A 55,511-nucleotide genomic window follows, 5' to 3' on the forward strand; every position below is an offset into this window, starting at 1 on the left:
GGCGGCTGCGCACCCGAGTTCGAGCAGCCGCAGGGCCTGGTCGGTCTGGTCCTCGAGAGAGCCCGCCCGTGAGCAGCCGAGCAGGGCTGCCGCCTCGTCGGTGTTGGGCGTGACGACATCTGCGTGCGGGATCAGGTCGTCGCGCATCACGGCGAGGACGTCGTCCGTGGCGAGGGCGTGGCCGCTCGTCGAGACGAGAACGGGGTCGACGACCAGGCGGGGCAGGCGCCCGTCGGCGGCGAAGGCGGCAACAGCTCGGGCCGTCTCGGCGTCACCGAACATCCCGCTCTTCGTCGCGTGGGGCGCCAGGTCGCGCAGGAGCACCCGGACCTGGTCGACGACGACGGCGGTCGGAACCCGGTGGACGGCATGGACGCCGGTCGTGTCCTGCACGGTGACGGCGGTGACCGCACTGGTGCCGTGGACGCGGAGGGAAGCGAACGTCGCCAGGTCGGCCTGGATGCCGGCGCCACCCCCGCAGTCGGAGCCGGCGATGGTGAGCACGACGGGGGGCGTGCTCATCTGCGATGCCGTCGATCGACACCCGCGCCGAGGTGGGCGAGGGGGGCGGGTTCGGGACGGGTCCTGCGCCCGTGCAGCGCGGCCGAGACGGCGCGGACGACGGCCCTCGTCGTGCCGAGCGGGTCGTCGGAGCGCATGACTGAGCCCATGACCGCGACGCCGTCGGCTCCGGCGGTGACCCAGCGCCCGGCGTCGTGTGGGCCGATGCCGCCGAGTGCCAGCAGTCGCGGCAGCGACGCGCGGCTGCGGTGAGCGGTCGTGATGGAGGCCCTCAGTCCGGCGATCCCGAGCGCAGGGCCGTAGCCGGGCTTCGACGCCGTCGCCGACACCGGCGAGAGCGTCACGTAGTCGAGCCCGTCGTCTGCCGCCCGCAGCAGGTCGGCGGCGCCATGGCACGAACGGCCGACGATCGGCGCCGGCGCCCGTCCCAGGTCGGTGCCGCGCTGGTGCAGCCCGACGGCTGAGGTGAGGCCCGGGGGCGCCGGTGCAGCGACGACGAGGAGCGCAGCGGCGTCCGCGCAGAGGGAAGCCACGTCGCGGACGAACTCCGCGCGTACGTCGTCGGCGAGATCTCGCTCGCGCACGAGCACGGTGTCCGCGCCGCCCTCGAGCGCTGCCTCGACGACGTCGAGCAGACGTCTGCCCGTGCGCACCTGGGCCCGGTCCGTCAGCACGAGCACCCGCGGGGCACCGAGAGCCCGGCGCGTCATGGCTCGACCAGGCCTTCGCTCGGGGAGGAGGCGAGAGCGAGCCGGCGCATGGGCACCCGCCCGGCGAGGCGGGCGAGTCGACCGGCCACCACGGCGTGACGCATGGCGGCCGCCATCGCGGCCGGGTCCTCAGCGCGCGTTACCGCGGTGGCGAGGAGCACGGCGTCGCAGCCGAGCTCCATCGCGAGCGCTGCATCCGATGCCGTGCCGATCCCTGCGTCGAGCACCACGGGCACGTCCACGGCGTCGCGGACGAGCTCGATGGCGTGCGGGTTGCGGACGCCCAGGCCAGTGCCGATCGGCGAACCGAGCGGCATGACCGCCGCGCACCCGGCGTCGACGAGCCGCCGGGCCACGACCGGGTCGTCCGTCGTGTAGGGCAGCACGACGAAGCCGTCGCGCACGAGCTGGTCGGCGGCCTCGACGAGCTCGACGACGTCCGGCAGCAGGGTGCGGTCGTCGGCGACGATCTCGAGCTTGACCCAGTCGGTGCCGAGGGCCTCGCGTGCCAGGCGGGCGGTGAGCAGCGCCTCGCGGGCTGTGCGGCAGCCTGCCGTGTTGGGCAGCAGCGAGACGTCGCAGCGCGCGAGCACGTCGAGCAGCCCGCCGGCGCCACCCCGGGGGACACGACGCATCGCGACGGTGACGAGCTCGGTGCCGGACGCCCGCACCGCAGCCTCGAGGGAGGTGTGGCTCGTCGCGCCACCGGTGCCGAGGATGAGCCGCGACCCGAACGAGCGGCACGCCACCACAAGGGGATCCGGTGATACGGAGGACGCGGGACTCAGCTCCGCCATCGTCAGCCGCCCTGCATCGCGGTCACGACATCGACGCGCGCGCCGACGGTCACGACGGTCGCGGCCCAGGCCGAGCGAGGGACGATGACGTGGTCGAGCGCCACGGCGATGCCTCGCGGGGTGAGCCCCAGGTCGGCGAGAAGGTCGCTCACGGTCGTCCCGGGTCGCACGATGCGTTCGGCGCCGTTGAGGTGGATGGTCATGCATGCTCCTTATGGCAGAGGCGTCGGGCGGCAAGGGGTTCCATGGCCCGGGGAGGCGGCCGCCCCTCGACGTGGGCGACGACGGCGTCGGCGGTGATGGGTGCGAGCAGCACGCCGTCACGCCCGTGGCCGCTCGCGAGGACGAGTCCTTCGACGCACGTGGGACCGACGAGCGGCAGGTTGTCGGCGGTCGCCGGCCGGAGCCGGGCGGTGGTTTCGAGAAGTCCAGCCTCCGCGAGCTCGGGCACGACCTCGATCGCGTCGTGCAGCAGGTCGTGGACGGCGCCGGCGGTCACGGTCGGGTCTTCGCCGACGTCCTCACTCGTCGCGCCGACGACGACCTCGCCGCCGGGCCTGGGCACGATGTAGACCTCCCGACCGCGAACGGTGGCGCGAACGGTGTGGGTGAGCGCACCGGGCGTGGCGCCGAGCCGCAGGACCTGTCCCTTCAGGGGACGGATCGGCACGGGGTGAGCGAGCGCTGAGGCCAACGGCCCTGACGCCCAGCCCGCGGCCACGACGACGACGTCCGAATTGTAGGTGCGCCCCTCGTCGGCGAGCCCGGCTGCACCCGTGGGCTGCCCATCGCGTACGCCACCGGTCCCTCGAGCACGTACGCCGGTGGCCCGCCCCGCGCGTACGTCGGGTTCGACCTCCAGGGGGACGAGGGCGCCGCCGTTCGCGACGAGCGCGGTCGCCAGGGCTCGTGCGACGACCCTCGGGTCGACGGCGGTCTCGGCGAGCCGCACCGCAGCCCGGACCCTGGGCGACAGCGCCGGCTCTAGCCGCCGGGCCGAGCGGGCGGCGAGCCTCTCGACGGGGCAGTGCCGGCGCTCGACGTGTCGGGCGTGCCGCGCGAGGGCGGCCTCGTCGTCCGCGTCGAGGGCGACGAGCAGGGTCGCGTGGGGGCGCAGCTCGATGTCCTCACTGCCCACGCGCGTCAGGTCGGCAGCGAAGCCTGACCACTCGCGTGCACCAGCCAACCCCGCCGCGAGCAGGGCGTCCTGGCCGAAGACGGCTTCGCTCGCCGGAGCCAGCATCCCGGCAGCCGCGTGCGTCGCTCCGCCCGCGACATTCGGGTCGAAGACGGTGACCGCGTGCCCGCGCTCGGCAAGGCGCCAGGCACAGGCGAGCCCGATGATCCCGCCGCCGATGACGGCGACGCGCTGCCAGCCGGACGGTCGCGCTCCCCGCGGAGCGGAGGCCCGGCTCAACGGCGGATGGTGGTCGCCCCGGACTCGGACCGCGGCGCCCAGGGCGCCGCCGGTGGTGTCGGTGGGGTTCCGAGCGCAGCGGCCAGGGCGGCGGCAGCGGCAGCCGGGTGGGCGGCCTCGCTCACGGCGGTGACGACCGCGACGCCGTGCACGCCGGCAGCACGCAGGGCCGGCACGTGGGCCACTCTCACACCACCGACGGCGATGACCGGCAGGTCCGTGGCCGCGGCGACGGCAGCGACTCCATCGGGCCCGATCGGGTCGGGAAGCCCCGGCTTCGTCGTCGTCGCGTACGCCGGGCCGACGCCGAGATAGCTGGCGCCTGCGGCCTCGGCCGCACGGGCCGCTGCGGCGTCCCGGGCGGTGGCGCCGATGACGAAGCCCGGCGGGGTGATGGTGCGCACGAGGTCGACCGGGAGGTCGGAGGCGCCGAGGTGCACGCCGTCGGCGTCCGCGGCGATCGCCACGTCGACCCGGTCGTCCACGAGGACGAGGCAGCCGGCCGGGCGGGCCACCGCGACGACGGCGGCGGTGAGGGCGAGGTGGTCGCGGTCGGAGAGGTCCTTGGCCCTGACCTGGATCGCGCACGGACCGCTGGACACGACGGCTCGCACGTCGGGCAACGGGTCACGACCCCCGCGGGTGTCGGTGAGCACGTGCAGGGCGGGGACGAGGCCCCCGGTGGTTCGTGGCATGGACGCGACTCCTTGGTCCCTGCGCCGGCATGATCCGGATCAGGTGTGGACGGTCGGGGCCGCGTCAGCCCCCTCTCAGCCCGGTGCGCCGGACTCCCGTGAAGGACGCCGCAACCATAACCACACCGCGATGCCCACCGCATCCGGGGACCACGGTCAGCCCTCTCGCCGGCCGGACCGTCACGAGCGGCACGAGCGCCACGAGCGTCACGAGCGTCACGAGCGGCACGAGCGCAGCGCCGCAAGCACGGGCGACGTTGTTGGTGGCGGTCCGTCGGTCCACGGCGCGGAAGCCCGGGCCAGTGCCTCGCAGCACGAATTACGCTGGTCGCATGTCCCAGACGATCGACCCCACCGTCGTCGAGCAGGTCAACGCCCTGGCCGACGGTGCGCGGGTGGCCTCGCGCCGCCTCGCCCTCATGTCACGCGCCGAGAAGGACGCCGCGCTGCTGCGCCTGGCCGACGCCGTCGAGGCCGCCACCCCGTCGATCGTCGAGGCCAACGCCGAGGACATCGAGCGCGGCCGTGCCGGCGGCATGAGCGAGAGCCTGCAGGACCGGCTCCGCCTCGACGAGACCCGCGTCGCGGCGGTGGCCCAGGCCCTGCGCGACGTCGCGGCCCTGCCCGACCCCGTCGGTGAGATCGTCCGGGGCTCGACGCTCGCGAACGGCCTGCAGATCCGTCAGGTGCGCGTACCGATGGGTGTCATCGGGATGATCTACGAGGCCCGCCCGAACGTCACGGTCGACGCCGCCGGCCTCTGCCTCAAGTCGGGCAACGCCGTGCTGCTGCGCGGCGGTTCGGCCGCGGCCAGCAGCAACCACGCCCTCGTCCAGGCGATGCGCGACTCCCTTGCGGCACAAGGGCTTCCGGTCGAGGCCATCACTCTGCTCGAGGAGGGCGGGCGCTACGCCGCGCGAGCCCTGATGACCGCACGCGGCCACGTCGACCTCGTCATCCCGCGCGGGGGCGCCGACCTCATCCAGACCGTCGTGCGCGAGTCCACCGTGCCCGTCATCGAGACGGGCGTCGGCGTCTGCCACGTCTACGTCGACCGCGCCGCCGACCTCGACAAGGCGCAGGCGATCACCCTCAACGCCAAGACCCACCGGCCCAGCGTCTGCAACGCGGCCGAGTCGCTGCTCGTGCACCGCGACGTCGCTGCCGACTTCCTGCCCAAGGCCCTCACCGACCTCGCCGGGGCAGGCGTGCGACTGCACGTGGCACCCGAGGTCACGCAGTACGCCGAGGCCGCCGGTGCGGCATACGACCTCGCGAGCGAGACCGACTTCGGCACCGAGTGGCACGGCCTCGAGATGAGCGTGGCCGTCGTCGACGACGTCGACGAGGCCATGGACCGCATCCGCCGCTACGGCACGGGGCACACCGAGGCGATCGTCACGGAGGACCGCGCCGCAGCCCGCCGCTTCACGGCCGAGGTCGACGCCGCTGCCGTCATGGTCAACGCAAGTACTCGCTTCACCGACGGCGGAGAGTTCGGTTTCGGCGCCGAGATCGGCATCTCGACGCAGAAGCTCCACGCCCGCGGACCGATGGCGCTGCCCGAGCTGACCACGACGAAATGGGTCGTGGAGGGCGACGGCCACACGCGCTGACGGGCGGCGGAACGCCCGCCCCGGCTGGGTGGCATGATGTCCGTCCATGGAAGGCACCGAGGTCCGCAAGCTCGCCGAGCTGGAGGACGACCACTGGTGGTACCGCGAGCGGCGCCACCTCCTGGCCAAGGCCATCTCGGGGCTGACCCCCGGACGCGCCCTCGACATCGGCGCGGCGGGCGGGGGCAACACCCGCGTCCTGCGTGAGCACGGCTGGGACGCCGTCGCCCTCGAGTACGGCGCCGACGGGGCCGAGGTCGCCAAGGGCCGCGGCCTCCCGACCCTGCGCAGCGACGCCACGAAGCTGCCGCTGGCCGACGACTCCCTCGAGCTCGTCATGGCGTTCGACCTGCTCGAGCACCTCCACGACGACGACGCAGCAGTCGCCGAGGTGCACCGTGTGCTCAAGCCCGGTGGCACCTACCTCGTGGCGGTGCCGGCCGACCCCAAGCTGTGGTCGAGCCACGACGAGGCCGTCGACCACGTGCGTCGCTACACCCGCGACGGACTGCTCTCGCTGCTCGAGCGCGGTGGATTCGAGATCAAGGACGTGCGCTCGTGGAACGTGCTGCTGCGCCCGGTCGTCGCCATGCGCCGCAAGGTCAGCTCGGGCTCCGACCTCGACGACCTGCACCCGATCGTGAACTTCGGGCTGCGCACGATCATCACCGCGGAGCGCTACCTCCCGGTGAAGCAGCTGCCGGGCGTCAGCCTGCTCGTGCGGGCTCAGCCGCGCAGCTGAGTCCGCTCGGGCTCGGCCACCGTCGCCGACCCGTTGGTCGGGGCACCCGTTGGCCCCGCGACACCCGCCGCACCCGTGGTGCCAGCGGCGCCCGTGGTGCTAGCTGCGGCGGCGCTGCCGGGCGTGTGGCCGGCGACCGGAGCGACCGCGGGCGCTGACGTGGTCGTCCCGTGGATGTGGGCCTCGCTCGGCTGGGCAGGCAGGGGCGTGTCGGTCGGACCGTGCGCACCGGTGTCGGCGGTCAGGGAGTCGTAGGCGATGAAGTACGTGGGCCGACCCTGCATGTGGGAGTACATCCGTCCGATGTACTCGCCGAGGATGCCCACGCAGACCAGCTGCACGGCACCGACGCCGGAGACGATGGCGACGGTCGAGGTCCAGCCCGCGACGGTGTGGCCCTGGGCCCGCGCAACGAGCGTGTAGAGGAAGAGCAGCACCGCGAGGACGGCTCCGGCGAAGCCCGCGAACGTCGCCACCCGCAGCGGCGCCGTCGAGAAGCCGGTGAGCGAGTCGAGCGAGAGCTTGACCATCTTGAGGAGCGGGTACTTCGAGTCGCCGGCCGCGCGCTCCTCGCGCTTGTACTCGACCGTGTCGGAGGGGAAGTTCAGGGCCGGCACGATGAAGCGCAGCACCCGGTTGTGCTCAGGGAGGCTGTTGATGGCGTCCACGGTGGCACGCGACATGAGGCGGTAGTCGCCGGCGTCGGCGTGCGCCGAGGTCTGCGACATGAGGCCGATCAGCCGGTAGAAGGCCTGGGCCGAGACGCGCTTGAACCACGTGTCGGTCGAGCGGTCGTTGCGCACGCCGTAGACGACGTCGACGCCGTCGTCCTTCGCGGCGGAGAGCATCTGCGGGATGATCTCGGGCGGGTCCTGCAGGTCGGCGTCGAGCGTGACGACGTAGTCGCCGAGGGCGCTGACCAGCCCCGCCGAGATGGCGGCCTGGTGCCCGGCGTTGGCGCGCAGTCGCACGACCCGCAGCTGCGGCCACTCCCGGTGGTAGCGCTGGAGCAACGCGGCGGTGAGGTCCTTGCTGCCGTCGTCGACCGCGACGACCTCGTAGGTCGTGCCCATGCCGTCGAGGAGCGGGCGGAGCCGCTCGACGAGGAGGGGGAGCACCTCCTCCTCGTTGTACATCGGGATGACCACGGACAACTCAGGAACCATGCGAACAAGGGTACGGCCGCTGGTGGGGCGCCGCTGTCACCGTGCTGTGGCCGGGCTGTGTCGGGCGGGTCGACGCCGCTGCGGGTAGCGTGCCGCGCGTGACCGAGACCGACGACGCCCCTCTCGTGCCACGTGCCACCGACAGCCGAGGTATGCCGCCGGGTGGGCTCGCACCCGGGACCCCGGTCGCGGGGCGGTGCACGAAGTGGGGCGGCGGCCGCCACTGGGAGTGGACGGGCAGCTACCTGGGCGCCGACGAGCACGGCCACTGGTGGTTCTCCCCGGCGGGCACGTGGTGCTCGCGGCCGGGCGCCGCGTTCGTCGAGGAGCACGACTGGGTGTCGTTCGTCCCGCACGAGGGGGCGTATGCCGCCGGGTTCTATCCCGAGTCGAAGCACGTCAGCGTCTACGTCGACATGACCGACGAGCCGGTGTGGCAGCCCCGCGACGACACGGACGGCGGCCCCGCGTGGGAGGTCACGATGGTCGACCTGGACCTCGACGTGGTGCTGACGCGCGAGGGCCACCACCTCTACGTCGACGACGAGGACGAGTTCGCGCAGCACCAGGTCGAGCTCGGCTACCCCGAGGAGGTGGTGGCCCTGGCCGAGCGGTGGCGCGACCTCGTCTTCGCGGCGGTCGCCGCCGGGGACGAGCCGTTCGCGTCCGTGGGCCACGCCTGGCTGCGGCGGGCCTCGGCAGCCAGGGGGACGGCTGGTGAGTCGGGGCGCTTGTCCGGGCGCTAGGCTGGCCGCATGTCTGATCGTGTCCTCGCACTCGTCACCGAGGGGGAGGAAGCCGCCCGCGAGCTTCCCATGCCGGTGATCGCCTACTTCTTCATCACCTTCGCGCTCTTCCTCGTGGCCCTGGCCGTGACGTGGAGCTTCCGCAACACCGCCTACAAGGTGCAGGCGCCGCGACGCGGCGAGGGCACGCACGGCACGGCGAGCGGACCTGACGGAGCCCACCACTGACCATGCGCCTCGGCGTCATGGGTGGGACGTTCGACCCGATCCATCACGGCCACCTCGTGGCCGCCAGCGAGGTCCAGTCGCTCTTCGACCTCGACGAGGTCGTCTTCGTGCCCACGGGCCAGCCGTGGCAGAAGGCCGACCGGCACGTCTCTCCCGCCGAGCACCGCTATCTCATGACCGTCATCGCGACGGCCTCCAACCCGCGCTTCACGGTCAGCCGGGTCGACATCGACCGGCCCGGCCCGACCTACACGATCGACACGTTGCGCGACATCAAGGCCGAGCGTCCCGACGACGAGCTGTTCTTCATCACCGGCGCCGACGCCCTGGCCGAGATCCTGTCGTGGAAGGACGCCGAGCAGCTCTTCGAGCTGGCTCACTTCGTCGGGGTGACCCGGCCGGGCCACGAGCTGTCCGACAAGGGTCTCCCGGAGCACCGGGTCACCCTCCAGGTCGTGCCCGCCATGGCAATCAGCTCGACAGACTGCCGCCAGCGCGTGGCCGACGCCGAGCCCGTCTGGTACCTCGTGCCCGACGGGGTCGTCCAGTACATCAACAAGTACCGCCTGTATGCCGCCGACCTGGCGAGCGCAGGCACTGTGCCGGCTCCGTCGTCGGCAGCGCCCCTAGGAGATCCGTGACCGCAGCAGACCGTTCGCTCCAGCTCGCCAAGGCCGCAGGCCTCGCCGCCGAGGAGAAGCTCGCCGAGAAGGTGCTCGCGATCGACGTCAGTGAGCAGATGCCGCTGACCGACGTCTTCGTCATCGCGTCGGCCCCGTCGGAGCGGCAGGTCGGCGCCATCGTCGACGAGGTCGAGGACCGGCTGCGCGACCTCGGCAGCAAGCCCGTGCGACGCGAGGGCGAGCGCGAGGGCCGCTGGGTGCTCATCGACTTCGGCGACATCATCGTGCACGTGCAGCACGAGGAGGAGCGCGAGTACTACGCCCTCGAGCGGCTCTGGAAGGACTGCCCGGAGATCGACCTGTCGACCGTCGACGCGCCTGCCGGCGCGGGTGTCGGGACCGACGACGAGGTCGAGCAGGCGTGACCACCGGCTCGCCGGGCCCACGGCGGATCGTCGTCGTGCGGCATGCCGAGACCGTCGACAACGCGGCGCGCATCTGGCAGGGCCACAAGGACACCGCCCTGTCGGACCTCGGCCGTCAGCAGGTCGCTGCCGCGGCCCCGCACCTGGCGGCGTACGCGCCGGCACTCATCGTGTCGAGCGACCTCCAGCGGGCCGCGTCGACGGCCGATGCCATCGCCGGGCTGACCGATGTCGAGGTGCGCCTCGACGCTCGCCTGCGCGAGGTCCACGTGGGGGAGTGGCAGGGCATGCACGCGGACGACGTGCGCGAGCAGTACCCCGACCTCGTCGCCGCCCTCGACCGTGGCGAGGACCCGCCGCGTGGGGTCACGGGTGAGACCCGGGCCGAGGTCGCCGTGCGAGCCGGGGCCGTCCTGCGCGAGGTCGCACGCGAGCTGCTGCCCGGTGAGACGGCCGTCGTCGTCGCGCACGGGGTCTCCGCGCGCGTGGCCGCGAGCGACCTCGTGGGGCTCGACCAGGAGCTCTCCGACGCCGTCTTCCGTGGCCTCGACAACTGTCACTGGATCGAGCTCGTCGAGGTCGGCAAGAGCTTCTCCGCGCTCACCCGCTGGCGCATCAGCGGGTGGAACCTCGGGCCCTGGAACGTCTGAGACCCAGGGCCGCCCCCGATTTTGGCGAAGGGCTGACCATTCGCTATGGTTACGCAGTCGCTTCACGGAGCGGCCACCCGCAAGGGGCTGTGGCGCAGCTGGTAGCGCACCTGCATGGCATGCAGGGGGTCAGGGGTTCGAGTCCCCTCAGCTCCACACATGCGAAGAAGGACCGGACGATCTCGTCCGGTCCTTCTTCGTTCTCGGCGCCCTTCTGCAGGCACCTTGTCAGCGCGGTCGTTTGGTGACGACGAAGACCGAGTCGGTGCGCCAGTCGGCGACGGCGGCGGCGCGTGCACTGGGGCCGAGGCGCCGGGTCCGCGTCCCCTGGAGCGCTCGCTCGAGGTTGGAGGCCGCCTCCGGGAGGTCGGCACCGCGGTTCGGGCCCGGCCGCGAAGTGGGCGCGGCGCTGACGTCGAGCTCGTCCTGCTCGAGGCTGCGGGGGTCGAACTCGATGGTGCTCGTGACGACCATGAGCTGGTCGCGGAGCGAGACCGTTCCCGCTCGCCAGAGCTCGTCGGCAACCTGTCCGACGAGGTCCACGGCGGTCGACTCGCCCGGGCGCAGGGCGATCGACCCGGCGGGGAAGGCGTCGGTGAAGATGCCGTAGGTCTCCGTCAGGTCGATGAGCGCGGCCCACAGGGGGTGTCGGGTGGTGTTGGCGAGACGGACGGTGAAACGGGGAGGCTCGCTGCCGGCATACGCGATGGTGGCGGTGCCGCCCGCCCGGACCGGGCCGGTGCCGGCGTCGACCTCGACCTGCACGGCGTCGTCGGGGAGGCGGGTGGCCGGGTTGCGCAGGGCGCTGAGGCGCAGCCAGCGGGCCACGCGCTCGAGCGCACCGACGGTGCGTTCCTCGCGGGCCTCGCCCTCGACGACGGGCACGAGCGGTCGCGTCACGCCGGGGCGGGTGATGACGAAGCCACCTGGGTTGGCCTGGACGACGAGGTCGGCGTCGACCACCTCGTTGCCCTCCACGAGGTCGACGAGCGTCTGATCGGCATGGTCGGCGGCCCGCCTGAGGGCGGCCGCCCCCGCGCTGTCGCCGACGACCGACACCCGGACCGGCTCGAGCGGGATCGAGGTCACGACGGCGCGGTAGACGAAGGCCGGGTCGAGGTCGGGGGTGAGGGTGACGATGCTGCGATCGGTCAGCACGCGGGTCACCGCCGCCGTGGCGAGCGGCGAACCCGACGTCTCGCCGCCGAGCGGGTAGACGGCGAGCTCGGTCGTGTCGTCGCCGATCGGGGATGGCACGCCGTGGACGGCGCCCGCGTCGATGGACCAGCCGTCGGGCAGGTGGCTGAGGGTGAGCGGGCGGGGCGTGGACGGCAGCGCGCCGCCCAGGAAGGGGCGGTCGAGCTCGGTCGCGTCGGCGGTCTCGACCTGCGGGTGCTGGTCGCGGACGCGGCTCGCGATGTCGGCGGTCACCATGCGCAGGACGTCGCGGTAGGACGGGCGCCCGTCGGTGTCGAGGACCGCGGCCTCGAGCGCCGCCGACAGAGCTCCCCGCTGGCGCCCTTGGACGGTGACCTCCTTGGCGGTCTCGGAGGAGCGGCAGGCAGCCAGCAGCACGTGGCGTCCGACCGGCGTCCACCGTCCGGAGCGGGTGGCGAGGCCGAGGAAGCTCGCTGCGGGACGTGGCCGCGGGTCGGGTGGGGCCAGGCGCACGACGTCGTCGGCGTCGCGCGTTCCGTCCCCGGCGTGACAGCAGTCGAGGACGACCAGCGTGTGGCAGCCCGTCGCGGCGATGCCCTCCAGCAGCCCGGCGAGCTCCTTGTCGGCGATGTCCCAGCTGCCCTCGGTGCGGCTGTCGACACAGACGAGGGTCTCGTTGCGGTGGTCCGGCTCACGGTCCCACAGCTCCTCCGGCGCCGCCTGCTGGGACCCGTGGCCGCTGTAGTAGAAGAGCGCCACGTCCTCGGGTCCGGCCCGGCCGAGGTGCCGGGCGCAGCCGTCGGACACGGCAGCCCTCGTTGCCTCGGCGTCGGTGAGGACGACGAGGTCGAGCGCCGTGTCCCCGACCCGCTCGCGCAGCAGCGCCGCGATGCCCGCGACGTCGTTGACGCAGCCCGAGAGCGGCGGGATCGGGGCGGGATAGGCGTCGATCCCGACGAGCAGGGCGTAGAGCCGGCCGGACATCGGTCAGCCCGAGTCCCCGAGCGCGACGCTCTGCCAGCGAGCGGGCAGGTTCTGGTTCGGTCCCGTGCGCTGGGGGTTGCTGCTGAGCATCGTCCGGAGCATCCAGTCGGCGCCCGACCCCTTGGCGTCGCTGATGTTGACGTTCATCGCCAGCACGTCGCCGCGCTGGGGGGCGACCGTGCGGCCGACCGCCGACCACGGGACGCGTGCCTCGAGCTCGTAGCCGCCGTCGCGCAGGCGCGCGACGACCGAGATGGCCGGCTGCGCGGCGCCGTTCGCGAAGACGGGCCTGCCCTTCGAGCTGGGTCCGACCGTGTTGACGTCGGCTGCGGCCCGGCGGTCGGTGCCGTCGCGCAGGGCGAGGATGACGTGGAAGTCCTGCCCCTTGCGCACCGGCACGGTGCGGCCGAGCTTGCGCGCGTCGGGCCCGATCTCGAAGGAGACGGCGTCGCCGTTCCACCACTGCGGGGCGGCCCCCTCCGCGGTGGTGACGACCGGGTCGGCCACGATGGCGTGGAGGTAGAGGGCTTCGCCGTCCCACAGCGCCTGCCACGTGCCCGTGAGTCCCGCGCGACGGTTCGCGCCACCGAAGACGGCTGCGTCGACGTCGTGCTCGGGCACCGAGCGCCAGTCGTCGAACGAACCGTCGGCCGTCGGCGCGATGGGGGCACACCCGATGACGAGGTCGGTCGTGCCGGGGGCCGCGGCGCTCGACCCGCACGCCGCCGACACCAGCGGGTCGGCCTTCTGCAGCAGCGTCGGGAGGACCCGCCACGCGAACCAGCCGCCGACGAGCACGGCGACGAGGACGACGGCCCGGACCCAGGTGCCGACCGGTCGCTCGCGGTGCCGCCGGTCCGGCCCCTCGGGCGTGGGGGAGGGGCGTGGGCTGGTCTCAGGTCTGGGGCCGGTCTCGAGGGGTCGGGGGCCGGTCCGGTGGGGGCGGGGGCCCGTCTCGACGGGTGGGGTCACGGTCTCGGGGTGAACGGGTTCCTGCTGGACGGTCGGTCGCACGCGCTCGAGCAGCTGGGTGACGTCCTGGTAGTCGGGGCGCACACGGGCGATCTGCTCGAGCAGCGGCAGCGCCATCCTCGGGGCGTTGGCCTTGATGGCTCCCTGCGCGGCGTCGTAGAGGGACTCGAGCCGGCTCTCCGGCCGGTCGGCCGCGTCGGTGGCGCTCGCAGTGAAGCTGAAGGGCTGGTCGACGCCCGACCGCAGCAGCACCGCAGTGCCCCACTCCGACGCCTCGTCCGAGACCGCCATCGCCTTGCGCACCTCGCAGATCGCGGCGTCGATGCCGAGCCCGCGGGTGAGGAACCAGTAGAACTCGTGGCTGAAGACGAGTGCGGCGCGGTCGGAGATCTCGGTCTGCATCGCGACGACCGCGGGCAGCCCCTGTCGGGCGAGCGCCTGCCCGACCCCCGAGAAGGCGTCGCGGCCCGAGGTGCGGGCCCCCTCGCACGCGTTGAGCACTGCCAGCTGCATCGTCCGCGCGTCGTGCAGCAGCGTGCCGAGGCGGGCGCCCGAGACCCGGTGCGCGGTGCCGTCCTCGCGCTCGAGCACGAGCACGCCCTCCTGCGCCTCGTGGTCGAAGCCGCCGTGCCCGATGAAGTGGAGCACGTGGTAGTCGTCGAGCAGGGCACGCTGCAAACCGGTCAGGGTCGCGTCGTCGAGCACCGTGACGGTGAGCCGGCCGCTTGCGACGAGGTCGCCGGTGGTGGCCCTCAGCAGCTGCTCCTCGCGGTCGACGGCGAGCGGAGGCATGTCGCTCGGGCTCGACACCATGACGAGGACGCGCAACGGCGCGTCGACGGTCACGACCGGGGGCCGCTCCAGCGAGTCGATGAGCCGGACCACGGGGGTCTCCTGCGACAGGGTGAGGAAGCGACCGAGCGCGGAGTCGTAGAGGTACTCCCACGGCACCGGGTCGAGGTCGGGCACGGCGTCGAGCCGGAGCCTCAGGCGGAGGTCCCGGCCCTGGGCGCCGGCAGCGGACAGGCTGTCGCGGAACGCCCGCCCGACGTCACCACCGAGCAGGGCGTCACCGAGCCGGCGGCCGTACTCCTTGACGTCGACGACGCGGGCCTCGGCCGGCGCCAGCCGGCGCGAGGAGACCCGGGGTGGCCCGACCGCGAGCATGAACTGGGCGAGGTCGGTCGCCGAGAACGGGAGCGTGAACGGCGCCGACGCCTCGCCGACGGGCGACGCGAGGACGCGAGCGGCATACCCCTGGCCCTCACGGGTGACGGCGACGTCGAAGTCGAGGTATTCACGACCCATGGCGGTCCTCTGTCCGCAGGTACGCGCTTGCGAAAGACAGTACGCCGGGCGGGCCGGTCTGATACGTCGTTTCGACCCGAAGGCGACGTCTCGGTAGAATCGTCCGCGAGCGCGCCAGCCGCGCTCGCGGACGAGGGAGCCGTACCCGCCCAGCGACAAGACGGCCAGATCGGAACGCCATGCACTGGCTCGTCCTCATCCTCTCCGGCGCGCTCGAGGCGGTCTGGGCCACGGCGCTCGCCGCCTCCGACGGCTTCCGCCGCCGCCGCCCGACGCTGCTGTTCGCCGTCTCCCTCGTGCTGAGCATGGTCGGGCTCGCGTGGGCCATGACGGGCCTGCCCACCGGCACCGCGTATGCCGTGTGGGTCGGGATCGGTGCCGTCGGCACCGTGCTGCTCGCCGTCGCCCGGCGCGAGGAACGTCTCGGCGCGGCCCGCGCGGTGCTGCTCGTCGTGCTCGTCGGCTGCGTCGCCGGCCTCAAGGCGGTGGCGTGATGCCGTGGCTCGTCCTGCTCGCCAGCGCGGTGCTCGAGGCGGTCTGGGCCTCGGCCCTGGGGGCCTCCGACGGCCTCAGCCGTCCGGTCCCCTCCGTCGTCTTCCTCGTCGCGGGCGCGCTCAGCATGGTCGGGCTCGCGCGCGCCGTGCGCACCATCCCCATCGGCACCGCGTATGCCGTCTGGACCGGTGTGGGTGCCGCCCTCACCGTCACGTGGGCCATGGCCACCGGCGGCGAGGAGCCGTCGTTCGTGAGGGTGCTGCTGCTCACCGGCATCGTGGGGGCGGTCATCGGACTCAAGCTCGTCGGTCATGAGCATGGCGCGGGGTCGCAGGCGCCGCCCGGCTGACGAGTCCGCTCGGGTCGTGGTCCGAAGTGCGTTGTTTGGGCCGTTCCGTGGTGCGTGTCGCCGCTGCCGGTGATGATGGTCGCGTCGCCCACGGCAGTCGGCCGGGGCACGACACGAAGGGACTCTCACGTGCGCAGGACCACGACCTGGTCGATCGCTCTCGTCACGTCGCTGGCCATCTCGGGGGCCACCGGAGCAACGGTCGCCTCGGCGGCCACCACCATCGCGCCCACTGCTGCAGCGGCACCGTCGGCGACCGGCGCCACCACCCACGACCCGACGACCGCACGGCTGCTGGCGACCATCGAGGCCAACCGGCCGGCCGACTGGGAGGCGCGCCAGGCTGCCGCCCTCGACCGGTTCGGCATCGAGCGGTCCGCAGCGCAGGAGGTCGTCGAGCGCGTCATCGACCCGGCGCAGCACCAGTGCGCGCCCACCCGGCTCAACGCGTACGTGGGCGGCGTCCTGGCGAAGGTCGACCCGGAGGTCTTCGCGGCGCTCGCCGGCGTGGGTGCGCTCGACTACGCCACCTACGACGCGATCCTGTTCGGGGCGCAGGGTGCCCCCGGCTACGCGCTGCCCAAGGCCTACGCCAACGAGCTGTCCCAGTCGTTCCGGGCCGCCCAGAGGTTCTGGGACACCGATGGGTCCGACATCCAGCTCATGGCGATGCACGGCGACGTCATGACCGACCCTGCCCGCGTCAGCCAGGTCCTCCAGGTCGCCTTCGGCGTGCCCCGCTCCCCGGCGGACGCGATCGCCGGGGCCGTGGTCGAGCTGGTCGCCACCGACCCGGGTCTCGAGGGCGGCCAGAGCCCGATCTTCACGCTCAACGCCTTCGCCTTCACCGCGGCGGGCGAGACCGACCCGGTCCTGCGCCGCCTCCCCGACAAGCTCGTCTTCGGCGACGGCATGCTCGCCGCGCTGCAGGCCATCGGGGTCGGCGACGTCGGCCCGCGAGCAGTGCTCGGCCACGAGTACGCCCACCACGTGCAGTACGACGCCGGCCTCACGGCCTCGCCCCTCACCGGCGCCGAGGCGACCCGCCGCACCGAGCTGATGGCCGACGCGTTCGGCACGTACTTCGTGACGCACAAGCGCGGTCTCGCCCTCAACGCGGCCCGCGTGCTCGAGGCGGAGCAGTCGTTCTTCCAGGTCGGCGACTGCAACTTCGACAAGCCCGGGCACCACGGCACGCCGAACCAGCGCCTCGCGGCGTCCACGTGGGGCTGGTCGGTCGCCAAGGCCGCTCAGAAGCAGGGCCACGTCCTGCCGTCGCTGACCCTCGACGCGCAGTTCGAGGCGATGCTGCCCGAGCTCGTCGCGCCCGACGCCTGAGCCGGCTCCACGCCTTCGTGCCGGCGAGTGCCCCGCCGACCTCCGGGTCCGGGGCACTCGCCGCCGTTCTCGCGTCGCACTAGTGTCGCGGCATGGGTTCGTGGTGGCTCGAGGTCATCGGCTGGATCGGGTCTGCGGTGCTCGTCTGGTCGCTGCTGCAGACGCAGCTGCACCGGCTGCGCGTCATCAACCTCGTCGGCTGCATCGTCCTCATCGGCTACAACACGGTCAACCACGTCTGGCCGATGGTGGGGCTCAACGTCGTCCTCGCCGCCATCAACGTCTTCTACCTCGCCCGGATGTCGCGCGAGAAGCACGACGCCGGCGCCTTCGAGGTGCTCCAGGTCGCAGGCGACGACACCTACCTGCGCCACGTCCTGCGGGTCCACGAGGCTGACATCCGCCGCTTCAACCCCGAGTTTGTCTACGACCCCTTCTCCGGCGACGTCAGCTACCTCGTGCTCAAGGGCGACGAGACCGTCGGTGTCGTCATCGGCCGCGACGCGGGCAACGGCACCGCGCAGCTGCTCCTCGACTGGGTGACCCCGCGCTACCGCGACCTGTCGCCGGGTGAGTTCATCCTCGGCAAGGAGGGACTGCTGCGGCAGCGCGGCTACCGGCGATTCCTGCCGCCCCCGGGGATGGTCGAGCCCTACTACTCCGGCCTCGGCCTGCGACGCGACGGCGACGCGTACGTGCTCTGACGGCCCGCGCCCGGCAGCGGGGTGATCCGCCGCACGACCGGCAGCCGGGCGGGTTCGCTGTGCCTACGCTGGAGGGAGGGAGCCGCGTGGAACGCGCGCGGCGGCCCGAGAAGGACTGGTGACGACCATGACCGCGAACCAGCTTCCGGTCGAACCCACCTCCGGCACGCCCGACCCCACGGTCGACAGCTCCGCCGAGACCCCCGTCGCCGAGGGGGACCTGCGTGGCAGAGCGCTCGACCGGCTCAAGAAGAAGGCCGACTTCCGGGCGCACCTGCTGATCTACTGCCTCGTCAACGCGGTGGTGGTCGTCGTGTGGGCCATGACGACCCACGGCTTCTTCTGGCCGGTCTTCGTGCTCGCCGGATGGGGGATCGGCCTCGTCGCCAACTTCTACGAGGTCTACGTGCGCGAGGAGCCGACCGAGGCGCAGGTGGCGGCGGAGATCGAGCGGCTGCGTCGCCGCTGAGGCCGGCGCGTCAGAGGACGCGCTGGCACTTGCTCATGAAGCGGTCAGGATCGACGACCGCGCGGTGGATCTCGCCCTTGGCGAGCTCCTCGCCCTCCGGGTCGGTGACGGTGACGTGACAGACGAGGCGCCGGCCGTCGTTGATGGGCTCGGCGCAGTGCACCGTCACCTCGGAGCCGACCGGGCTGCCCTTGACGTGCTCGATCTTGACCATCGTGCCGACGGTGGTGTGGTCGGCGTCGATGTTCTGCTTGCAGACCTGGAAGGCCGCGTTCTCGCACCACGTGATGAGGCGAGGGGTGGCGAGGACGTCGAGGTCACCGCTGCCGACCTGGGCAGCAGTGTCGTCGGCCGAGACGGTGTGCTGGAACTTGCGCATGGGCATTGGTCGAGTCTGGCAGAGAACGACTCGTCTGCCGATTCGTCTCGACAGGTGGTGAACCCGCGCCGCGTGTCCGTGAGGCGGGAGCGGCCGAAGGCTGGGAGCGTTGCCCCGTGACGACACACCTCTGGGTCCTCGGCGTGGCGCTCGCCGTGACCGCAGTGACGAACTGGCGCTCGGTGCTGCGCGGCGAGCAGGTCGTCGAGCGGGTGACGAAGCCGCTCGTCGTCGTGCTGCTCATGGCCGTCGCCTGGTCGCTCCACTGGGAGGGACGGGTGCCGGGCTCGCCCGAGCTGCTCCCGGTCGTGGTGGCGCTCGCCCTCTGCCTCGTCGGCGACGTGGCGCTCCTCGACTCGACCGAGACCCGGTTCCTCGTGGGGCTCGGGGCGTTCCTGCTCGCCCACGTCGCCTACATCTGGGCGATCGTCGGGATGGCTCCCGCCGGCGGCTTCCCGTGGCTGCTCGTCGTCGCAGCCCCCGCGGTGGTGCTGCTGCACGCGAAGGTGGGGCGCGACATCGTGCGCCACTCCGGCGAGCAGAAGGTGCCGGTGCTCGTCTACCAGCTCGTCCTCAGTGCTCTGCTCCTCGTCGCCGCGTGGAGCGGGGACTGGCTGCTGCTCCTCGGGTGCGCCGTCTTCGTCACCTCCGACGCCGTCCTGGGACACGACCGGTTCGTGCAGGCGCGCCGCTGGGCGCCGGTGACGGTCATCGTCACCTACCACCTGGCCCAGGCCCTCATCGTCGTCGCGCTCTTCCGCTAGACGCACCGACCGGAGCCCATGGAGGTTTGCCGTTGCCCCGGCGACCACAAACCTCCACGCGGGCGCGTCTACGGCTGCGCTAACCTTGGGCGCATGGCTGGCCTGCTGCTCCTTCCGCAGCCGCGTTGACGAAGGTCGGGACTCCCGACATCAACGCGGCTTCCCCTCCTGTGCGAGGGGTTTTCTTTTGCCCGACGAGCAGCGACGAGAGAGACGACATGAGCGAGCAGACGAACGAGACTCCCTACCGCTACACGGCCGCGATGGCTCAGCGGATCGAGACGGCCTGGCAGGACCGCTGGGAGGAGGAGGGCACGTTCAACGCCCCCAACCCGGCCGGTCCGTGGGCCGAGCCCGAAAAGGTCGCCGCGCGCGGCGAGAAGCTCATCGTGCTCGACATGTTCCCCTACCCGAGCGGCGTCGGCCTGCACGTCGGCCACCCGCTCGGCTACATCGCGACCGACGTCTACAGCCGGTTCCACCGGATGCTCGGCAAGAACGTCCTGCACGCCCTCGGCTACGACGCCTTCGGCCTGCCGGCCGAGCAGTACGCCGTCCAGACCGGGCAGCACCCTCGGAAGACCACCGAGGAGAACATGACCAACATGAAGCGCCAGCTGCGCCGCCTCGGGCTGGGCTTCGACAACCGGCGCACCTTCGCGACGATCGACGACGAGTACTACAAGTGGACCCAGTGGATCTTCCTGCAGATCTGGGACGCGTGGTACGACGCCGACGCGGTGCGCGAGGACGGCGGCAAGGGCAGGGCCCGCCCCATCAGCGAGCTGGTCGAGGACTTCGCATCGGGCCGTCGCGCCGTCGATGACGCCGAGGGCCGTGGGTGGGCCGACCTGTCCGCCACCGAGCAGGCGAAGGTGCTCGAGGGGTACCGCCTGGCCTACACGTCCGAGGCGCCGGTCAACTGGTGCCCCGGGCTCGGCACGGTGCTCTCCAACGAGGAGGTCACGAACGAGGGGCGTTCCGAGCGCGGCAACTACCCCGTCTTCCGCCGCAACCTCAGCCAGTGGAAGATGCGGATCACCGCGTACGCCGACCGCCTGGCCGACGACCTCGACGGCGTCGACTGGCCCGAGAAGGTCAAGCTCATGCAGCGCAACTGGATCGGCCGGTCCAAGGGCGCGCGCGTCACCTTCCCCGCCGTGACCACATCGGGCGAGGAGGCGGGCATCGACGTCTTCACGACCCGCCCCGACACGATCTTCGGCGCGACGTTCATGGTCATCGCCCCCGAGCACCCGCTGGTCGACGTCCTGGTGCCACAGGGCTCCTGGCCCGAGGGGACCAAGGAGGCCTGGAAGGGGACGGACGAGGGCGCGAGCGCGACCCCGAAGGAGGCCGTGGCGGCATACCAGCTCGCCGCGTCGCGCAAGGGTGACGTCGAGCGCCAGACCGAGGGCAAGGACAAGACCGGCGTCTTCACCGGCTCGTGGGCCACGAATCCCGTTACCGGAGAGCGCATCCCGGTGTTCGTCGCCGACTACGTGCTGATGGGCTACGGCACCGGCGCGATCATGGCCGTGCCGGGCCAGGACACGCGCGACTGGGAGTACGCCGAGAAGTTCGACCTGCCGATCGTCCGCACCGTGCAGCCGGCCGAGGGTCACCCCGAGGACGAGCCGTTCCTCGGCGACGGCGTCGCGATCAACTCGAGCAACGACCTCGTCTCGCTCGACGGCCTGCACGTCGCCGACGCAAAGGCGCGCATCATCGAGGTGCTCGAGGCCAGGGGCATCGGCGAGGGCACCATCAGCTACCGCATCCGCGACTGGCTCTTCAGCCGCCAGCGCTACTGGGGCGAGCCGTTCCCGATCATGTTCGACGAGGACGGCGTCGCGTATGCCGTGCCCGACGACGAGCTGCCGCTGACGCTTCCCGACGTGCCCGACTACAGCCCGAAGACGTTCGAGCCCGACGACGCCCAGAGCAGCCCCGAGCCGCCCCTGTCGCGCGTGCCCGAGTGGGTCGAGGTCGAGAAGGACCTCGGCGACGGACGCGGCCTGCGGAAGTTCCGCCGCGAGACGAACACGATGCCCAACTGGGCCGGCTCGTGCTGGTACTACCTGCGCTACCTCGACCCCGCGAACCACGACGAGTTCGTCGACCCGGCCAACGAGGCCTACTGGTTGGGCCGCCACGACGAGCCGGTCGACGGCGCGCCCACGGGTACGCGTGACCCGGGCGGCGTCGACCTCTACGTCGGCGGTGTCGAGCACGCCGTGCTGCACCTGCTCTACGCCCGCTTCTGGCACAAGGTGCTCTACGACCTCGGCCACGTGCGCAGCGAGGAGCCGTTCCGGAAGTACTTCTCGCAGGGCTACATCCAGGCGTACGCCTACACCGACAGCCGCGGACAGTACGTCCCGGCCGCCGAGGTCGAGGAGACGCCCGGCGCGCACGGTGCGGAGCCGACCTTCACGTGGGAGGGCCAGCAGGTCAACCGCGAGTACGGCAAGATCGGCAAGTCGCTCAAGAACTCCGTGAGCCCCGACGAGATGTACGACGCCTACGGCGCCGACACCTTCCGCGTCTACGAGATGTCGATGGGCCCGCTCGAGCTGAGCAAGCCCTGGGAGATCAGGGCGGTCGTCGGGTCGCAGCGGTTCCTGCAGCGCCTGTGGCGCAACGTCGTCGACGAGGCCACCGGTGACGTGCGCGTCGCCGACGTCGAGGTCGACCAGGCACTGACGACCCAGCTGCACCAGACGATCGCCGGCGTGCGCGAGGACTTCGAGGGGCTGCGGTTCAACACTGCCATCGCCAAGCTCATCGAGCTCAACAACGCAGTGACGAAGCTCGACGTGCCGCCCCGCGAGGTCGTCGAGGCGATGGTGCTCATGCTCGCCCCCGTCGCCCCGCACATCGCGGAGGAGATGTGGCAGCGCCTCGGCCACGAGGGTGGGGTGGCGTATGCCGCCTTCCCCGTGAGCGACCCCGCCAAGATCGTGGAGGAGCAGGTCACCTGCGTCATCCAGATCAAGGGCAAGGTGCGCGACCGGGTCGAGGTCAGCCCCGACATCTCCGAGGACGACCTGCGCGAGCTGGCGCTCGGCCGCGACAAGGTCAAGGCGGCGACCGGGGCCGGCGTGCGCACGGTCATCGTCCGCGCCCCCAAGCTCGTCAACGTCGTCCCCCTCTGACGTCGTCCCCTTCCCCGATCGAGAGAACGCTCCGTGACGAACGGAGCGTTCTCTCGATCGACGGCTCTCTCGATCGAGGCCCGACGAGGCGCGGGCTGCCGCGTGCGCGGGAGCGGCGCCGCTAGGTTGGGACCAGCCAACGGGCCGACCCGCGGAAGGAGCGCGCCGTGACCACGCGCATCGTCACCGACTCGACGGCATACCTGCCCCCTGACGCCATCGAGCAGCACGACATCGAGGTCGTGCCGCTGCACGTCGTCGTGGGCGGCCGCGACCACGTCGAGGGGCGTGACATCACGGCCCAGCAGGTCGCGGCAGCGCTGCGCGACTACACGATCGTCACGACCTCGCGGCCGACCCCGCAGGTCTTCGCCGAGACCTACCAGCGGCTTGCCGACGACGGCGCGACCGCCATCGTCTCGGTCCACCTGTCGTCGCAGATGTCGGGCACCGTCGAGGCCGCCCGGCTCGCTGCGGCCGAGGCACCCGTCCCCGTCGAGGTCGTCGACAGCGAGACGATCGGCATGGCGATGGGTTACGCAGTCATCGCGGCGGCAGAGGCTGCAGCCGAAGGAGCCGACGTGCCAACGGTTCTCGAGGTGATCAACACGCGGCTGAAGCCGTCCGGCGTGCTCTTCTACGTCGACACGCTAGAGCACCTGCGACGGGGCGGGCGCATCGGTGCCGCCTCGGCGCTGCTCGGGTCGGCCCTCTCGATCAAGCCGATCCTCGCCGTGCGCGGTGGCCGCATCGTCCCTGTGGAGAAGGTGCGCACCTCGTCGCGGGCCGTCGCCCGCATCGAGGCCATGGTCGTCGAGCACGTCGAGAAGGGCGGCACCGTCGCCGACATCGCGGTGCACCACCTCGACGCCGCAGCGCGAGCCGACCAGATCGCCGCGGAGCTGCGCGAGCTGGTGCCGGGCTCACCGAAGGTCGTCGTCGTCGAGCTCGGTGCGGTCGTGGGGGCGCACGTGGGGCCCGGTACGGTGGCCATCGCCGTGTCGCCGCGGCCGGGCGAGGCCCTGCCCGAGCAGAGCGTCACTGCTGACGGGCACGCCGGGTCGTGAGCGCCGGCACCGTGCTCGCTTGGGCCGGGGTGGTCGTCGTGGCCTTCCTCGTCGGCTCGTTCAACCCGGCGACGATGATCGCGCGGCTCCTCGGCAAGGACCTCGCCTCGTCCGGCTCCGGCAACCCGGGGGCCACGAACGCCGGCCGCGTGCTGGGGCGCAAGTGGGGTGTCGTCGTCGGCGTGCTCGACGTGCTCAAGGGCCTCGTGCCGGCGTTCGTCGCCGGTCACTGGTTCGGTGGGGCGCAGGCCGCGTACGCCGCCGGCATCGCCGCCGTGCTCGGCCACATCTGGTCGCCCTACCTCAAGGGACGGGGTGGCAAGGGCGTCGCCACGACGCTCGGCGCCCTGCTGGGCGTGCACCCGTGGGTCGCGCTCGTCGTGGTCGTGGTCTTCGGCGTCGGTGTCGCCCTGACGCGCTGGGTGGCGGCGGGGTCGATCTTCGGGTCGCTCGCGATGCTCGCGGTCGCCGTCGTCATCTGGACCGGGCACGCGCCCGGTGACATCTGGACCGGGCTGTGGCTCACGGCGATCGGGCTGGTCGTGCTCGCCCGCCACAAGAACAACGTCGTCGGCTGGTGGCGTCAGCGGCACCTCACCGACGAGACCTGAGGAGCGCCCCGAGAGCGGCCCGGGTGCTGGCCGCCCTCGGCTCGCCGAGCTGCTCGCGGATGGCCAGAGACGCGGTGAACGCCTCGACCGCGTCGTCGGTGCGCCCCTCGTCCACGAGGAACCGGCCGAGGTGGTGCAGCGCGTAGTGCTCGAGCTCGCGGTCCGCGCCGGTGCGCGCCGCGGCCAGCGCCTCCTCGAAGTGGGGCTCGGACTCGGCGGCGAGGCCGGCGTAGTGCTCGGCCGTGGCGAGCGCGAGCAGGGCCCAGCCGAGGCTCTCGGCGCGGCCGGCGTCGCGGGCGAGCTGCACGGCGGGTCCGGCCAGGGCGACCGCCTCGCGCTCGTGGCCGGCGACGGTGAGCGCCTCGGCCAGGTCGACCGTGGCGTCCAGCAGGTCGGGAGCCCCGGGCTCCGTGAGGTCTGCGGCGACGGCCGCCGTGAGCGCGTCGCGGGCCTCGGTCAGGGCCTGCGCATTCTCCTCCGGCGTGCGGGTGAAGCGCCCGAAGTGGGGGCGCCCGACGACGAACTGCCTGTCGCTCATGCCCGCACGCTACCGGTGCGGGCCACGCGCCCCCGCCCGACGGCATACGCCCCGGTGGGTCAGAAGACGATGGTGCGTCGGCCAGAGAGGAAGACGCGCGACTCGGCGTGGTCGCGCACCGCGCGCGACAGCACCCGCCGCTCGACGTCGCGCCCGAGCGCGACGAGCCGCGAGGGCGTCTCGGCGTGCGTCACGCGCACGACGTCCTGCTCGATGATCGGGCCCTCGTCGAGGTCGGCCGTGACGTAGTGCGCGGAGGCACCGATGAGCTTGACGCCCCGGTCGTGCGCCTGGTGGTAGGGCTTTGCGCCCTTGAAGCCGGGCAGGAACGAGTGGTGGATGTTGATCGCCCGGCCCTCGAGCGCGCGGCACAGCGAGTCACTGAGGATCTGCATGTAGCGGGCGAGCACGACGAGGCCGACGTCGTTCGCGTCGACCATGCGCAGCAGCTCGGCCTCGGCGTCCGCCTTCGTCTCGGGCGTCACGGGGATGACCGTGAACGGCAGGCCGTAGTACTCGACGAGTGCGCGGCAGTCCTCGTGGTTCGAGACGACGCCGACGATGTCGATGGGCAGGTCGCCGGACTTCCAGCGGTAGAGCAGGTCGAGCAGGCAGTGGTCGAACTTGCTGACGAGGATGATGGTGCGGCAGTGCTCGTCCTCGGGCCGCACGGCGAGGTGCTGGTGGGCGATGGCGGGGCTCTCGCGGATCGCCTCGAGCACCTGCTCGACGTCGGCGGCCGAGGCGTCGAAGACGGTGCGCATGAAGAAGAGGTCGGTGTCCTCGTCGGAGTACTGCTGGTTCTCGACGATGTTCGCCTCGACCTGCAGGAGCGCTCCGGAGACAGCCGCCACGATGCCGGGTCGGTCGTCGCAGGTGAGGGTCATGATGTGGCGGGCCATTCGGAGATTCTGGCCCAGCGGGCGGCGCAGGCGTGAATCGACGCGCGGGGTGTCTCGGGCTGTGGCCGTCCACACCCCCTCGGCCGCTGTCGGCGTTGTCCCCAGCGGCCTGGTGGGTCGGGTCGTCGGGGTGGTGGGCTTCCTACCGTCGACGTATGCCGTTCCGCCCCTCCCAGCGACCGCCTGACCTCGAGCGCGCCGCCCGGGTCCTCGGGGCCGGTCGTCACGGCAGGGACGAGGGCGCCGGGTTGCGGGAGCCGGTCGGCGGACTCGACCCGGATGCTCCCGCTGGGCGGGAGCGACCCGATGTCGACACTGGCTGGGTGCCCCGTCCTCCGGGTGGTACCGAAGCCACGTCCGTGGCGACGCGCTCCGGCTCCGGGTCGGCGAAGGCGGTGGGGGAGGCCGTCCGCCGCCTCACGGCGCGGGCGACCGACGACGAGGTGTCACGTCTCGACGCCGACCTGCGCCGGGCGCGGAGACCCGGGTTGCTGACGGTTCCCGACGAGCTGCGGTCGGGGCGGCGGGCGGTCAGCAGCGCGGCGCTCGTCTCGCTGCTGGCGCTGGTCGTCGCGGGGGGCTGCGCCTTCGTGGTGCGCGTGCTCTGGGCCGAGCGGTCCGCGGTGCCGGAGGTGGCGCCCGGTCCGTCCCGGTCGGTCCAGGTCGTCGGCGGCACCGCCGCTGCGGCCACGGTCCCGTCCACCGGAGCGGTGACGGGGGCTCCGGGTGCGGGTGCCGGTGCCGGTGCCGGTGCCGGTGCCGGTGCCGCAGGCTCAACCGCGAGCGCCGAGATCGTCGTCCACGTCGTGGGTCAGGTCCTGCGCCCGGGGCTCGTGCGCCTGAGGGCAGGCGCCCGGGTGGCCGACGCGATCAAGCAGGCAGGTGGGGCGCGGGCGGGCGCCGACCTGAGCGCCCTCAACCTGGCTCGCCCGGTCACGGACGGGGAGCAGATCCGGGTGCCTCGCCCCGGTGAGTCGGCGGCCACCGGCACGGGTGCCGGCTCCGGGGGCGGACGTGCTGGATCCGCGACCGGCGGAGGCGCAGGAGCGTCCTCCGGGGCTTCCGTGAGCCTCAACGCGGCTGACACCGCCGGCCTCGACGCGCTGCCGGGTGTCGGCCCGGTGCTGGCCCAGCGGATCATCGACTGGCGCGCCGAGCACGGTCGCTTCACGTCGGTCGACGAGCTGGGCGAGGTCAGCGGCATCGGCGACAAGCTGCTGGCGCGGCTCCGGCCGCTGGTCACGCTGTGACGGAGGAGCGGAGCCGCCGCGTGGCGAGGGAGCAGCGGCCGCGAGGGCCGTCGCTCGTCGTGCTGACCGGCCGTCCGACCGTGCGCCGGGTGCGACCGCGGTCCGCCCGCGCCCTTGACCTGCGGCTGCTCGTGCCGGTGCTCGTGGCCTGGCCGGTCGTCGCCTTCTGGGGGCTCGTCGCGTCGCCCCGGTTCGTGGCCCTGGCCGCCGTCGGGGCCGGCACCGTCGCGGTCCTCGCCCGGCGCCGCAGGACGCTGCGCGGCTGGGCGGTGACGGGCGCCGTGCTGGCACTCCTGCTGGGCGCCGCTGCCGGGCACCGCGCCGTCGCGTCCGCGGGACCCCTCGGCGCGCTGGCAGCCGAACGGGCCGTCGTGACGCTGCACGCGACGGTGGCCGCGGAGCCGCGTCCGGTGCGCACCGACCGTGGAGCGGGAGGGTCGGGCGACGGTCGGCCCGTCCTCAGCGTCGTGCGTCTGGACGTCTCCGAGGTCCGCGGCCGTGGGCACGTCACTGCGGTGGCGTCGCCGGTCCTCGTGATCGGCGGCGGCCCGGCCTGGTCGGGCCTGCGTTGGCACGACGAGATCGAGGTCGTCGCGCGACTGCAGGCGGCCGAGCCGGGCGACGACGTCGTGGCCGTGGCGGCTCCCAAGGGGCCGGTGGCGGTGGTCGCGCACGCCGGCGGCGTCTTCGCGGCGGCCGACGTCGTGCGGGAGCGGTTCCGGGCTGCCACCGATTCCCTGTGGGCAGACGCGCGCGGGCTCGTGCCGGCGCTCGTCGTGGGCGACACCTCGCACACCCCATCCGACCTGACGACCGCGATGCTCGACACCGGGCTGTCGCACCTGAGCGCGGTCTCGGGCAGCAACGTCACCTTCGTGCTGGCCGGCGTGATGTGGGTGTGCGGCCTCGTCGGGGTGCGACGGCGCTGGCGTCCGCCGGTCGCGGTCGTGGCGCTGCTCGGGTTCGTCGTGCTCGCACGGCCCGAGCCGAGCGTCGTGCGCGCAGCCGTCATGGGTCTCGTGGGCCTGCTGGCGCTGTCGAGCTCGAGGCGTCGCGCCGGCGTCCCGGCGCTCGCCGGCGCCCTCGTGGTGCTGCTCGTGTGGGACCCGTGGCTCTCCCGCTCGTACGGCTTCGCCCTGTCGAGCCTGGCGACGCTGGGCCTGCTCGTCCTCGCACCCTCCTGGGGGAGCGCGCTCGCGCGCGCGCTGCCCGGCCCGCTCAAACCGCTCGGGCCGGTCCTCGCCATCCCGGTGGCCGCGCAGGCCGTGTGCGCGCCGGTCGTCGTGCCGCTCCAGGGCAGCGTCTCGGTCGTCGCGGTGCTCGCGAACCTGCTCGCGGCACCCTTCGTGGCGCCCACGACGCTCGTCGGGGTGGCCGTGGCCATCGTGTCGGTGGTGTGGACGACCGGAGCCGCCTGGCTGGCGTGGGGCGCGGCCGTGCCCGCGCAGGCCATCGCCGGCGTTGCGCGTTGGTGCTCCGGGCTGCCGTTGGGGAGCATCACGTGGGGCGACTCGGCGGGTGCGGCGGTCCTGCTCGGCGTCATCACCGTGGTGGCCGTCGCACTCGCGCCGTGGGCCTGGCACCGTACGCGGCACCGCCCGACCGTCGCGGTCGCCGTGGTGGTCCTGACCGCCGGGATGGCGGCTCCGACGACGTCGATCTCGTGGCCGCCTCCGGGCTGGGTGCTCATCGCCTGTGACGTCGGGCAGGGCGACGGGCTGGTCGCCGACAGCGGCGGCGGACACGTGGTCGTCATCGACGCCGGTCCGGACCCCGAGCCCATGCGCCAGTGCCTCGACCGCATCGGTGCCGAGGTCGTCGACCTCGTCGTGCTCACCCACTACCACACGGACCACGTGGGCGGGCTCGCCGCGGTTCTCGAGCGTCCGGTCGCCGAGATCCGCGCCTCACCCGTGCTTGACCCGCCGGCAGAGGCACGGCGCGTCGCGCAGCTGGCCGCCGCACACCACACGCCGCTCGGGGAGCTGCGGGCAGGGCAGTCGCTCACCGTCGGCGGTGTGAGAGCCGAGGTCTGGTGGCCGGCTCGTCGCATCGACGCCGGATCGGTGCCCAACAACGGCTCGGTGGTGCTGACGATGCACGTTCGCGGCGTCAGTGTCCTGCTCGCGGGCGACATCGAGCGCGAGGCCGCCGCGCAGGTGTACCGCGAGTCCCTGCTCGATCCGGGGCGCTGGGGGAGCATCGACGTGCTCAAGGTGGCCCACCACGGCTCCAGCAACCGCGACGACCGCCTCCTCGACCAGGTCGCGGGGCGTCTGGCCGTCATCAGCGTCGGCGAGGGCAACGACTACGGCCACCCGGCACCGGCTCTCATGAACGCCCTGCAGCAGAGAGGCTTCGCCGTTCACCGCACCGACACTGAGGGTGACGTCGCCATCGTCACCGACGGCACGGAGGTGTCCGCCGTGTCGGGGTGACCGGGCGGGCTCAGGCAGGGTTCGTGGGTTCCGCGGGGTCGAGGGGCTCATCCTCCGGGCCTGCCGGGGCGCGACGCACACCGGCGTCCTCGACGAGCTCGAAGTCCTCGAAGTCGAAGCCGGGGGAGACGAGGCAACTGACCAGCGCATCCCCGTCGCCGGGCACGGTGCGCTGCCACACGCCGGCAGGCACGACCGCCTGCGCCACCTCGCCGCCCGCCAGGTCGAGCCCGACGACCGACTGCCCGGTCTTCTCGGGAGCCGCGCCCGCGCCGCCGAGCTCGAGCACCACCGAACCGGTGTGCGCGATCCACACCTCGTCCGAGGCGACCCGGTGCCACGCGGACGACTCGCCCGAAGGCAGCAGGAAGTGGATGAGGGTCGCGGTGGCCCGCGTCCGGCCGTCCGGCAGGGTCACCGTCTCGGGGGCGACCCACGTCTGCCGGTACCAGCCGCCCTCAGGGTGTGGCTGCAGGTCGAGGAGGTCGGCAAGGGGCGGGCGCATGCGCCCATCATGGCCGAGACGCGCGCCGGCTCGCGGTGGCGGCCCGCGAAGGGTCCCGGCTGTGACTCAGCGAGCCCGCTTCGGCGGCATCGGGAAGAAGCCGCTCGTTCGGCGCACATACTCCGCATACTCCGGCCGTCGGTCACCGATGTCCTTCTCCAACAGCTTCTTTCCCGTGCCGCCGTAGAGGTTCCAGACCATGACGGCGGGCGACAGGAGGGTCAGCACACCCGGCCACGCGCTCGCCGCGACGAGGAAGAGGCCCGTCCAGACGCACGCGTCACCGAAGTAGTTGGGATGGCGCGTGTAGCGCCACAGGCCGGTGTCGAGCACCTTGCCCCTGTTGGACGGCTCGTCGCGGAAGCGCGTGAGCTGCAGGTCGCCGACAGACTCGAAGAAGAAGCCGACGGCCCACACGACGACGCCGACCCAGAGCACCCACGACAGACCGTCGCTCACCACCATGGCGACCTGCACGGGCAGCGAGACGAACCACATGATGAGGCCCTGCGGCAGGTAGATGTGGAGGAGCGCGTACGCGTTGGGGCTGCCGTCCGCTCGCGCGAGCATCGCCTCGTAGCGCGGGTCCTCGCCCTTGCCGCGCGAGCGCAGGTAGATGTGCGTGGCGAGCCGCAGCCCCCATGCCGCGGTCAGCAGCAGCGCCAGCCACCGGCGCAGCGGGTCGCCCTGGCCGCCCGTGACGAGGAACGCCGTGAGCGCGATCGCGACGAACCCGAGCCCCCACGTCACGTCGATGACCGCCTGCTTGCCGACGCGCAGTGCGACCGCGAACGTGATGCCGAGCACCACGACGACCGTGAGAGCCGTCCAGAGCACCACCCCGAGAAAGCTCACGGCGTCACCAGGCCCGGACGGGCGGCATACCGCTGCGGCCGTCGGCGGTGGGCTTGACCGCGAGGATCTGGTCGACGCCCATCCGGCCCTCCTCGAAGGCGAGAGCGCCCCCGACGAGGTAGAGCCGCCACACGCGGGCGACCTCCTCGCCGACCAGGTCGACGACGCTGTCCCAGTTGGCCTCGAACGTGTCGTACCAGGCGTTCACGGTCCACACGTAGTGCTCGCGCAGCGCGTGCACGTCGCGGACCTCGAGCCCGGCCTGCTCGATGAGGTCGACGGTCTCGCCCACGGGCCGCATGTGCATGTCAGGAGCGATGAAGGCCTCGATGAACGGCCCCCCGCCCGGTCGGGTGGTGCGTGACATCTGCTGGATCAGCGCGCGCCCGCCCGGGCGCAGCAGCCGCTCGATCTGCCGGGTGAACGTCGGGTAGTTGCGCTGGCCGACGTGCTCGCCCATCTCGATGGAGCTGACGGTGTCGAACGGGCCGTCGGGCACCTCGCGGTAGTCCTGCAGGCGGATCTCGACGCGGTCCGCGAGCCCGCGCTCGCGGATGCGCTGGTCGATGAAGGCCTTCTGCTCGCTCGAGATCGTGACGCCGACGACCTGTGCGCCGAACTTCTCGGCGGCGTGCAGCGAGAGCGAGCCCCAGCCGCAGCCGATGTCGAGGTGGCGCCCCCCGGGTTCTATGCCCAGCTTGCGGCAGACGAGGTCGAGCTTGTCGCGCTGGGCGTCCTCGACGGTGTAGCCGGGTTCGGTGCTGGTCCAGTACCCGCAGGAGTACGCCATATGCGGGTCGAGGATGAGCGCGTAGAACTCGTTGGAGAGGTTGTAGTGGTGCTCGATGGCGCTGCGGTCGCGGGACTTGGTGTGCAGCCGTCCTCGCAGCCGCGCCTGCGACGCCGGGGGCTCCGGCGGCAGGCCGACCACGCCCAGGTCGAGCGCCGTCCTGATGCCGGTCCGGGCGACCGATGCGAGCGTTGTGGGGGACGGGCGTCCGTCGGCCAGCGTGCGGGCCGTGGACCACACCCGGCGGAAGCCGTCGAGCAGGTCACCGTCCACGTCGAGCTCGCCGGTGACGTACGCCTGGGCCAGGCCGAGCTCGCCGGGGTGGCGCACGAGACGCCGCAGGGCGGCGGGGTCGCGCAGCACGACCGTCGGTGCGTCGACAGGCCCCGTGACGCTGCCGTCCCACGCCCTGAGGCGCACCGGCAGCCGCCCCCCGAAGAGGGGGGAGACGACGGCCGCCACCCGGGCGGCGACAGAGTCGGGCCGAGGACGGGTCAGCGCTGCCGAGGTGGAGGAGCCGGCGTCGGGGCGGTCGTCGGTCATGGTCATCGAAGAAGGCCTCTCGTAGGGGTCGACGCACAAGGGTTCGGCGCGGGCTGCTCGTCGGATGGGTGGCGTTCGCGAAGAAGGCGGGTGCCCGGTGCCGGCGGGCGATCCTGCGCGCCGGCAAGGTCCGTCAAGGAGATACCCCCACGGCGGCCTCGCGCCGCGCGTCGCCCGCCGCGACGAGCCCGCCCGCTCCGAGGAGGGCCGCGCCGACGCCGCCGAAGTACATGTGCGGGCCCGGGTAGCGGTGCGCGGGCAGCCCCTGGGCCGTGACAGCGGCGGCGATCTCCTCGGAGGGCTCGTGCTCGACCCGCGGCGAACCGTCCTCGAGGAAGCGCACGTGCAGCCGAGGGGCGTCGATGGCGTGCTGGAGGTCGTCGCCCAGGAGCAGGCTGCGACCCAGCACCTGCATCAGCGCCGTCGTGATGCGGTCGGCGCCGGGGGAGCCGACCGCCAGAGCGGCCCCGACGGCGCTCCGCGCAGTCGTCGGGGCCATGTTCGACGCGAGTCGTGTGCCGGGAGGCACCGCGTGCAGACCCAGCCGGTTGAGCTCGGGCTCGCCCAGTGCGTTGTTGAGCAGGATGCCCGTGCCGGGGATCACCATGCCGGCGCCGTAGCCGGCGGACATGGTGATGGCACAGGCGTTTCCGTGCTCGTCGACCGCGGACACGTGGGCGGTGGACGCCGAGGTCGGCAGACCGGCGAGGCCGTGGCGCTCGATCGACTCGAGCAGGGCGTGACCGTCCGCGTCGAGGTCGCGCGAGCGGTCGTGCACCGAGAGGCGGTACGCGAGCACGTGGCGCTGGATGTCGATGACCTCGGGCCAGGTCCAGTGCTCGTGCCGGGCGAGCTGCCCGAGCATCGCGGCGAGCATCGGACCGCCGACCGACGGAGGCGGGTTGAGGGCGACGCTCCACGTGCCCACCGACCGCATCGTCGGGGTGCGCACCACCGCCTCGTATGCCGTCAGGTCGGCCGCCGTGACGAGCCCACCGTTCGCGGCCATGTCGTCCACGAGCACCCGACTGACGGCGCCGGTCGTGAAGAGGGACACCCCCTGCACGGCGAGCAGCTCGAGGATGTCGGCGAGGTCGACGTTGAGGCAGGTCTCGCCGGGCTGCACGGCGCCGCCGTCCGCGCCGGTCACGAGGGCGTGGGCCTCGGCGTCGTCGCCGAAGAGGGTGTCGCGCACGATGCCGAGGTAGAGGGCGGCAGCGGCGCCGATGCGGTAGCCCTCGCGGCAGGCGCGCGCGGACGGCTCGACGAGCCGTCGCCACGGCAGCACGGCGAACGTGTCGCGAGCGAGCGAGAGCGCCTGCAGGGCACCGGAGTTCGCGACCGAGCCGTGTCCGGCGCCGATGGTCACGCCACCGCCGTAGTCGGTGCGCACCTCGCGGACGCCGTGCCCGAAGGCCGACGCGTCGAGGCCACGGCCCGGCATCTCGACGTTGCCGTCGACGACGACGGGGTCGGCGCCGGCGGGCCACACGTTGACGTAGGCGCCGCCCATCAGGCTCACGACACCGGGCTCGGTGCTCATCGCGCTGAGCGCCGCTGCGATGGCGGCGTCGACCGCGTTGCCGCCGTCGGCCGCCGCCTCGAGGCCTGCCTCGAGGGGTGCGGGACCGGTGGCAGCGAGAGCGACCCGTGTCATGACCGCATTCTGCCGGTCACGACGACGTCTGGCGCGGCGTCGTGACCGGCGGGAGTGTCCGGAGGGTCAGGCCTTCGCACCCACGAGCTCGGCGGTGGAGGTCGCGGGGTCGGCGCCGGCGGCCTCGCACAGGGCGTCGAGCGCCGCGGCCACGGCAGGCACGCGCTGCAGGTCGGGGGTCGTCACCGCGAGGATCTGTCGTCGCGAGGCCGGCGACAGGGGCAGGGTCGCGACGTCGTCGTGCTTGGCCGCGTTGAGAATGAGGTCGGGCACGAGGGCCACCCCGAGGCCGGCCGTGACGAGGCCGAGCTGGGCGACGTAGTCCTCGGTCTCGAAGGCGACGTTCGGCCGGAAGCCGGCGGTGTCGGCGAGCGAGAGCAGGTGGCCCCGGCACCGCGGACAGCCGGCGATCCACTCGTCGCCGGAGAAGTCGGTGAGCACCGCGGCCGCGTCGCCCGCGTGGGGGTGCGAGCCGGGCACGACGAGGCGCACCTCGTCGTCCATGAGGCGGCGGGTCACGAGGAGCGAGAGGTCCTCCTCGAGCTCGCCGAGGTCGCCCCCCTCGTAGGCGAAGGCGACGGCGACGTCGCAGTCGCCGTTGCGCAGGGCGGCCAGCGACTCGGGCGGCTCGGCCTCGGTGAAGGTCACCGTGATGTCGGGGTGCTTGGACTTGAGGATCGCGAGGGTTCGCGGCACGAGCGTGGCGGACGAGCTGGGGAACGCCTGGAGGCGCACGCGACCGGCGCGCAGGCCGGCGATCGCGGTGATCTCCTCCTCGGCCGCGTCGAGGGCGGCGAGGACCCCCACGGCGTGACGCGCCAGCACCTGGCCGGCCTCCGTGAGCCGGACCTGCCGGCCGTAGCGCTCGACGAGCACCGTGCCGGTGCGCTGCTCCAGACGTCGCACCATCTGCGAGATGGCCGGCTGGGTGAAGCCGAGGGCGTTGGCGGCGCTCGTGAAGCTTCCCTCGTCGGCGATGGCCTTCATGACCCGTAGGCCCGCAGCATCGATCATGGACCGATCATAACCGGTGATTATGGTTTTCCGTCACTTCTGCACGCTCGGGTGACGCCGGCTCGGAGACGTAGGCTGACCGGGTGCACCAGCCGACCGGCATACCTCCTCGCCCCACCGGCAGCGCCGGCGCGACGACACGCCTCTCGACGTCGCGCACGCTGCCGCTCGAGACGCACGACCTCGGCACGTTGGACGACCTCGTCGATCTCGTGAGCGGCGGGGGCGTCGCGGTGCTGAGCGGGGCGGGCCTCTCCACCGAGTCGGGCATCCCCGACTACCGCGGGCCCGACGGGACCCGACGGGTCGAGCCGATGACCTATGGCGAGTTCGCCGGTAGCAGCGACGCCCGGCGCCGCTACTGGGCCCGCAGCTACATCGGGTGGCAGCGGTTCAACGCCGCGTCGCCCAACGAGGGCCATCGCGTCGTCACCGACCTGCAGCGCGCGGGCTACGTCGGTCCGGTGATCACCCAGAACGTCGACGGTCTGCACCAGGCGGCAGGAGCGACGGACGTCGTCGAGCTGCACGGCTCGCTCGAGCGCGCGGTCTGTCTCACCTGTGGTGAGTACACGTCGCGAATCGGCTTGCACGAGAGGATGACCGAGGCCAACCCCGGCTTCATGGCCCGCTTCGCCGAGGCGGCTGCCTCGGTGGGCTCGCAGTGGGGCGAGCAGGTGCGGCCCGACGGCGACATCGTGCTCGCGGACGCGCTCGTCGAGACCTTCCACGCTCCGCGGTGCCTCGTCTGCGGCAACGACACCGTCAAGCCCGACGTCGTCTTCTTCGGCGAGTCCGTGCCCAAGACCCTGGTGGAGCGGGTCTTCGGCCTCGTCGAGGCGGCCGGGGCCGTGCTGGTCCTCGGGTCGTCGTTGTCGGTGATGAGCGGCTACCGCTTCGTGCGGCGGGCCCACCAGCGCGACGTCCCCGTCGCCATCGTGACCCGGTCGGCCACTCGCGGCGACGCGGAGGCGACGATCCGGCTGCACGCGCCGCTGGGCCAGACGCTGACCGCACTGCGCAAGGCGCTCGGCCACTGACCTGGACCCAGGAGGACCGTCGATGCGGCCGTCACTCCGCCCGGGCGCCGACGTCGCGAGCCTCGTCGGCGGAGACCTCACCGAGGTCCCACAGCTCCTTCGTCTGGACGCCCCAGTACGTCGCGAAGAGCACGATGACGATGACCTCGGCGACGAGGACGAGGTGGGCGAAGCCCGTCACGGTCAGCGCCGCGACGACCGTCGCGGCGAGGGCGGCCGTGAGCGCGACGGCGATGGCGAGGTAGATGCGGCGGTAACCGCCACCGGAGTCGTCACCGACGGCCCGGTGCCGCTCCTCGGTGCGCAGCGCGCTCAGCGCCATGACGGCGATGACGCCGGCCACCATCGTGGCCGCCGCGATGCCGTGGCTCAGCGCGATGAAGCGGTCGCGCAGGACGAGGAAGAGGGCCAGCTCGACGAGGAGGACACCGGCGCAGGCCAGGGTCACGACCACCGAGCGCGCGGTGGGGCGCGCGGCCGCGTCGCGCACCATGGCGCCCCGCTTCAGGGCCGCCACGATGACGGCACCGATGGCCGCGACGACGACGAGCGACCAGATGTTGTTGCGCACCGCCGCCGCGATCTCGGCGGGCGTCTGGGTGTAGGCGTTGGGTCCGCAGCTGAAGTCGGGCACCGTCGGGACCATGGCGACGACGAACGCCATGAAGCCCGAGAAGTTGAGCAATACGTCCTCCTCGGACGAGTGCCCCTTGTAGGCGATGAGGCTGGCCCCGAGCGCACAGAGGGAGCCGACGAAGACCGTGCGCGCGGGCGTGTAGTAGTACGCGCTGATCGACCCGAGCCAGCAGCTGTGGTCGGTCTCCCACCACCACTGGTAGCCGACCGAGAGCAGCAGCATGAGCAGGAGTGCGATCATCGCGCCACGCAGGTAACGGTAGGTGTAGACGACGTCGCGGGTGCGCCCGGCGGCCATGGTGGTCTCCTCTGCAGGACTCACGTCTCCAGAGTCTGGCGTGGGCCGGGGCGATGCGCCTGTCGGACGCAGCCCCGGCGGCCCGTCAGATGCGGCGCAGGACGGCGGTGACCTTGCCCAGGATCGTCGCGTGGTCACCGTCGATGGGGGAGAAGTCCTCGTTGTGCGGCATGAGCCAGACATGGCCGTCGACGCGCTTGAAGGTCTTCACCGTGGCCTCGTTGTCGAGCATCGCCGCGACGACGTCGCCGTTCTCGGCGTGCTGCTGCTGGCGCACGACGACCCAGTCGCCGTCGCAGATCGCCGCGTCGACCATGGAGTCGCCGTTGACCTTGAGCAGGAAGAGGTCGCCCTCGCCGACGAGCTGCTTGGGCAGCGGGAAGACGTCCTCGACGACCTCCTCGGCCGTGATCGGGACGCCGGCGGCGATCTGCCCGAGGACGGGGACGTAGGAGGCCTCGGGGCGGGCGTCGCCCGAGTCGGTCTCGGTGTCGTAATGGGTGCCGCTGCGGCTGCCGACCTCCTCCGCCGTCGCGTCGGGCGAGACGATCTCGAGGGCGCGCGGCCGGTTGGGGTCACGTCGCAGGTAGCCCTTGGTCACGAGGGCGTTGAGCTGGTGGGAGACGCTCGAGGGGCTTGCGAGGCCGACGGCGTCGCCGATCTCGCGCATGCTCGGCGGGTAGCCCCGGCGGTCGACGGAGTTGCGGATCACCTCGAGCACTCGCCGCTGACGCACGGTCAGCCCGTCGCCGGTCTCGCGGTCGGGAAGCTCGGTCACGCCCATGGTGTCCCCTTCGTCGGCTCGTCAGACCGTCTGCTGAACGCGGGTCGCAAGCGGCTCGGGAAACCGCTCGGGACCCAGTGTCAGTGGTGGCTGGTGAGGTGTGTGGTGTGAGGAAAGAGTAACGAGGTTCGAACACAGTTGCCAAACACCTGTTCGATGCGTGTCTCGACTTCCTCGAACATACGTGCTACAAATCGTACAGACGTTCTATCGAACACGTGTTCGCCAGATCAGCAGCAAGGGGAGGTCACCATGAGCGCCATCGTCCTCGAGGCCGTTCGTCAGCAGCAGACCAGCGAGCCGCGGCCCGCCGCACGCCCGCATCTCGTCCTCGTGCCGACCGGGCGCGACGCAGCCCGTGCAGCTCGTGCCGCCCGTGCAGCCCAGCCGCCGCTGCGCCTGACCCGGTTCGGCCGCCTCGTGGTCGCCCTGCTCGTCGCCGCAGTCGTCTCCCTGCTCGCCGTCGGGCTCGCCGGCCAGCTCGCCTCGGCCTCGGGCGAGCCCCGTACCGTCACCGTCACCGCGGGCCAGACCTTGTCGGGCATCGCGGCCCGCGAGCTCCCGCAGCTGCCCGTCACCGACGGCGTCGTCGAGCTCCAGGTCGCCAACAGCCTCAGCACCACCCAGATCCACGTCGGGCAGCAGCTCGTCATCCCGGGTCGCTGACGCCCGGAGTTTCCCGGGTCTGAGGCCCCTTGCGTATGCCGTCCGGCTGGCGGCCGCGTGCCTCGACCCTTCCGATCGGCCGCGTTGGCTCCACCTCCAGCGGCTGGCGGATGCGGCGCTTCGACCCCGCCGTTCCCGCCCGGACGCCGCACCCCTGAGGAGGGGGTGCGGCGTTCTGCTGTGTCAGCGCCCCTTTTGCCGGCCCTTTGCCGGCCCTTTGCCGGCCCTGTGGTGCCCTTTGCCGGGGCTGTGGATGACGCGCACCGGGCGCGGCGACCGCGACCTAGCGTGGCTGCTCTCGGGAAGGGAGCAGGGGATGAGGTACGAGATCGACATCCGGACGCTGCGCGCCAGCGTCGCCACGATCGAGGAGGTGCTCGCCGAGGTGCGGCGGCTCGGGCTCGCCGACGACCTGCGGCCGGTCGCCGCGGGGCTGCCGGGCGGCCGCTGCGCCTCGGGCAGGTCGCAGGTGGCTGCCGCGTGGCAGGCGCGACTGGCGACGGCGCAGTGGGAGCTGCGCGAGCTCGGCCGGTGCGTGAGTCTGGCGGCCGACGGCTACGACGCCGTGGAGCGCGTGGTCCAGCAGGCACTCGGCACGGGGGACGACCCGCGGCGCGACGGCCCCCGGCGCAGCGCCCGATGACGGCGGCTGCGGCGGGCGGCGCCCTGCGGGTGCGCGATGTCCGCGCGGGACGTCCCCAGCTGCTGCTCGAGGTGAGCCGGCGCCTGGAGGAGCGACGCCGCCGCCTCGTCGTGCTGTCCGAGCTGGTGCTCTGGCGACGCTCGGCCGCGCCCCGGTGGTCGGGGGCCGGTGCGACCGCCGCGGCCGACCGCTACGGCACGGTCGTGGCTGGGCTCGGGCAGCTCGCGAGCAGCGTCGCGGCCGCGGGACACGCCGTGGGAGAGGCGTCGCACCGGCTGCAGAGTGCGCTCGACCTCGTCGATCGTGCCGACCGTCGGGCGGCCGACGAGGGCGCGTGGGTCGACGAGGACGGGCGGCTCTTCCTCCCCGTTCGCGCCTCCCTGGGGGACCCGGTCGGCGAGGCGCACCGGGCCCGGCTCGACGAGCTGCTGAGGAGCGAGGTCGTCACTTGCCTCCGGCAGGCCACCCAGACAGCCTCCAGGACCGACGAGGAGCTCCAGCACTCGCTCCTCGTCGCGGCGCGAGGAGCGAGCTCGACAGGGGCGGTCGGCCCGGGGCTCGCGGCGTCCCACCTGGCCCCGAGCGACGTCCTGGCGCCGCCGCCACAGGCGGCCGGCGTGTTCGCCTCGGCAGCCTGGTGGCGTTCGCTCACCGACGAGGAGCAGCGTCAGGCCATCCGCGGGCGACCCGAGTGGGTCGGTCCACGAGACGGCGTGCCGGCCGCCGCCCGTCACGAGGCGAACCTGCTGCTCCTCGACCGCGCCGAGCGAGCGGCCGTCGCCCGCGAGTCGGACGCGCGGCGCGACGGCTCGCCCTGGAACGCCCGGGAGCGCTCGCGGGCGCACGAGCAGGTGGACGGCATACGCGCGGTGCGTGACGTGCTCGCCCGTCGAGACGGAGGGCCTCGGCGGCTGCTGCTCGTCGACACGCGCCAGCGCGACCTCAGGGCTGTCGTCGCCGTCGGCGACGTCGACCGGGCGGAGCACGTCGTCACCTTCGTCGGCGGACTGTCGACGATGGTCGGCGCCGATCTGCGCCGCTACGACGACACGTTCGTGCGCATGCGGTCGGAGGCGCGCGCCATCGCTCGCGGGCAGGACGTCGCTGTCATCACGTGGATGGGTTACGACGCCCCGCAGGTGGACGAGATCGTGTCGTCGATCGACCGTAACGTCCTGAACACCAAGGTCGCTCGCGAGAACGCGGGAGCACTCGCCGACTTCGTCACCGGCGTCGAGGCCGCCCGGCAGCGCCCGGCCCACCAGACCGTGTGGGCGCACTCCTACGGCAGCACGCTCGCCGGGTTCGCCAGCCTGCGCACCAGCCGGATCGACGACATCGCCGTGTTCGGTGCTCCGGGGATGCCCTTCACCGACCTCGCGCGAACCGCCCTCCGACCGGGAGCCCTCAACGTCCTCGGCGCGATCGGCGACGACGTCTTCGGCTACGGCTGGATGGTGCACGGCACACGGCCGCAGGAGGTCGGGGGCGCCCTGCGGCTCTCGACGTTCGCACCCAAGCAGCCGGGCACGGGGTGCAACCACTGGATGCGACCGCGGTCCAGCTTCGTCGACGTCGGCCGTACGTCGGCCGGGCACTCCGACTACCTGAGAGCGGGCACCGACAGCGCGCACAACCTCGTCGCCGTCGCCGCCGGACGTCCCGACTTGCGCATCCTGCAGGGCGCCGACGAGCGAGCCTGCACCACCACGGGGCCGAGCCTGGGCTCAGACCCGCTGCGTTGGCCGAGGCTGGTCCCGTGATCGCGTCGGCGGCGTCCCCGCGCGGGGACGCCCTGGTCGTGAGGGCATGCCTCACGGCAGTGCTGGTGCAAGCCGTGGCTCCGGTGTTCGTCGCCTGGGCCGGCTACGGCGCCGGAGCAGCGGCAGACGCGGCGGTCGTCGCGGTGTCGTCCCCGCTGCTGCTGGGCGTCGTGGCGTTCGGGGTGGTCATCGCCGTCGCGCTCGACCGGCAGCGACCACCGCCCGCGCTCCTCGAGCCGGTGCAGCCCGGCGCACCGCCGGGCACCACCCGCGCGCGGCTGCGCTGGGCCGGCCTGGCCGCCGTGGCCCAGCTCGCCGTGACGGCAGCGGGGGTGGTCATCGACAGTGGCGCGCGGGGTGGCGCCGTGGCGCTGGCGGACGCGATCGACGACGGGTCCGCCGCCTGGACGTTCGTGCTGCTGGTCGTCCAGGGCGGCTTCATCGAGCTGCGTGCACCCGTCGCGTTCGGGATCGCGTGGTCGGTGCTGGCCAGAGCGGCACAGCCGGTCAGGCCTTCTGGACGGTCTCGGTCTCGTCGGTGGCCGGCAGCTCGAACCAGACCAGGGTCCCGGGACCGTCGGAGTGGCTGATGCCGATGGAGCCGCCATGCGCCTCGATGATCCGCTTGACGGTGGCCAGCCCGATGCCGCTGCCGTCGCCTGCTGTGCCCACGCGGCTGAAGAGCTCGAACACGCGCTCACGATCGCCGGGCGCGATGCCGACGCCGTTGTCTCGCACCGAGGTCCGCCACATCCGTCCGTGGCGCTCCGCCGAGACGCCGACGATCGGCGAGACGTCGGGACGGGCGTACTTCACGGCGTTGGAGACGAGGTTGAGCAGCACGGAGTAGAGCTGCTGGGCGTCGGCCGGGAGGGTCGGGAGCTCGCCGACCTCGACGGTGGCGGCCTTCGCCGTCAGCGTGGGCGCCAGGTCCTCGAGCACCGAGCCGATCACGACGCGCAGGTCGCTCGGCTCCTTGTGCAGAACGGCACCGACCCGTGCGTGCGCCAGGATCTGCTCGATCATCCCGGCCATGCGGGTGGCGGACCGGAACGCAGTAGCGACCAGCCGCTCGGACCACTGGTCGGCCATGACGGCCGGCTGCTGGCCGAGCATCTCGGTGCTCGCCATGATCGCCGTGAGGGGAGTGCGCAGGTCATGGCTCACCTGGCCGGCGAAGACCGACAGCGCCTCGTTCGAGCGGTGCAGCTCGTCGCGGGTCTGGGTGAGGGCGGCCAGCGAGTCCTCGAGCTCACGGGTGCGCAGCCGCAGCTCGAGCACGTCGACGACGCGCTCGGCGATGGCGACCAGGGCCTGCTCCTGGGCCTCGTCGAGCTCTCGGGGGGTGGAGTCGAAGACGCACAGCCGGCCGATGATGACGCCTTGGGGGGTGGTCAGCGGTGCCGAGGCGTAGAACCGGACGTCGCCCAGGATCCCTGTGACGAAAGGGTTCTCGCGGAACCGTTCGTCGACGCTCGCGTTCGGCACCACGACCCGGTCGGTGTGCTCGAGCACGGCGGCACACATCGAGTCCTCGCGGGCGCAGATGGAGGGCTCGAAGCCGGTGGTGGCGATCTGCTGCTGCTCCGTCGAGGTGATGAGGTTGATCGCGGCCGTGGGCACGGCGCAGAGCTGGGCGGCGATGTCGACGAGGGCCTGCAGCTCCCGAGCCGGTGCCCGGCCGAGCACGTCGTAGCGCCACAGGGCGTCGTCGCGCCGCTGCGCTCGGTCCAGGTCGTCCTCGAGGGTGGTCCGGTTTGTCACGATACGAAGACTGCATCGAGTTCGAGAGCCGGGCAAGCGGTTCTCGCCCCGTGTCGTCGGTTGCGTGACGGCCAGTTATACAAGAGCCCTTGTCAAAGTCTCGCCCGCCATCGAGGGTGGCACTCGTGCCTCGACTCACTGCCGCCGAACGTCACCTCGCCACCAGCCCGGCCGACGCCGCCGTGAAGGGCGGCGAGTCGGGGTCTGCGCTGCTCGACGCGCTCACCGCCTTCCACCACCCGACACGCCGCTGGATCTGCGAGCTCCTCTCTGCCGACGGCCCGGCGAGCGTCGGCCGCCTCAGCGGGGCCACCGGGCTCGCGGCCGGGTCCGTCAGCCACCACCTCGGTGTGCTGCACCGCTACGGCTTCGTCGAGCCGGCGCCCGAGCTCGCCCGCGACTCGCGCGAGAGCTGGTGGCGCATCCGGGCCCGCGACCTGACCTGGGACGCGGTCGACTTCGCCGACGGCACCGTGGCGCGACGCGTGGCGGCGACCGCCGAGGCCGAGAACTTCCGCCACCACGTGCGGGCCGTGCAGGAGTGGCTCGTCGAAGGCCAGCACGTGGACGAGGAGGTGCGCCGCGCGGCCGTCGCCACCGACACCTTCGTGCCGGCGACCCTCGACCAGATGCGCGAGCTGTCGCAGCGGCTGACCGACATGATCGTCGAGTGGAGCGCTGCGTGCCGGGCCGACGCGCTGCAGCGCCCGCACCTCGACCGAGTGCCGGTGCGCGCCTCGGCTCGCGTCTTCCCGAGCCGGCCGGTCGGGCGATGAGCCGGGCCGAGGCACCCACGTCAGCTCGGGCGGTGCCGACCCCGCCCGAGCTGGCGGAGGCGCCCGAGCTCATCGGCGAGGCGCCACCTGACGTGACCCGGGACCGGATGGTCCAGGGCTGGGTCGCCGCTGTCACCCTGTCGTGGTTCGGCGACGCCATGTGGGTCGTGGCGCTCGCGTGGACTGCTGCCCAGACGCTGTCGCCGGGTCTCGCCGGGGTCGTCCTCGGGGCTGAGACCCTGCCCCAGGCGGTGCTCGTCCTCGCCGGAGGGGTCATCGCGGACCGCTTCGACACCCGGCGCGTACTGGTGACGGGTCGGGTGCTGCAAGCGGTCGTCCTCCTCACGGGCGCGATCGCCTGGGTCGCCGGGGCGCGGGGAGCCGCACTGCTCGTCACGCTGGGTGTGCTGCTCGGCGTGGCCATGGGACTGACGATCCCCGCCGGCGCCACCCTCGCTCGCCAGCTCGTGCGCACCCAGGACCTCGCCACCGTCAGCGGGTGGAACCAGATCTGCAACCGCGTCGCCAGGCTGCTCGGCGCACCGGCCGGCGGTGTGGTCGTCGCGTGGCTGGGAGTGCCCGGAGCCATGGTGCTGGACGCCGTGACCTTCCTCGTCGTCGCGGGGGTCCTCTGGTTCGGGGTGCGACCGCGCTACCGGCTGCCGCGGGCGCCGCGCGTCTCGTGGTCGGCCAGCCTGCGCGACGGCGCGTGCTACCTGCGTGCTGACGAGTCCGCCCGGCTGCTGGTGCTGGGCCTCAGCTCCCTCAACGTCTTCGTCAGTCCCGTCATCGCACTCGGCATCGCGCTGCGCGTCTCGGCCTCGGGCTGGGGCTCGACGTGGCTCGGTCTCGCGGAGGGCGCTTTCGCGACGGGCGCGATCGTCGGGAGCCTCGCCGCGATCCGTTGGAAGGTCGCCCGCCCGGCTCGTGCTGGTTTCCTCGGGCTCGTCGTCCAGGGGCTGGCGCTCGCCGCGACCGGTCTCGACTCGCGGGCGGCGCTGCTCGGCGCCATGGCGACCGTCGGCGTCCTCGCCGGCACGGCGTCCGTGTGGCTGTCGGGGGTCTTCCAGCGGACGGTGGCGCCGAGCCACCTAGGGCGCGTGTCGGCCCTCTCGAGCCTCGGCGACATGGCCCTCGTGCCCGTGGCCCTCCCGGCCTTCGGGGCGCTCGCAGCCGTGACCTCGGTGCTCACGGCGGCTGCCGCCTTCGGTGGTGCCATGGCGCTGCTCTGCCTCTGGTTCGCGACGCGGCCCGCGATCGGCCGCCTGACCTGAGCGTCGCCACCACCGAGGCGGCCCGCCGCCACGGAGGCGGCGGGCACACGCTCGCAGGCCCTGTAGGGGGCTCTGCCGGATGTGAAGATGGGGGACTCGCACCGCTGCCCCACCCCAAGATGTTGGGGTTCGACGGCCCGGGCGCGAGGTCCGACACGCCGGGACGTGTGGGGCTCCTGTGACGTTTGTGCAGGTCAGCGACGCGGCGCGCCGGAGGTTCTCGATTCGCTTGCGATCGGGGTCACAGCATGCCTACAGTTACCCCTACATCTAGTAGTTACACAGATGTAAGACGTCCACATGTAGTCCCCAGTCAGACGGGGGTTACCCACAGGTCATCCCCACGTCGTCCCCAGCCCCGTCCCCAGCCTCGCCCGGTCCCACGAACACCGGGCGGCTCTCGGGACCGTCGCGGACGGCATACGGGATGGCCGCCACGCTGAACGACCGGGTCTCGGGGAAGGGAAGGTGACCAGACGTGCACTGCCCGTTCTGCCGCCACACCGACTCGCGGGTCATCGACTCGCGCACCACCGACGACGGCGCCTGCATCCGACGCCGGCGTCAGTGCCCCCAGTGCAACCGCCGCTTCACGACGCTCGAGACCTCGAGCCTCAACGTGATCAAGCGGTCGGGGGCCTCCGAGCCGTTCAGCCGGGCCAAGGTGCTGTCCGGCGTGCGCAAGTCGTGCCAGGGCCGGCCCGTCAGTGAGGACGACCTGGCCCTCCTCGCCCAGAAGGTCGAGGAGGCGATCCGGTCGCAGGGAAACGCCGAGATCGAGGCGCACGAGGTCGGCATGGCCGTCCTCGAGCCGCTCCGCGAGCTCGACGAGGTCGCATACCTCAGGTTCGCCAGCGTCTACCAGGCGTGGGAGAGCCTCGAGGACTTCGAGGGAGCCATCGCGCTCCTTCGGGCCGAGCGCGACGCGCTGGGGGAGGAGCCCGGTGCTCCCTCACAGCTCGACGCCCAGCGGTAACCACCCTCCACGAACACCTGGCGCCGGCCACTGTCGGTGCCACCAGCAAGACTCAAACCAGAAGCACATCGGTCAGGGAGGCCGCACGAAATGACGGAGATCGGTAACCGCAGCTCACGCTCCAAGGCAAGCGCCAAGGGCGTCAAGATCGAGCGCATCTACACCACGCCCGGCGTGCACCCGTACGACGAGGTGACGTGGGAGAAGCGTGACGTCGTCCAGCAGAACTGGAAGACCGGCGAGACGATCTTCGAGCAGCGCGGGGTCGAGTTCCCCGACTTCTGGTCGGTCAACGCGAGCACCATCGTCACGACGAAGTACTTCCGCGGTGCCGTCGGCACGGCCGCGCGCGAGGTCTCGCTCAAGCAGCTCATCGACCGCGTCGTGCTGACCTATGTCGCGGCGGGCAAGAGCAACGGCTACTTCTCCTCGGCGGCCGACGCCGAGATCTTCGAGCACGAGCTCACGTACGCGCTGCTGCACCAGGTGTTCTCGTTCAACTCGCCGGTCTGGTTCAACGTCGGTACGAAGAGCCCGCAGCAGGTCTCCGCCTGCTTCATCCTGGCCGTCGACGACTCGATGGACTCGATCCTCAACTGGTACAAGGAGGAGGGCAAGATCTTCCAGGGCGGCTCCGGTGCCGGCCTGAACCTCTCGCGCATCCGCTCCTCCAAGGAGCTGCTCTCCTCCGGCGGCACGGCCTCCGGTCCGGTCTCGTTCATGCGCGGTGCCGATGCGTCCGCCGGCACCATCAAGTCGGGTGGCGCCACGCGTCGCGCGGCCAAGATGGTCGTGCTCGACGTCGACCACCCCGACATCGAGGAGTTCGTCGAGACGAAGGCGCGCGAGGAGGACAAGATCCGCGCGCTGCGTGACGCCGGCTTCGACATGGACCTCGGCGGCAAGGACATCGTCTCCGTCCAGTACCAGAACGCCAACAACTCGGTCCGCGTCAACGACGAGTTCATGAAGGCCGTCGAGGACGGCACCAACTTCGGCCTGCGCTCCCGGCTCGACGGCTCGGTCATCGAGGAGGTCGACGCGCGCGAACTCTTCGGCAAGATCGCCAAGGCGGCGTGGGAGTGCGCCGACCCCGGCATCCAGTACGACGACACGATCAACGCGTGGCACACCAACCCCGAGACGGGTCGCATCACGGCCTCCAACCCGTGCTCGGAGTACATGTCGCTCGACAACAGCTCGTGCAACCTCGCCTCGCTCAACCTGCTGAAGTTCCTCCGTGACGACGACACGTTCGACGGTGTGACCTTCCAGAAGGTCGCCGAGCTCGTCATCACCGCGATGGACATCTCGATCTGCTTCGCGGACTTCCCGACCGAGCCGATCGGCGAGACGACGCGCAACTACCGCCAGCTCGGCATCGGCTACGCCAACCTCGGCGCGCTGCTCATGGCCACCGGCCACGGCTACGACTCCGAGGGTGGGCGATCGCTCGCCGCTGCGATCACCTCACTGCTCACGGGTGCCGCCTACAAGCGCTCCGCCGAGATGGCCTCCGTCGTCGGCGCCTACGCCGGCTACGCCCGCAACGCCGACGCGCACAAGCGGGTCATGCGCAAGCACCAGGCTGCCAACGACAACATCAAGACGCTCGACGCGATGGACTCCGACGTCCACAAGCTCGCGACGAAGGCGTGGGACGACGTCGTCAAGCTCGGTGAGAAGCACGGCTACCGCAACGCCCAGGCGTCGGTGCTCGCACCCACCGGCACCATCGGCTTCATGATGGACTGCGACACGACCGGCATCGAGCCCGACTTCTCGCTCGTGAAGTTCAAGAAGCTCGTCGGTGGCGGCTCGATGCAGATCGTCAACCTGACGATCCCGCGGGCCCTCAAGAAGCTCGGCTACCAGCAGGAGTCGATCGAGGCCATCGTCGAGTACATCGCCGACAAGGGTCACGTCGTCGACGCCCCCGGCCTCAAGCCGGAGCACTACGAGGTCTTCGACACCGCGATGGGCCAGCGCGCCATCTCCCCGATGGGCCACGTGCGCATGATGGCCGCGACGCAGCCGTTCCTCTCCGGCGCCATCTCGAAGACGGTCAACCTGCCCGAGACCGCCACGGTCGAGGAGATCCAGGACGTCTACATGCAGGGCTGGAAGCTCGGCATCAAGGCGCTCGCCGTCTACCGCGACAACTGCAAGGTCGGCCAGCCGCTCTCCGACGGTGGTTCCACCGCCAAGGACGCGGCCGCCGACAAGGCTGCTGCCGCCAGCGAGGTCAAGGTCGAGAAGGTCATCGAGTACCGCCCCGTGCGTCGTCGCCTGCCGAAGCGTCGCTCGTCGCAGACGACGTCGTTCGCCGTGGGTGGCGCCGAGGGCTACCTCACCGCCGGCACCTACGAGAACAACGAGCTCGGCGAGATCTTCCTCAAGTTCGGCAAGCAGGGCTCGACGCTCGCCGGCGTCATGGACGCCTTCTCGATCGCCGTCTCGGTGGGCCTGCAGTACGGCGTCCCGCTCGAGACGTACGTCGAGAAGTTCACCAACCTGCGCTTCGAGCCTGCCGGCATGACCGACGACCCCGACGTGCGCATGGCCCAGTCGCTCATGGACTACGTCTTCCGTCGTCTGGCGCTCGACTACCTCGACTTCGACACTCGCTCGTTCATGGGCATCCACACCGCCGAGGAGCGGGCTCGCCAGGTCGAGACCGGTTCGTACGAGGCCATCGAGGCGAGCGACGACGAGGACGACGACGAGCTGGCCGAGGAGCTCGAGACGCTCCAGCAGTCGACGCCGGTCGCCCGGAAGGAGTCCCCGGCCGCGAAGCCGGAGCCCAAGGTCGAGAAGGCCGCGCCCGTCGAGGTGAAGTTCGGTGCCGGCGCTGCCTCTGCCCGCGAGGCCTCGGGTGACGTCCACTCCTCGGCGGAGCTGCTCGAGAAGTTCGGCGGCATCACGGCCGACGCGCCGATCTGCATGACCTGCGGCACCAAGATGCGTCCCGCCGGCTCCTGCTACGTCTGCGAGGGCTGCGGAAGCACCAGCGGCTGCAGCTGATCGGACTGGAAACGGCCCGACCCCTCTGGGGGTCGGGCCGTTTCGGCGTCCGGGATGTTCGCGGTTCGTGGCTCGGTTTCCACTCACTGGCCGTCGGCGAGCGTGGGCATCCGGGCCGTCGCGCCAGGTTGTGGGTGCCCAGCACTGTGCGAGCTCACCCGGGGGCCCGGTGGGCCTGGGCGAGGCGCGGGCGCGTGTGCGTTGGGGCTAGGGCGCTGGGCCGATCACGGTGGAGAGAGCGACGAACGAGTATCCGCGGGACCTCAGCTCGGCGATGACCTGGGGGAGGGCGTCGGCATCGAGCGTGGAGTGGTCCGTGGGGTGCGCTCCGAGGTGCATGAGGACGATCTCGCCTGGCCGGGCGGCTCGTGTCACTCGTGCGATGACCGAGGACCGGGTCTGTCCGCCCGACGTGCCCTTCCACCCGAGCGTGTCGACCGTCCACCGGAACGGGACGTAGCACTCCTCGTTGACGACCGAGATGGTGCGCGCGTCCACGGCGCCGAAGGGGAAGCGGAACCATGGATGGGGGTCGCGACCCGTCACGCCCTTGATGCGGGCCGCTGCCGTGCGGATCTCGGCGCGAATCGCCGACGACGTCAACGTGGTCAGGTCAGGGTGCCGGTAGGTGTGGTTCCCGACCTGGTGACGAGCCGCGATGGCTCTGGCGCTCGCCGGGAAGGCAGTCACGAACTCGCCGGTGAGGAAGAAGCTCGCGGGGACGTGCTCCGTGGCCAGCGTGCGCAGGATCGAGGCGACGGCCTCGTTGCCGCTGCCGCCGTCGAAGGTCAGCGCCACCTCCTTGCGTGGGGTTCCGAGAGTCGTGAGGTCGCGACCGAGCAGCCGTGCGGGGATGCGGGTCGGGCAGCTGCCCGCGGTGTCGGTGGGCGTGGGCCGGGGGGCGCTCGACGTCGGGCGTCGAGTTGGGCTGGTCGGGCCGGTGGATGGCGGGACAGCGCTCGTGGGCGGCGTGCTCGTGGTCGCCGTGGCCTGCGGAGGGGAGGTCGACGTCGCCCCGGGGAGCTCCGGCGAGCGCCCGCCCTGGCACGCCCCGAGCACCAGCACGACGGCGGCGCATGCCCCCAGGAGCCCTCGCTCGACTCGTCTGCCCATGGCTCCTCCCGACTCCATCTGACACCCTGCCGGGCCGCCTGCCACCGCACTGTGCTCGACGAGACTCGCTCAGGGAGCCTGCGGTTCGACGAGGCCGCTCTCGTACGCCAGCACCACGAGCTGGGTCCGGTCGCGGGTCCCCAGCTTCATCAGGAGCCGGCTGACGTGGGTCTTGGCCGTCGCCGGGGTGACGAACAGCTCCGCGCCGATCTCGTGGTTCGAGAGCCCCCGCGCGACCAGCACCAGCACCTCCCTCTCGCGATCTGTGAGCACGTCGAGCGACGCCGGCGGCTCCGGACGGCCACCCGCACCGGCCGGCTCCCGCCGCACGAACTCCTCGATCAGCTGGCGCGTGACGCTCGGGCCCAGCAGCGAGTCCCCGCCGGCGACGACGCGGATGCCGTCGAGCAGCTGGACCGGGGGAGTGTCCTTGAGCAGGAAGCCGCTCGCGCCGGCGCGCAGTGCCCCGAAGACGTACTCGTCGAGGTCGAAGGTGGTCAGCACGAGCACGCGCGTGCCGACTCCGAGCCGGGCGATCGCGCCGGTCGCCTCGAGCCCGTCCATGACCGGCATCCGGATGTCCATGAGCACGACGTCCGGCTCGAGGTCGCGCACCAGGGCCACCGCCTCGGCGCCGTTCTCGCCCTCGCCGACGACCTCGAGGTCGGGCGCCGAGTCGACGAGTACGCGGAACGCCCCTCGGACGAGCGCCTGGTCGTCCACCACGACGACGCGCACCGGCGCGCTCACGGCGACCCCGCGGCATACGGCAGGGTGGCGTGCACGCGGAAGCCGCCGCCGGGTCGTGGTGCGGCCTCGAAGGTGCCCCCGTAGAGCTCGACCCGTTCCCGCATCCCGACGAGTCCCTGCCCCGTCCCGGGTTCGTCACCGATGGGGCGCACCACAGCCGTGGTCCCGCGTTGCTCCGGCCGTCCGTCGTCGGCGACCTCGATGTCGACCTGATGCCGCGAGCAGGCGACCCGCAGGTGCGCCACCGGGCCGCCGTGCTTGAGGACGTTCGTCAGCGATTCCTGCACGACTCGGTATGCCGCCAGGTCGAGGCCCGCGGGCAGGTCGGCCACGCTGCCCGTCGAGTCCACCATCACCCCGAGCCCCGCTCGGCGGGTCTCTGCCACCAGCGCGGGGATGTCGGCGAGGCCGGGCATCGGCTGCGTCGCCGCGGCCTCGGACCCGTCGCGCAGCACCCCGAGCATCCGTCGCATCTCGGTCAGGGTGTCCCGGCTCGTCGACTCGATGACACCGAGGGCATCGCGAGCCGCCTGCGCGTCGGTCTCGATGACGTGCCGCCCGACCCCGGCCTGGACGGCGATGACCGACATCGAGTGGGCCACGACGTCATGCAGCTCACGGGCGATCCGGAGCCGCTCGGCGGCCACCGCGGCACGGTCGCGGTCCTCGCGTTCGCGCTCGAGCAGCCGCGCCCTGTCCTCCATGGCCGCCCACCGGAGCCGTCGCTGGCGCAGGTTGTCACCGGCCAGCCAGGCCACCGCGGTGGCGAGCATCGTCGAGATGACGTCGTTGACGGCGACGACACCGGCCGGCTGGGCCACGAGCGCCACCGAGAACGCGCCGGCGGTCGCGCCCAGGGCCAGGAGCGAGTCACGGCGCCGGCCGTGCAGGGCGAGCCCGAAGAGGAGCGCGAAGGCACTCAACCCCGGGTAGGGCGCGTAGTGCAGCAGCGAGAAGGCCAGCAGAGCGCCCAGGGTCACCGCGAGGGCCAGCCACGGCGCCCGCCGGTGAACGGCGTACGGCGCCGTCAGGAGCACCCCGAGCACCCACGCGCCCACGTCGACGGGGCGCTGCCCGGCGCGGACGGAGGCACCGAACGACAGGACCAGCAGGACGAAGAAGGCGAGCGCGACGAGCGCGTCAGTGACCCTTGGGTCGATCCGCCACGCGTGTCGCCGCGTCGACGTGTCCATACCTGAACAGTAGGGAGCGCGGGCACGTCGGTGATCGGCTTTCGGGCGTACGCCCGGAGGCGTATGCCGTCCCGCTGAGGACGCCCCGGGTGCACCCCCGGGCGCACGCCGACGTTCGGCCGCCAGGGCGACGACCCGACCCGCCCTGCCGCCGGATCGTTGGTGTCAGCCGAAAACCGGCACCCGACACAGGAGCACAGCACCATGCCAAACCTTTCGTTCCACCAGCTCTCCAAGCACTACGGCCCGGTCACCGTCCTCGACGGCTTCACCGCCACTGCGCTGCCCGGCCGCGTCACCGCGTTCCTCGGCGTCAACGGCGCGGGGAAGACCACGAGCATGCGGATCCTGCTCGGCCTGGCCGATCCGACCAGCGGGACGGCCACCGTCGACGGGACCCGCTACGCCGACCTGCCGCACCCGACCCGCGTCGTCGGCGCGGTGCTCGACCAGGGCTTCCACCCGAACCGGTCGGCCCGCAACCACATCCGGCTCACCGCGATGCAGGCCGGCGTCCCGGCCACCACGGCCGACCAGCTCCTCGAGCGCTTCGGGCTCGGCCCCGCGGCAGGCCGGCGCGTGGGCGGCTTCTCGCTCGGCATGCGCCAGCGCCTCGCGCTCGCCTCCGCCCTCGTGGGGGACCCGTCCGTGCTCGTCCTCGACGAGCCGCTCAACGGCCTCGACCCGGACGGCATCCGCGAGATGCGCCGCTTCCTGCGCACCTTCGCCGACGCGGGCGGCACCGTCTTCCTCTCGAGCCACCTGCTCTCCGAGGTCGCTGCCGTTGCCGACGACCTCGTCGTCATCCACCGAGGCTCGCTCGCCGCGGCTGGCCCGGTCCACGACATCGTCACCGACGACACCGATCTCGAGTCGGTCTTCCACAACCTCATTCACTCCAACGACACCGAAGAAGCTTGGTCATGAAAACCCTTGTCTCCCTTGAGCTCTACAAGCTCCGCACCACGCCCGCCGCCTGGGTCAGCCTGGCCGTCACCCTCGTCCTGGGTGCCGCGTCCGTCGCGTCCAACGCCCTCGTGCCAAGTCCGGGGGGTCCCGCTTTCGGCTCGACCGACCACGTCAACCACGCGCTGTCGGTCTCGGCGCTCACCTCGATGGTGATGCTGGCGATCGGCGTGCTCGTCGTCGCCGGCGAGTACCGCCACCGCACGATCATGCAGACCTTCCTCGGCGAGCCCCGCCGCGCCAGGGTGCTCGCGGCCAAGGCCGTCACCGTCCTCGGCCTCGGGGCGATCCTCGGCGCCGTCACCTTCGGCATCGCCTACGCGGAGGCCGTCATCATCTACGGTGCGCGCGGAGTCCACTCCCTGCCCGTCGACGTCGTGCAGCTCTGGGTCGGCGCGACCGTCGCGTCCGCCCTCTACGGCTTGGTCGGCGTCGCCCTCGGTGCCCTGACCCGCAACACGGTCGCGGCCATCGTCGGCGCGATCGCCTGGGTCATGGTCATCGAGGTCGGGATCCTCGCCAGTGCCCTCCCGGACGTGGCCCAGTGGCTGCCTGCCGGGGCCGCCGTCGCCCTGACCAGCGTCGGCTCGGCAGCGCACGGCATGCTCAGCCCGACCACTGCGGCGCTGGTCCTCACCGGCTGGGCTCTGCTGGTCTCGGGTGTCGCCGCCCGCTTCAGCCTCAACCGAGAGGCGCACTGACCCCATCTCCCGGACCACGCGTCGGGTCGACGAGACCCGGCGCGTGGTCCGGCCGCGCGTCCGGCAGGACCACAGGTGGGCCCGGGACGCAGGAACAGCGCGGTAAGACGCGGTAAGACGCGGTAAGACGCGGGTCGGCTCGTTCGGCTAACACCCGTCAGGGTCCGCACCGCGCCGACGACTCCGTGAGACCGGGTCGGGCGCCGTCACCGTCCGGGAGGGCACATGGTCGTCACCGGCAGCCACCACACCGCCTTCGTGCTCACCGGCGGCGGAAGTCTCGGCGCCGTCCAGGTGGGCATGCTGACGGCCCTGCACGAGCACGGCATCACACCGGACCTGCTCGTCGGCACCTCGGTCGGGGCCGTCAACGCCGCCTACCTCGGCGGCCCAGGACCTCACGAGGAGCGGCTCCGCACGCTCGCCCTGCTGTGGCACCGGATGCGTCGCCAGGACGTCTTCGCCGTCGACCTGCGCCGCTGGTTCGGGGCGGCCCGGGGCACGCGTACGTCTCTCTTCTCCGGCGAGGGCCTCGACCTCGTCCTGCGCCGCAACCTCGGCTACGGCAACCTCGAGGATGCCCGGGTCACCGTCGAGGTCACGGCCAGCGACCTCGTGACGGGTCGGGGCCTGGTGCTCACCACCGGGCCGGTCGTCAGCGCCGTCCGTGCCAGTGCCGCGGTCCCGGGGGTGCTGCCTGCGGTGAGCAGGGACGGCAGGACTCTCGTGGACGGCGCGATCGGCGAGCTCGACGTGCTCGACCACGTGTCGACCCGCGGGGTCAGCGACATCTACCTGCTGCCGTCCGGCTACCCGTGCGCGGGCAGCCGCCCCACGTCGGCGCTGGGTGCCGCCCTCACGGCGCTGAGTCTGCTGCTGCATCGGCAGCTCATGGCGCAGGTGAACGGCTACTCGGGGCCGGCCACCTTGCACGTCGTACCGCCGTTGTGCCCGTTGGCGGTCTCCCCGGCGGACTTCACCCACACCTCTGCCCTGGTGGCCCGGGCGCGGGAGAGCACCGCCCGCTGGCTGGCAGCCCGCCACGACGACGGCGTGGACGTGCTCGCCCTCCACACGCACACGCACAGGCGTACGCACCGGGACCTCGAGCGCCCCGTCGCGCACGACCGCCCTCCGCGCCCCGAAGGGGGCGCTGCTGTCCGTCTCCCGAAAGGACTGGTGACATGAACCCCGCCTCCTGGTCCCCGGCTGCCGAGTCGCAGCCGCCTCGCCGTGCCCGCCCACCGTGGCGGGGCACCGGCGCGGTGACCGAGCCCGACCTCGAACGGGCGACCATCGGAGCCCGCATGCTCCTGGAGGCCCTCGGCCTCGACCTGGACGACGAGTCGATGGCACGCACCCCTGAACGCATGGCGGCGTCGCTCGTCGAGCTCATCACCCCGCGCCCGTTCCAGCTGACGACGTTCCCGAACGACGGCGGCTACGACGAGCTCATCGTCGCCCGCAGCATCCCGGTGCGGTCGCTGTGCGAGCACCACATGCTGCCGTTCGTCGGCACGGCCCACATCGGCTACCTCCCGGGCGAACGGATCCTCGGGCTGTCGAAGCTGGCCCGTGTGCTCGAGCACTTCTCGTCGCGGCCGCAGGTGCAGGAGCGGCTCACCGTCCAGGTGGCGAACTGGCTGGAGGCACAGCTCGGGCCGGTCGGGGTCGGGGTGGTCATCGAGGCCGAGCACCTCTGCATGACGCTCCGGGGCGTGCAGGCCCCGGGCACCACGACGATCACCTCGAGCCTGCTGGGGGTGCTGCGCGACGACTCCCGCACGAGGGCCGAGTTCCTGGCTCTGACGCATCACCCGCGCTGAGGCTCGCGCGGGTGGAGGATGGGCTGGTCGGGATCGCACGCGCGAGAGGGACGGTCATGGCCACACCGAGTCCTGGGTACTCCATCACCATCCGGGTCGAGGTCCCGGCCGGGTCCAACGCCACGGCCGCCCTGACCACGGCAGTGGCCTCGGCGGGTGGCGCCCTGACGGCGCTGGACGTCGCCGAGAGCCGCACCGACCGGCTCGTCGTCGACGTCACGTGCGACACGACGGACGAGGCCCACGGCCGGATGATCACCGACGCCATCGCCGCGATCCCCGGCGCCGAGGTGCGCAAGGTCAGCGACCAGACCTTCCTGCTGCACCTGGGCGGCAAGATCGAGGTGGTCCCCAAGGTTCCGCTGAAGCACCGCGACGACCTCTCCCGCGCCTACACCCCCGGGGTGGCGCGCATCTGCCGGGCGATCGCCGAGCACCCCGAGGACGCCCGCCGCCTCACCATCAAGCGCAACACCGTCGCGGTCGTCACCGACGGTACGGCGGTGCTGGGCCTGGGCAACATCGGACCGCTCGCGGCTCTTCCTGTGATGGAGGGCAAGGCGGCGCTGTTCAAGCAGTTCGGGGGAGTGGACGCCTGGCCGGTGTGCCTCGACACCCAGGACCCCGACCAGATCGTCGAGATCGTGCGCGCCATCGCGCCCGTCTACGGCGGCATCAACCTCGAGGACATCTCGGCGCCGCGCTGCTTCGAGATCGAGCGGCGGCTGCGCGA

Annotated in this window: 55 protein-coding genes, 1 tRNA gene and 2 riboswitches (2 of these 58 running past the window's edge); of the genes, 33 read left to right on the forward strand and 23 right to left on the reverse strand. The window is 72.4% G+C overall.

The genetic code is table 11. From position 1 onward, the window contains the following. The 6 genes from thiD to thiE form a co-directional block, all read right to left on the reverse strand. Positions 1-522 carry the 5' portion of a bifunctional hydroxymethylpyrimidine kinase/phosphomethylpyrimidine kinase gene (thiD, locus tag ACYVNR_RS01695; RefSeq protein WP_461046122.1) on the reverse strand. 303 nt of this gene lie to the left of the window's left edge, so the window shows 522 of its 825 coding nt (coding positions 1-522); its start codon is at positions 520-522; its stop codon lies beyond the left edge, outside the window. Beyond that, positions 519-1,232, reverse strand: a complete 714-nt coding sequence (locus ACYVNR_RS01700; protein ID WP_461046124.1) for a thiamine phosphate synthase — start codon at positions 1,230-1,232, stop codon at positions 519-521. The genes thiD and ACYVNR_RS01700 overlap by 4 nt, the downstream gene beginning before the upstream one ends. Further along, positions 1,229-2,029 (reverse strand): thiazole synthase, encoded by an 801-nt coding sequence (locus ACYVNR_RS01705; RefSeq protein ID WP_461046126.1) that lies wholly within the window; start codon positions 2,027-2,029, stop codon positions 1,229-1,231. The genes ACYVNR_RS01700 and ACYVNR_RS01705 overlap by 4 nt, the downstream gene beginning before the upstream one ends. Positions 2,030-2,031: 2 nt before the next feature. Then, entirely contained in the window at positions 2,032-2,232 is a 201-nt protein-coding gene (gene thiS / locus ACYVNR_RS01710; RefSeq protein WP_045190085.1) for a sulfur carrier protein ThiS, read from the reverse strand. Beyond that, entirely contained in the window at positions 2,229-3,446 is a 1,218-nt protein-coding gene (thiO, locus tag ACYVNR_RS01715) for a glycine oxidase ThiO (protein WP_461046129.1), read from the reverse strand. Before thiO ends, thiS begins: the two co-directional genes overlap by 4 nt. Further along, positions 3,443-4,141, reverse strand: a complete 699-nt coding sequence (gene thiE, locus ACYVNR_RS01720; protein WP_461046131.1) for a thiamine phosphate synthase — start codon at positions 4,139-4,141, stop codon at positions 3,443-3,445. Before thiE ends, thiO begins: the two co-directional genes overlap by 4 nt. Next, positions 4,140-4,251: riboswitch (TPP riboswitch) on the reverse strand. (Overlaps the previous gene by 2 nt.) Before the next feature lie 222 nt (positions 4,252-4,473). On the opposite strand from thiE, the gene ACYVNR_RS01725 reads away from it, so the two are divergent. Beyond that, a complete protein-coding gene (locus ACYVNR_RS01725) occupies positions 4,474-5,757 on the forward strand; it encodes a glutamate-5-semialdehyde dehydrogenase (RefSeq protein WP_461046133.1) in 1,284 nt (427 codons plus the stop codon). A 46-nt stretch (positions 5,758-5,803) separates the two neighbouring features. Then, the gene (locus tag ACYVNR_RS01730; protein ID WP_045190078.1) at positions 5,804-6,499 is read left to right on the forward strand and encodes a class I SAM-dependent methyltransferase; all 696 of its coding nucleotides are present in this window, start codon (positions 5,804-5,806) and stop codon (positions 6,497-6,499) included. Here the strand turns inward: ACYVNR_RS01730 and ACYVNR_RS01735 are convergent. Next, the gene (locus tag ACYVNR_RS01735) at positions 6,484-7,665 is read right to left on the reverse strand and encodes a glycosyltransferase family 2 protein (protein WP_461046135.1); all 1,182 of its coding nucleotides are present in this window, start codon (positions 7,663-7,665) and stop codon (positions 6,484-6,486) included. The genes ACYVNR_RS01730 and ACYVNR_RS01735 overlap by 16 nt on opposite strands. Positions 7,666-7,763: 98 nt before the next feature. Here ACYVNR_RS01735 and ACYVNR_RS01740 point away from each other — a divergent pair, with 98 nt between their 5' ends. The 6 genes from ACYVNR_RS01740 to ACYVNR_RS01765 all read left to right on the forward strand — a co-directional run bounded on the left by ACYVNR_RS01740 (position 7,764) and on the right by ACYVNR_RS01765 (position 10,493). Continuing rightward, the gene (locus ACYVNR_RS01740) at positions 7,764-8,411 is read left to right on the forward strand and encodes a DUF402 domain-containing protein (RefSeq protein ID WP_461046136.1); all 648 of its coding nucleotides are present in this window, start codon (positions 7,764-7,766) and stop codon (positions 8,409-8,411) included. A 9-nt stretch (positions 8,412-8,420) separates the two neighbouring features. Beyond that, positions 8,421-8,639 carry a hypothetical protein gene (locus ACYVNR_RS01745; RefSeq protein WP_045190076.1) on the forward strand — a complete coding sequence of 73 codons (219 nt, stop codon included), beginning with the start codon at positions 8,421-8,423 and terminating at the stop codon, positions 8,637-8,639. Positions 8,640-8,656: 17 nt separating this feature from the next. Further along, a complete protein-coding gene (gene nadD, locus ACYVNR_RS01750; RefSeq protein ID WP_461046139.1) occupies positions 8,657-9,280 on the forward strand; it encodes a nicotinate-nucleotide adenylyltransferase in 624 nt (207 codons plus the stop codon). Next, positions 9,277-9,687 carry a ribosome silencing factor gene (gene rsfS, locus ACYVNR_RS01755; RefSeq protein WP_045190073.1) on the forward strand — a complete coding sequence of 137 codons (411 nt, stop codon included), beginning with the start codon at positions 9,277-9,279 and terminating at the stop codon, positions 9,685-9,687. The genes nadD and rsfS overlap by 4 nt, the downstream gene beginning before the upstream one ends. Then, positions 9,684-10,337: a histidine phosphatase family protein gene (locus ACYVNR_RS01760; protein ID WP_461046141.1), complete on the forward strand. Its 654-nt coding sequence runs from the start codon at positions 9,684-9,686 to the stop codon at positions 10,335-10,337. The genes rsfS and ACYVNR_RS01760 overlap by 4 nt, the downstream gene beginning before the upstream one ends. A gap of 83 nt (positions 10,338-10,420) precedes the next feature. Then, positions 10,421-10,493, forward strand: a tRNA-Ala gene (locus ACYVNR_RS01765). A 72-nt stretch (positions 10,494-10,565) separates the two neighbouring features. Here the strand turns inward: ACYVNR_RS01765 and ACYVNR_RS01770 are convergent. Continuing rightward, positions 10,566-12,479: a caspase family protein gene (locus ACYVNR_RS01770; protein WP_461046143.1), complete on the reverse strand. Its 1,914-nt coding sequence runs from the start codon at positions 12,477-12,479 to the stop codon at positions 10,566-10,568. 3 nt (positions 12,480-12,482) lie between these two features. Then, complete coding sequence (locus ACYVNR_RS01775) at positions 12,483-14,759, reverse strand: CHAT domain-containing protein (protein ID WP_461046145.1); 2,277 nt, start codon at positions 14,757-14,759, stop codon at positions 12,483-12,485. Between the two features lie 104 nt (positions 14,760-14,863). Continuing rightward, a riboswitch (guanidine-III (ykkC-III) riboswitch) is annotated at positions 14,864-14,929 on the forward strand. A gap of 9 nt (positions 14,930-14,938) precedes the next feature. Between ACYVNR_RS01775 and ACYVNR_RS01780 the strand changes: the two genes are divergently transcribed. From ACYVNR_RS01780 to ACYVNR_RS01800, 5 genes are all read left to right on the forward strand, one after another. Beyond that, complete coding sequence (locus ACYVNR_RS01780) at positions 14,939-15,253, forward strand: DMT family transporter (RefSeq protein WP_461046147.1); 315 nt, start codon at positions 14,939-14,941, stop codon at positions 15,251-15,253. Next, positions 15,253-15,603 carry a DMT family transporter gene (locus ACYVNR_RS01785; RefSeq protein WP_461046149.1) on the forward strand — a complete coding sequence of 117 codons (351 nt, stop codon included), beginning with the start codon at positions 15,253-15,255 and terminating at the stop codon, positions 15,601-15,603. The genes ACYVNR_RS01780 and ACYVNR_RS01785 overlap by 1 nt, the downstream gene beginning before the upstream one ends. 129 nt (positions 15,604-15,732) lie before the next feature. Then, positions 15,733-16,941, forward strand: a complete 1,209-nt coding sequence (locus tag ACYVNR_RS01790) for a hypothetical protein (protein WP_461046151.1) — start codon at positions 15,733-15,735, stop codon at positions 16,939-16,941. 92 nt (positions 16,942-17,033) lie between these two features. Then, positions 17,034-17,645 (forward strand): hypothetical protein, encoded by a 612-nt coding sequence (locus ACYVNR_RS01795; protein ID WP_461046153.1) that lies wholly within the window; start codon positions 17,034-17,036, stop codon positions 17,643-17,645. Between the two features lie 127 nt (positions 17,646-17,772). Beyond that, positions 17,773-18,114: a 2TM domain-containing protein gene (locus ACYVNR_RS01800; protein ID WP_461046363.1), complete on the forward strand. Its 342-nt coding sequence runs from the start codon at positions 17,773-17,775 to the stop codon at positions 18,112-18,114. A gap of 10 nt (positions 18,115-18,124) precedes the next feature. Here ACYVNR_RS01800 and ACYVNR_RS01805 read toward each other — a convergent pair whose 3' ends face one another. Then, positions 18,125-18,499 (reverse strand): thioesterase, FlK family, encoded by a 375-nt coding sequence (locus ACYVNR_RS01805; RefSeq protein ID WP_052677197.1) that lies wholly within the window; start codon positions 18,497-18,499, stop codon positions 18,125-18,127. A 110-nt stretch (positions 18,500-18,609) separates the two neighbouring features. Here ACYVNR_RS01805 and ACYVNR_RS01810 point away from each other — a divergent pair, with 110 nt between their 5' ends. The 4 genes from ACYVNR_RS01810 (at position 18,610) to ACYVNR_RS01825 (ending at position 24,093) form a co-directional block, all read left to right on the forward strand. Further along, positions 18,610-19,257, forward strand: coding sequence for a lysoplasmalogenase (locus tag ACYVNR_RS01810; RefSeq protein WP_461046155.1), 648 nt, complete (start codon positions 18,610-18,612; stop codon positions 19,255-19,257). A gap of 218 nt (positions 19,258-19,475) precedes the next feature. Further along, positions 19,476-22,415, forward strand: a complete 2,940-nt coding sequence (leuS, locus tag ACYVNR_RS01815) for a leucine--tRNA ligase (RefSeq protein ID WP_461046157.1) — start codon at positions 19,476-19,478, stop codon at positions 22,413-22,415. A gap of 167 nt (positions 22,416-22,582) precedes the next feature. Continuing rightward, positions 22,583-23,482: a DegV family protein gene (locus tag ACYVNR_RS01820; RefSeq protein WP_461046158.1), complete on the forward strand. Its 900-nt coding sequence runs from the start codon at positions 22,583-22,585 to the stop codon at positions 23,480-23,482. Further along, on the forward strand, positions 23,479-24,093 hold the full coding sequence (locus ACYVNR_RS01825) for a glycerol-3-phosphate acyltransferase (RefSeq protein ID WP_461046160.1): 615 nt from the start codon (positions 23,479-23,481) through the stop codon (positions 24,091-24,093). The genes ACYVNR_RS01820 and ACYVNR_RS01825 overlap by 4 nt, the downstream gene beginning before the upstream one ends. Here the strand turns inward: ACYVNR_RS01825 and ACYVNR_RS01830 are convergent. Next, positions 24,077-24,631, reverse strand: a complete 555-nt coding sequence (locus tag ACYVNR_RS01830; RefSeq protein ID WP_461046162.1) for a hypothetical protein — start codon at positions 24,629-24,631, stop codon at positions 24,077-24,079. The two genes, ACYVNR_RS01825 and ACYVNR_RS01830, sit on opposite strands and share 17 nt — an antisense overlap. A 59-nt stretch (positions 24,632-24,690) precedes the next feature. After that, a complete protein-coding gene (gene purU / locus ACYVNR_RS01835) occupies positions 24,691-25,533 on the reverse strand; it encodes a formyltetrahydrofolate deformylase (RefSeq protein ID WP_045190043.1) in 843 nt (280 codons plus the stop codon). Positions 25,534-25,892: 359 nt separating this feature from the next. Between purU and ACYVNR_RS01840 the strand changes: the two genes are divergently transcribed. Next, on the forward strand, positions 25,893-26,783 hold the full coding sequence (locus tag ACYVNR_RS01840; protein ID WP_461046164.1) for a helix-hairpin-helix domain-containing protein: 891 nt from the start codon (positions 25,893-25,895) through the stop codon (positions 26,781-26,783). A 20-nt stretch (positions 26,784-26,803) separates the two neighbouring features. Beyond that, positions 26,804-29,221 carry a ComEC/Rec2 family competence protein gene (locus tag ACYVNR_RS01845; RefSeq protein ID WP_461046166.1) on the forward strand — a complete coding sequence of 806 codons (2,418 nt, stop codon included), beginning with the start codon at positions 26,804-26,806 and terminating at the stop codon, positions 29,219-29,221. Positions 29,222-29,231: 10 nt separating this feature from the next. On the opposite strand, the gene ACYVNR_RS01850 is transcribed toward ACYVNR_RS01845, so the two are convergent. The 5 genes from ACYVNR_RS01850 to ACYVNR_RS01870 form a co-directional block, all read right to left on the reverse strand. Continuing rightward, complete coding sequence (locus ACYVNR_RS01850) at positions 29,232-29,726, reverse strand: cupin domain-containing protein (RefSeq protein WP_458800878.1); 495 nt, start codon at positions 29,724-29,726, stop codon at positions 29,232-29,234. Positions 29,727-29,792: 66 nt separating this feature from the next. After that, positions 29,793-30,581 carry a DUF1295 domain-containing protein gene (locus tag ACYVNR_RS01855; RefSeq protein WP_461046169.1) on the reverse strand — a complete coding sequence of 263 codons (789 nt, stop codon included), beginning with the start codon at positions 30,579-30,581 and terminating at the stop codon, positions 29,793-29,795. 4 nt (positions 30,582-30,585) lie between these two features. Next, entirely contained in the window at positions 30,586-31,920 is a 1,335-nt protein-coding gene (locus tag ACYVNR_RS01860) for a class I SAM-dependent methyltransferase (protein ID WP_461046171.1), read from the reverse strand. A 127-nt stretch (positions 31,921-32,047) separates the two neighbouring features. Beyond that, on the reverse strand, positions 32,048-33,571 hold the full coding sequence (locus ACYVNR_RS01865) for a gamma-glutamyltransferase (RefSeq protein WP_461046173.1): 1,524 nt from the start codon (positions 33,569-33,571) through the stop codon (positions 32,048-32,050). A gap of 66 nt (positions 33,572-33,637) precedes the next feature. Next, the gene (locus ACYVNR_RS01870; protein ID WP_045190038.1) at positions 33,638-34,585 is read right to left on the reverse strand and encodes a LysR family transcriptional regulator; all 948 of its coding nucleotides are present in this window, start codon (positions 34,583-34,585) and stop codon (positions 33,638-33,640) included. A gap of 83 nt (positions 34,586-34,668) precedes the next feature. Between ACYVNR_RS01870 and ACYVNR_RS01875 the strand changes: the two genes are divergently transcribed. After that, positions 34,669-35,625 (forward strand): Sir2 family NAD-dependent protein deacetylase, encoded by a 957-nt coding sequence (locus ACYVNR_RS01875; protein WP_082080826.1) that lies wholly within the window; start codon positions 34,669-34,671, stop codon positions 35,623-35,625. 31 nt (positions 35,626-35,656) lie between these two features. Here the strand turns inward: ACYVNR_RS01875 and ACYVNR_RS01880 are convergent, their stop codons facing one another. Further along, positions 35,657-36,583 (reverse strand): hypothetical protein, encoded by a 927-nt coding sequence (locus ACYVNR_RS01880; protein ID WP_461046175.1) that lies wholly within the window; start codon positions 36,581-36,583, stop codon positions 35,657-35,659. A 61-nt stretch (positions 36,584-36,644) separates the two neighbouring features. After that, positions 36,645-37,343, reverse strand: a complete 699-nt coding sequence (gene lexA, locus ACYVNR_RS01885; RefSeq protein WP_045190035.1) for a transcriptional repressor LexA — start codon at positions 37,341-37,343, stop codon at positions 36,645-36,647. Between the two features lie 252 nt (positions 37,344-37,595). Here lexA and ACYVNR_RS01890 point away from each other — a divergent pair, with 252 nt between their 5' ends. The 4 genes from ACYVNR_RS01890 (at position 37,596) to ACYVNR_RS01905 (ending at position 41,005) form a co-directional block, all read left to right on the forward strand. Next, positions 37,596-38,009, forward strand: a complete 414-nt coding sequence (locus ACYVNR_RS01890) for a LysM peptidoglycan-binding domain-containing protein (protein WP_461046177.1) — start codon at positions 37,596-37,598, stop codon at positions 38,007-38,009. A 316-nt stretch (positions 38,010-38,325) separates the two neighbouring features. Then, complete coding sequence (locus ACYVNR_RS01895; protein WP_461046178.1) at positions 38,326-38,652, forward strand: hypothetical protein; 327 nt, start codon at positions 38,326-38,328, stop codon at positions 38,650-38,652. Beyond that, entirely contained in the window at positions 38,649-40,415 is a 1,767-nt protein-coding gene (locus ACYVNR_RS01900) for an alpha/beta hydrolase (RefSeq protein WP_461046179.1), read from the forward strand. Before ACYVNR_RS01895 ends, ACYVNR_RS01900 begins: the two co-directional genes overlap by 4 nt. Positions 40,416-40,489: 74 nt before the next feature. Continuing rightward, positions 40,490-41,005, forward strand: a complete 516-nt coding sequence (locus ACYVNR_RS01905) for a hypothetical protein (protein WP_461046181.1) — start codon at positions 40,490-40,492, stop codon at positions 41,003-41,005. Here ACYVNR_RS01905 and ACYVNR_RS01910 read toward each other — a convergent pair. After that, entirely contained in the window at positions 40,923-42,179 is a 1,257-nt protein-coding gene (locus tag ACYVNR_RS01910) for a sensor histidine kinase (RefSeq protein WP_461046183.1), read from the reverse strand. The two genes, ACYVNR_RS01905 and ACYVNR_RS01910, sit on opposite strands and share 83 nt — an antisense overlap. Before the next feature lie 125 nt (positions 42,180-42,304). Between ACYVNR_RS01910 and ACYVNR_RS01915 the strand changes: the two genes are divergently transcribed. The 4 genes from ACYVNR_RS01915 (at position 42,305) to ACYVNR_RS01930 (ending at position 48,229) form a co-directional block, all read left to right on the forward strand. Next, the gene (locus ACYVNR_RS01915; RefSeq protein WP_461046185.1) at positions 42,305-42,955 is read left to right on the forward strand and encodes an ArsR/SmtB family transcription factor; all 651 of its coding nucleotides are present in this window, start codon (positions 42,305-42,307) and stop codon (positions 42,953-42,955) included. 32 nt (positions 42,956-42,987) lie between these two features. After that, positions 42,988-44,229 (forward strand): MFS transporter, encoded by a 1,242-nt coding sequence (locus ACYVNR_RS01920; RefSeq protein ID WP_461046187.1) that lies wholly within the window; start codon positions 42,988-42,990, stop codon positions 44,227-44,229. A 478-nt stretch (positions 44,230-44,707) separates the two neighbouring features. Then, positions 44,708-45,205, forward strand: a complete 498-nt coding sequence (gene nrdR / locus ACYVNR_RS01925; protein WP_045190025.1) for a transcriptional regulator NrdR — start codon at positions 44,708-44,710, stop codon at positions 45,203-45,205. Positions 45,206-45,295: 90 nt separating this feature from the next. After that, the gene (locus ACYVNR_RS01930; RefSeq protein ID WP_045190023.1) at positions 45,296-48,229 is read left to right on the forward strand and encodes a vitamin B12-dependent ribonucleotide reductase; all 2,934 of its coding nucleotides are present in this window, start codon (positions 45,296-45,298) and stop codon (positions 48,227-48,229) included. Between the two features lie 207 nt (positions 48,230-48,436). Here ACYVNR_RS01930 and ACYVNR_RS01935 read toward each other — a convergent pair whose 3' ends face one another. From ACYVNR_RS01935 to ACYVNR_RS01945, 3 genes are all read right to left on the reverse strand, one after another. After that, a complete protein-coding gene (locus ACYVNR_RS01935) occupies positions 48,437-49,342 on the reverse strand; it encodes a polysaccharide deacetylase family protein (RefSeq protein ID WP_461046190.1) in 906 nt (301 codons plus the stop codon). A 69-nt stretch (positions 49,343-49,411) separates the two neighbouring features. Continuing rightward, complete coding sequence (locus tag ACYVNR_RS01940) at positions 49,412-50,092, reverse strand: response regulator (RefSeq protein WP_461046192.1); 681 nt, start codon at positions 50,090-50,092, stop codon at positions 49,412-49,414. Next, entirely contained in the window at positions 50,089-51,285 is a 1,197-nt protein-coding gene (locus ACYVNR_RS01945) for a sensor histidine kinase (RefSeq protein ID WP_461046194.1), read from the reverse strand. The genes ACYVNR_RS01940 and ACYVNR_RS01945 overlap by 4 nt, the downstream gene beginning before the upstream one ends. 204 nt (positions 51,286-51,489) lie before the next feature. Here ACYVNR_RS01945 and ACYVNR_RS01950 point away from each other — a divergent pair, with 204 nt between their 5' ends. The 5 genes from ACYVNR_RS01950 to ACYVNR_RS01970 all read left to right on the forward strand — a co-directional run. Next, positions 51,490-52,212, forward strand: a complete 723-nt coding sequence (locus ACYVNR_RS01950) for an ABC transporter ATP-binding protein (RefSeq protein ID WP_461046196.1) — start codon at positions 51,490-51,492, stop codon at positions 52,210-52,212. Beyond that, positions 52,209-52,952, forward strand: coding sequence for an ABC transporter permease (locus tag ACYVNR_RS01955; protein WP_461046198.1), 744 nt, complete (start codon positions 52,209-52,211; stop codon positions 52,950-52,952). Before ACYVNR_RS01950 ends, ACYVNR_RS01955 begins: the two co-directional genes overlap by 4 nt. A 225-nt stretch (positions 52,953-53,177) precedes the next feature. Continuing rightward, the gene (locus tag ACYVNR_RS01960; RefSeq protein WP_461046200.1) at positions 53,178-54,140 is read left to right on the forward strand and encodes a patatin-like phospholipase family protein; all 963 of its coding nucleotides are present in this window, start codon (positions 53,178-53,180) and stop codon (positions 54,138-54,140) included. After that, positions 54,137-54,778, forward strand: coding sequence for a GTP cyclohydrolase I FolE (folE, locus tag ACYVNR_RS01965; RefSeq protein WP_461046202.1), 642 nt, complete (start codon positions 54,137-54,139; stop codon positions 54,776-54,778). The genes ACYVNR_RS01960 and folE overlap by 4 nt, the downstream gene beginning before the upstream one ends. Before the next feature lie 56 nt (positions 54,779-54,834). Beyond that, a protein-coding gene (locus ACYVNR_RS01970) for a malic enzyme-like NAD(P)-binding protein (RefSeq protein WP_461046204.1) crosses the window boundary here: on the forward strand, positions 54,835-55,511 show its 5' portion. The gene runs 730 nt beyond the window's last position; 677 of the gene's 1,407 nt are visible here — the first part of the coding sequence; the start codon lies at positions 54,835-54,837; the stop codon falls past the right edge of the window.

This window comes from Terrabacter koreensis, assembly GCF_054783315.1.

Coding starts and splice junctions, on each gene's coding strand:
- ACYVNR_RS01930 (WP_045190023.1), top strand. CDS start 45,296: ATGACGGAGATCGGTAACCGCAGCTCACGCTCCAAGGCAAGCGCCAAG.
- ACYVNR_RS01795 (WP_461046153.1), top strand. CDS start 17,034: ATGGGTTCGTGGTGGCTCGAGGTCATCGGCTGGATCGGGTCTGCGGTG.
- ACYVNR_RS01700 (WP_461046124.1), bottom strand. CDS start 1,232: ATGACGCGCCGGGCTCTCGGTGCCCCGCGGGTGCTCGTGCTGACGGAC.
- folE (WP_461046202.1), top strand. CDS start 54,137: ATGAACCCCGCCTCCTGGTCCCCGGCTGCCGAGTCGCAGCCGCCTCGC.
- thiS (WP_045190085.1), bottom strand. CDS start 2,232: ATGACCATCCACCTCAACGGCGCCGAACGCATCGTGCGACCCGGGACG.
- ACYVNR_RS01850 (WP_458800878.1), bottom strand. CDS start 29,726: ATGCGCCCGCCCCTTGCCGACCTCCTCGACCTGCAGCCACACCCTGAG.
- ACYVNR_RS01830 (WP_461046162.1), bottom strand. CDS start 24,631: ATGAGCGACAGGCAGTTCGTCGTCGGGCGCCCCCACTTCGGGCGCTTC.
- ACYVNR_RS01955 (WP_461046198.1), top strand. CDS start 52,209: ATGAAAACCCTTGTCTCCCTTGAGCTCTACAAGCTCCGCACCACGCCC.
- ACYVNR_RS01900 (WP_461046179.1), top strand. CDS start 38,649: ATGACGGCGGCTGCGGCGGGCGGCGCCCTGCGGGTGCGCGATGTCCGC.
- ACYVNR_RS01935 (WP_461046190.1), bottom strand. CDS start 49,342: ATGGGCAGACGAGTCGAGCGAGGGCTCCTGGGGGCATGCGCCGCCGTC.
- ACYVNR_RS01745 (WP_045190076.1), top strand. CDS start 8,421: ATGTCTGATCGTGTCCTCGCACTCGTCACCGAGGGGGAGGAAGCCGCC.
- purU (WP_045190043.1), bottom strand. CDS start 25,533: ATGGCCCGCCACATCATGACCCTCACCTGCGACGACCGACCCGGCATC.
- ACYVNR_RS01705 (WP_461046126.1), bottom strand. CDS start 2,029: ATGGCGGAGCTGAGTCCCGCGTCCTCCGTATCACCGGATCCCCTTGTG.
- ACYVNR_RS01770 (WP_461046143.1), bottom strand. CDS start 12,479: ATGTCCGGCCGGCTCTACGCCCTGCTCGTCGGGATCGACGCCTATCCC.
- ACYVNR_RS01945 (WP_461046194.1), bottom strand. CDS start 51,285: ATGGACACGTCGACGCGGCGACACGCGTGGCGGATCGACCCAAGGGTC.
- ACYVNR_RS01775 (WP_461046145.1), bottom strand. CDS start 14,759: ATGGGTCGTGAATACCTCGACTTCGACGTCGCCGTCACCCGTGAGGGC.
- ACYVNR_RS01860 (WP_461046171.1), bottom strand. CDS start 31,920: ATGACCATGACCGACGACCGCCCCGACGCCGGCTCCTCCACCTCGGCA.
- nadD (WP_461046139.1), top strand. CDS start 8,657: ATGGGTGGGACGTTCGACCCGATCCATCACGGCCACCTCGTGGCCGCC.
- thiE (WP_461046131.1), bottom strand. CDS start 4,141: ATGCCACGAACCACCGGGGGCCTCGTCCCCGCCCTGCACGTGCTCACC.
- ACYVNR_RS01730 (WP_045190078.1), top strand. CDS start 5,804: ATGGAAGGCACCGAGGTCCGCAAGCTCGCCGAGCTGGAGGACGACCAC.
- ACYVNR_RS01895 (WP_461046178.1), top strand. CDS start 38,326: ATGAGGTACGAGATCGACATCCGGACGCTGCGCGCCAGCGTCGCCACG.
- ACYVNR_RS01960 (WP_461046200.1), top strand. CDS start 53,178: ATGGTCGTCACCGGCAGCCACCACACCGCCTTCGTGCTCACCGGCGGC.
- leuS (WP_461046157.1), top strand. CDS start 19,476: ATGAGCGAGCAGACGAACGAGACTCCCTACCGCTACACGGCCGCGATG.
- ACYVNR_RS01735 (WP_461046135.1), bottom strand. CDS start 7,665: ATGGTTCCTGAGTTGTCCGTGGTCATCCCGATGTACAACGAGGAGGAG.
- lexA (WP_045190035.1), bottom strand. CDS start 37,343: ATGGGCGTGACCGAGCTTCCCGACCGCGAGACCGGCGACGGGCTGACC.
- ACYVNR_RS01785 (WP_461046149.1), top strand. CDS start 15,253: ATGCCGTGGCTCGTCCTGCTCGCCAGCGCGGTGCTCGAGGCGGTCTGG.
- ACYVNR_RS01800 (WP_461046363.1), top strand. CDS start 17,773: ATGACCGCGAACCAGCTTCCGGTCGAACCCACCTCCGGCACGCCCGAC.
- ACYVNR_RS01725 (WP_461046133.1), top strand. CDS start 4,474: ATGTCCCAGACGATCGACCCCACCGTCGTCGAGCAGGTCAACGCCCTG.
- ACYVNR_RS01805 (WP_052677197.1), bottom strand. CDS start 18,499: ATGCCCATGCGCAAGTTCCAGCACACCGTCTCGGCCGACGACACTGCT.
- ACYVNR_RS01950 (WP_461046196.1), top strand. CDS start 51,490: ATGCCAAACCTTTCGTTCCACCAGCTCTCCAAGCACTACGGCCCGGTC.
- ACYVNR_RS01890 (WP_461046177.1), top strand. CDS start 37,596: ATGAGCGCCATCGTCCTCGAGGCCGTTCGTCAGCAGCAGACCAGCGAG.
- ACYVNR_RS01870 (WP_045190038.1), bottom strand. CDS start 34,585: ATGATCGATGCTGCGGGCCTACGGGTCATGAAGGCCATCGCCGACGAG.
- ACYVNR_RS01865 (WP_461046173.1), bottom strand. CDS start 33,571: ATGACACGGGTCGCTCTCGCTGCCACCGGTCCCGCACCCCTCGAGGCA.
- ACYVNR_RS01780 (WP_461046147.1), top strand. CDS start 14,939: ATGCACTGGCTCGTCCTCATCCTCTCCGGCGCGCTCGAGGCGGTCTGG.